Origin of the sequence: Natronosalvus vescus, assembly GCF_023973145.1 — an archaeon.
GTDB lineage: Archaea > Halobacteriota > Halobacteria > Halobacteriales > Natrialbaceae > Natronosalvus > Natronosalvus vescus.
Genome location: NZ_CP099546.1, coordinates 1,365,959 through 1,421,398 on the forward strand (window position 1 = coordinate 1,365,959; position 55,440 = coordinate 1,421,398).

A 55,440-nucleotide genomic window follows, 5' to 3' on the forward strand; every position below is an offset into this window, starting at 1 on the left:
CGACGTCGACGGTGACGGTTCGGTCGCCGGCGTGTTCGGCGAGATCCGCGAACAGCTTCCACTCGATAGCCATACTGGCGGGTAACGCCGCCGACGGCAAGTAGCTACCGCTCCCGGGAACGAAGTCGGGTGATCGCGTCGGCGTCGGCCAGCACGTAACACGTGTCGCCGACCTCGAGTCGACGATCCGGTTCCGGGAACGGAACGCTGGAAGCAGAACCAGAATCTCCCCCGCTCGAGCAATCGATACCGAGCACGAGTCCCGGCAGGGATTCGACGCGCTCGCCAACCAGCGAATCTCCGGCGTCGATCGAGAGCGCCGTAACCGTTTCCGCGGTCGTCCGCAACAGCGCGCGAAGCGCTCTCGCCGCGTCGGCCGTTCCTGGACGGGTCACGAGACGATACTCCCGGCCGGTCTCGAGACTCGACGCGTCCGCAGCGTCGACCGAGAGGGTGACGACGTCGTCCGCGGTTCCCCGCAGTTCACCGTTGCCAATCCGTCGAACCTGGTCGCCGTTAGCCGACCAGACCTCGATCGTGTCCCCCGGCGTGGCATCGTGTGCCGGATCGCCGCGGAGCGCGATGGCGACCGATCCGGGGGCGAGCGTCGGCCCGATCCCGGCGGGGGTACTCCCGACCGCGAGTCGGCCGACCGTTCCGTCGGCGTCGATGTCGAGGTCCACGTATCCGATCCCGTAGTCGGACTCGAGACGTTTCCGGAGTCGATCCCGTAGCTCCTCGACGGTCAATCGCCGCGGGAACACCAGCGTCCGCCCGGCGATGGCTGCTCGCGTCGATTCGTCGACCGGGTCGTACCCCGCTGCATCCTCGATTTCGGCCGGAAGATCGACGGTGATAACGCGGCCGGCCGCTCGGACGAACTGCCCTACCTCGTCGATACTGGTCGGCGAGGTGAGTCCCGCCTCGCTGGCGACGTACTCCCCGATTCGTCGCCCGCCGTCGGCCGCGATTGCGCTCACGGCGAACGTACCCACGGTGAACAGCGCCGTCGACGGGTCGAGCACGTCCGCGTCGCCGATGATGGCGTCCTGTAACACCGTCTGTGTGTTCAGCCAGATAGCCACGAGCGCGACGCCGGACAACACGGCCACGCCCTCCGGTATCGACTCCCTGCTGTACCAGCGATAAGACACCGTCACGGCGAGCCCAACCCCGCCGGCGAGCAACGCGAACCCCAGAACTCTGACGAACACGTCGAGGACGATACTTGAGCCGGCGAACTGTCCGACGGCGGGTGCGGTGATTGTCCCAAACGGCACCGCCTCGAGTGCGAGTTGTGCCCGTCTCATCGTTCCTCCCCGAGATACCGCTCGAGAGCAGCCGGTCGGCCAGCGAGGTAGCACTCGTCGCCGGGCTCGAGGGGCTGCTCGAGCGACGGCGCAAACGTCCACTCAGGCTGGCGGTCGGCAGTGTCGTCGGCTCGCCGTTTGACGGCGATTGTCGTCAGATCGTGTGTCGTCGGATCCGGGAGTGGTTCCCCGTCCGTCGACCGGATCGTCACGTGTCGAATTTCCTGGCCAGCGCGTTTGACGAGCGAGAACGCTTCGAACGCGTCGCTGGTCGCGCGGGGATGAACCAGACACTGCACTCGGGGAGCGGCCAGCAACGGCTTCGTTTTCCTCTGCGGGACGGCGACGGTAATCCGGCCGACGCCGCCAGCGGTGGCGAGGCTGCTGGTGTGATCCGGTAGATCCGTGGGCTCGTCGACGCCGCCGTCCGTGGCCGGCGTTTCCGTCGATCCAGTTACGGGTGTCGCGTCGTCCGCCTCGCTCCGAACGCTGCACACGGTACCGCGAATCGACGTGTCTCCTGCCTCGAGGGTCACTTCGTCACTGGGTGCCAACCCCGTTGGAACGAGCGTGGTGAGGGACACGGCTCGAAACCCGTCGGGGATCCGGTTCGACAGCCCGCTCAAGGGTGGGGCGGCGGCGATCGTCGCCCGCCCCTTCTCGTCGATGGAGACGGACACGTCGGCGAGATCGTGTTCAGTTCGCAGGCGATCTTCGAGACGCACGGCGAGTTCCGACAATGGGAGATCGGCGGGGAGACGCCAGGAACCGGATCGAAGGGAGGATCGGAGACTGAGTGAGAGCGACGGATACCCCTCGAGATCCTGGATCTCGCCGGTCGGTCGAACGGTCACCTGGCCGACAGTGCCGACGAACTCGACGACGTCGGCCGAGAGCGTTCGCTGGCGGAGCGCGGTCAGCGAGAGCCGTCGCGGCATTGTGGCACCGAGCGTGTCACCCTGGCTGTGCGCGTAGAGGGCGAGCATCAGTACGACGAGAACGGCGACGAGCAGTCGCGGGGACTGCGCAATGTCGGGTTCGATTAGTCCGAGCAAACCACCCTGGACGCTCGCGATAGAGAGCGCCAGGACGACGACACCGAACCCCGGGAGTGTTACGCCGGTAAAGTATCGAACTACAAAGCCGAGTGCACCGGCGACGAACGCAGGCACGATCCCGGTCAGCAATCCGAGGTAAATGCCGAGAAGGATCTCGAGCGGAAGCGCCGTCATTGTCCGACACTTACGCTGGATGGATAAACCAGTACCGGCGACGGACACCTGTCCACGGCATCGACCCGTAGGGATGTCGCTCGAGTGTCGAGCACTCTCAGTGAGTCGAACGGCCTCGAACTGGCTTCTGCTGGTGAAGCGAAGCCTGTTTACATCCCGGATTCGATCAACTCTGTATGGTCGGTGAGCGGATCACCAGTCGGCTGCCACACAACTGGGCGTGGATCGTCACTACTCGATCAGCCGTGGTGCTCGCGCTCGCCGTTGCGCTCCTCTCCGTGGGGACGGGGATCGTCAACATAGAGCAACCGACTGCCGACTTCGGCCCACTCGCAGAATACGTTCCGGCGTTCGTCACCCAGACGGTCGGTTTCACCGGGGCGCTCACCGGGTTTCTGATGGTCGGCAGCGCGCTCGCCCTTCGACGCGGACTCCGTGCTGGCTGGTACGCGACCATCATTTTGCTCCCGATTACGGCCCTTCAGGGGCTCTTACAGACGAGCATCTACTCGATTCCGCTCGTCTTTCTCTCCGTGATTTCGCTTCCGACGCTGCTCGTCACGCGCCGGAAGTTCGATAAGTCCCTCGAGCTCACGACCACGCAGTTGGCCGCCGGCGGTGCCCTCGTCGGCGTCCAGGCCTACGGTACTTTTGGCTCGTACGCCCTTCGAGAGGACTTCGACGGGATCGAAGACCTCCTCGATGCGTTCTACTTCACGCTCGTGACCTCGAGTACGGTCGGGTACGGTGACATCGGACCGGAGAGCGCGGAGGCCCAACTGTTCACCATGTCCGTCGTCGTCCTCGGGGTGGCCAGTTTCGGTATCGCTATCGGGGCCCTCGTCGGCCCGGCCATCCAGGCCAGAATCACGAAGACACTCGGAAAAATGACTGACTCAGAACTCGAACTCCTCGACAACCACATTCTCGTCCTCGGCTACGGCGAGTTGACCGAACCGATCATCGACGAACTTCAGGCGGCGAATCACCCGTTCGTCGTGATCACGAACAATCGCGAGGCGGCGACCACCCTCTCCGAACGGGAGATACCGGTCATCACCGCCAATCCGAGCGACGAACAGCCCCTCGAGCGAGGCCACATCGAACGGGCGAACGCCGTGGTCGTGGCGACGAATCACGACGCCGAAGACGCACTGGCCGTGCTCACCGCTCGAGAACTCGCCGAGGAGATTCGTATCGTCGCCGCCGCAACCGACCGGGAGAACACCAGAAAACTCGAGCGTGCAGGTGCCGACGTCGTGTTGAGCCCCGCCGTCCTGGGCGGAAATTTACTCGTGCGTTCCGCACTTGGAGCAGACGAGTCGGCCGTCCTCGAACGCATTTTCGAGGAGTAGGTCACACGATTGTTATCGATCCGTCTGTGGCCCCCACAATCGCGCTCGGGTGGTATCGCGTCGAGCGCGGTCGGCATCTCGTTCTCGTAGCCAGGTTCGAACTCGATTGTACGTCGAGGCTGCGAGCGCCCCGCTGATCGCCGCCACCACGAGCGTCGGATAGGACAGTGCGACGAGCAGACCGAAGAACACGACGAGGACGGCGATGGAAACGCCGACCCGTGGCGCGAGCCTGTGGGTGGGGGCAGGGTGTGGATGTGGTTGCATCATACAGGTGGTGAGAGGACACGACCGGGGATAAGTGTAATCTGAAAATCATTTCTGTAATCGTCGTTACTGAATTCGTCTTCAGTCAGCGGACAGGACGTTTCCCGAGGGGGCGTTGCAACTCTCGTCTCAGGGACAGACACAGAACAGAACAGGCACAGACACAGGCACTCGAGGATTCACCCCAATCCCGGACAACTCGCTCAAAACCGTGCGCCGCTCCGGACGCCGGTGAATTCGAAGCTTGCCCCACCGTCGGCGCTCTCGGTGACGGTAACCTCCCAGCCGTGGGCGTCCGCCACGGCCCGAACGATCGCCAGACCGAGCCCGGAACCGTCGGGGTTCGAGGAAACGCCCTGTTCCAGCACGGTGTTTCGCTTTTCGGGTGGGATACCCGGTCCATCGTCCTCGACGTAGAACCCGTTCCGGAGGGCACCGACGCCGACGCAGACGTCTGCACTGCCGTGTTCCACTGCATTTCGAAACAGGTTCTCGAAGAGTCGTTTCGTTCGGTGGGGGTCGGCGTGTACGGTTCGAGTCGACTCGAGTTCGTAGCTCGCGTCTCCCGTTTCGACGACCGACCAGGCTTCCGAGACGAGGTCGACCAGTTGCACCGGTTCGGGGTCGTCGACCTGGGCTCCGTTCCGAGCGATCGAGAGGGAATCTTCGATCAGTTCGTCCATTCGCACGAGTGACTGATCGACGGCACTGAGGTGCTCCGGGTCGCCCGTTCGGAACGTCTCTTTGAGCCGTCCGCGGGCGACCATCAACGGATTCCTGAGATCGTGTGAGACGATGCTTGCAAACGCTTCCAGGCGCTCGCTCTGCCGTCTTGCCTCGCGAACCGCTGCACGCTGGCGAATCTCGTACATCCCGGCGACGGTGCCGGCTGCGACCCCAACGGTGCCGCTCATGAGCGTCAGATACAGCGGCGTCGCGACACCGGTGCCGTGTAAGGCCAGCACGTGGAGGTGCAGCGCCGTTACCAGCGCCGCAGCCAGGAACCCGCCGAGCCCGTAGGCGAAGACCGACAGTCGATCCCGGATTCCGACGCCAGTGGCGACCAGATATTGGTCGGCGAGGACGACAGCCGTCGCGGCGACGAGCGGGAACGCGCTCTCGAGTATCACCTGACTCGAGAGGTTCTCCGCGGCGATTCGCAAGCCGATGGTGGCCGCGAGAAACAGCCCGAGCGCGGAGAGTGGGGATACCGGTAGCTGTTCGCCGAGATCCGTGAGCCAGTCGCCGTCGGACGTCACGCGTTGCACGATGTCGTTGCCACCACGATGATAGCTATCACTCTACGGGACAATCCCAATATCATTTCGGTCAAATGTACCTCGACCTCAGGTGAACAATAGCCAGATGAACACTGCATAACAGCCGACGAGGATCGCCCCATCGGCTCGAGTCAATCGACGGCCGTAGCCCATCATCCCGACGAGCAACAGCGTGAACCCGAGAACGAGTGGGAGTTCGAAGCGAAGGGTCGACGGCGACACCGTGACCGGGACGGCGACGGCGAGTATCCCCAGGACGGCCACGATGTTGTAGATGTTCGACCCGATCACGTTCCCGATGGTAAACCCAGTTTCCCCGCGGGCGGCCCCCACGGCCGAGGCGGCGAGTTCCGGCAGCGAGGTGCCCAGCGCGAGCACGGTCACCCCGACGACGAACTCGGGGACGTCCATCGCCAGCAAGAGGGAAGAGCCACCCGAAACGAGCCAGCGAGAGCCAACGAGGAGCGCGAGCAGGCCGCCGACGACGAACCCGACGTCTCTGGTGGAAACTGCCTTCGTAGCGTCGACCTTCGTCGAAACCGGTGCGGGCTGTGTTTTCGCGTAGTAGAGGAGATACCCGGAGAAAACCGCCAGCACGACGAGAAAGAAGCCGCCCTCGAGTCGACCAATCCGGCCGTCGATCGCGACCACTGGCAGGAGCAGGGCGGTAAACAGCATGAACGGCACGTGGCGGCGCATGACGGTGTCGCTGATCGTGAGCGGCCGAATCAACGCGGAGATGCCGAGAACGAGACCGATGTTGGCGATGTTCGACCCGACGATGGTGCCGAGCCCGACGTCAGCGGAGACCTCGAGGGCTCCGAGCATGGCGACGAACAGTTCGGGGGCCGTCGTCGCGAACGCGACCACCGTGACACCGACGGTTGCTGCCCGAAGACCGAACCCGAGCGCGAGTCGACCAGCCCCCTTGACGAGCAATTCGGCACCAGCGAACAACGACAGTACCCCGAGGACGAGCGAGAGTACGGAAAGGGTTACGCCGTCGATCATGACACTCGCTGAGACGTACTGCCGTTGTGGCTATAAGCCGTGTGAAACGGGTCGTTCGGCAGCCTCTCAGTCGCGCCCCGATCGCTCGAGCGACACCTGCCGGAGTCAGACCCGTTATTACGTCGGAGCACCCAGCACTGAGCAAATGGACGTCTTCGGTCTCCTCGGGAACCCAGTTGGACACTCCCTCTCGCCACCGATGCACGAAGCGGCCTACGCCGAACTCGGACTCGAGGCCCGGTACGTCACCTTCGAACCGGCACCCGAAGCCCTCGGGGATGCGGTCGCAGGTGCCCAGGCACTCGGTATTACCGGCCTCAATGTGACGGTGCCGTTCAAACGGGACGTCCTCGAGTTCGTCGAACCCGACCCGCTCGCCGAGCGCATTGGCGCGGTCAATACGATCGAGTTCGGCGGGGACGGCCCGCCAACCGGATACAACACGGATGCGATTGGGGCGGTTCGATCCCTGCGCGACCACGACGTCTCGCTTCGGGGCGAATCGGCCGTCGTCGTCGGTGCTGGCGGGGCCGGTCGGGCGATCGCGTTCGGTCTCGCCGACGAGGGCGCGACGGTGACGATCGCCAACCGGACGGCCTCGAAAGCCGAGCGGCTCGCCGACGCGATACCGGGGGCGACGGGTGGTGGCCTCGAGATCCTTCCCGACGTCGTCCCCAGAGCCGATGTCCTCGTCAACGCGACTACGGTCGGGATGGACGAGGATCGCTCACCCGTCCCCACAACTGCCCTCCACGACAACCTCGCTGTGATGGATGCGGTGTACAGCCCCCTGGAAACGCGACTGCTCCGTGAGGCGACCACTGCGGGAGCGACACCGATCGACGGCGCGTGGATGTTGCTGTATCAGGGTGTCGACGCACTAGAGCGATGGACGGGAACGGAAGCACCAGTTGCGGCGATGAACGAGGCGCTTCGTTCCCACCTGTAATCGGTTACGGTTACCTGTTATCGGTTCCTAACCACGTGTAATCGGTTGCAGTCTACCTGTTATCGGTTCCCAGGACTGTCACTATCTGACGACTCCCGATGATCCACTGAATCATCGACTGCCGTTCGAGTCGACATGGTCGCTCGTGTCCGATATCAGACGACTTTAAGTAGCGGTGGAAATTACCCATCAGTAATGGGACTCCTGCAGAAAATACAGTCGTTGCTCGGACTCGATGGCAACGACACCGACTCGAGATCGACCGACGATCGATCGGTGGGTGTAACCGTCGAACGCGAGCGAGGCGAGCCGACAACAGCGGACGCTGGCGACCTCGAGGAGCCAGCCGAGCCCAAATCGATCGGAACGGCCGGTGAATCGACCGCAAACGACGAAGACGAACACGAAGACGTGGGTGTGGGTGTGGAGGGTGAAGCCGAGGATTTCGATGCCGGCGCCGACGAGGGCCAGGCCGATAAAACCGAAAGCAGCGCCGGCGACGCTGACGTCGAGGACGTTGTAACCGAAGCCGAGTCTGAGACTGACGCCGACGCCGATGCCGACGAATCGGCCGCGGCTGGCACGTCCGCCTCGAGTTCGACTGGATCGATGACGGACGTTCCGGACGAACCCGCGGAGGCGGTCGAACCGGCCGAAGCAGCAGGGCCAACGACCGAAGACGCCGTCCCGGAAACCGAGAAGCGTCCGGACGAATCCGCGGGCGAACCGGTCACTGTTATCAAGGGTATCGGGCCAGCCTACGCGGATCGCCTCGCCGAGGCGGGCATCGAAACGGTTGCTGACCTCGCCGCTGGCGACGCCGACGAACTCGAGGGGACGACGGACATCTCGGCGACGCGGATCCAGGGCTGGATCGATCGGGCGAAGGTTCGCTGAGAGCGACGGTTCGTTGACCACGATTCCGGTAACAAATTCTCGCGTCAGTCGCCGGCACCAGACCTCGAAAACCGCAAGAGCGTTAGGCCACCCCTTCGTTGTGAGCACATGAACGAACCGCGTGTCGTCATCGACGAGGCGGACGTGCTCCATCTCGTCGAGGCGATCGGGGATGGGGACGAGGGTGGGAACGGGGCCATCGACGGCGCCCCCTCCCTCCGCGTTCCCGTCGAAGTCCGGGTTTCCGTCGACGATCCATTTCTCGCCTACCGGCGAGCCCGAGACGATTCCGGCGGTGCCTTCTTCGAGACGACAGGCGGCCAGTCGGGATGGGGATACTTCGGCGTCGAGCCGGTGGAGCGGGTGACGGTCGGCGCTGACGCCGAGATCTGCCCCATCGAATCGGCAGGCCAGCCACCGATCACCGCCGAGGAATCGGAGGCGACGATCGACACACCCGAGACGATTTCACCGACGCTCGCAGCACTCGAGGGCCTGCTCGAGACGGCGACGCTCGTTCGCGGCGACTGCGACGTGCCCTACCCCTGTGGCGTCCTCGGCTGGCTCTCGTACGACGTCGCCCGAGAACTCGAGTCGCTGCCGGGGTCGGCCGTCGACGATCGTGGACTGCCCCGACTGGAGGTGGGCCTGTTCGACCGCCTCGCCGCCTGGGAGTGTCCTGTCGACGACGGCCCAGTCACGCTTCGGGTGACTGCGTGCCCGCGAATCCATCGGGAGGAGCTACTCGAGGACGGCGAACTCGAGGACAACTGGGAGGACGTCGCAACGGCGACCTACGAACGCGGTCGCGAGCGTGCGCTCGAGTTAGCACGTTCGGCGGTCGAGGGCGACCCTACCGTTGGATCGCCTGCAGTGGCCGCCCCGGACGCAACCTTTGAGAGTACCTGCGGGCGCGAGGCGTTCGCCGACCGCGTTCGGCGGGTCAAGGAGTACGTGCGCGATGGCGACACCTTCCAGGCGAACATCTCTCAGCGACTGGCCGCGCCAGCGGCCGTCAACCCCGTCGCCGCCTACGACGCGCTCCGCGAGGTGAACCCCGCGCCGTACTCGTGTCTGTTCGAGGGACGAGCCGCCGATCTCGTGAGTGCGAGCCCGGAACTGTTGCTCGAGCGCGACGGCGACTTCGTCCGAACGGAGCCGATCGCTGGAACCCGCACGCGCGGTGGGACGAAGGCCGAGGACGAGGCACTCGAGGCGGACTTGCTCGGCGACGACAAAGAGCGGGCCGAACATGCCATGCTCGTCGACCTCGAGCGGAACGACTTCGGGAAAATCTGTGCCTACGGCAGCGTCGACGTATCGGAGTACCGGCGGGTGGATCGCTACTCCGAAGTAATGCACCTCGTCTCGAACGTGACCGGTCGGCTGCGCCCCGACGCATCGCTGGCCGACGCCATCGCGGCAACGTTCCCCGGGGGGACGATTACTGGTGCGCCGAAGCCGCGGACGATGGAGATCATCGACGAACTCGAAGACACACGTCGCGGGCCCTACACCGGTGGCGTCGGGATCTTCGGCTTCGATGGACGAGCGACGATCAACATCATCATCCGGACGCTCGTCCGATACGAGGACGAGTACCACCTCCGTGTGGGTGCCGGGATCGTCCACGACTCCGACCCCTACCGGGAGTACGACGAGACGCTCGCGAAAGCCCAGGCGCTGTTGAACGCGATCAACGCCGCGCTCGGCGAGCGGGCGGGGATGGCAGTGTCGCTCGAGGCCGGCGTCGGGGTTGAGGAGGGTGAGAACGATGACTGACGAACCGACGAGGACGACGACGGGAGAAGCGTCCACCAGAATCCTCGTAATCGACAACTACGACTCGTTCGTGTACAACCTGGTGCAGTACGTCGGCGAAGTCGCCGACGAGGTGATCGTCCGCCGGAACGACGCGCTGACCCTCGAGGCCGTTCGCGACCTCGATCCGACCGGGATCGTCGTCTCGCCCGGGCCGGGCACGCCAGCGGAGGCGGGGATCTCTATTCCGCTCTTCGCCGACCTCGAGCGCCCAATTCTGGGGGTGTGTCTCGGCCACCAGGCGCTGTGTGCGGCCAACGGGGCACCCGTCGTCTATGCCCCTGAGGTCGTTCACGGCAAGCCGTCGGTGATCGAGCACGCAGGGGAGGGGCTATTCGAACACCTGCCCGACCGCATCCAGGTCGGTCGCTATCACTCCCTGGCGGTCGAACGTGACGCGCTTCCGGATTCGCTGGTCGAGACCGCGAGTACGGCCGACGAACGCGACGTGTTGATGGCCGTTCGGCACTGTGAGCGGCCGCACATCGGGGTTCAGTTCCACCCCGAGAGTATTCTGACTCGAGAGACGGTCGGTGGGAACGGGACAGGCGGGACGGGAAGGACCGACGGGACAGACGGGACAGTCGAAGCAATATCCAGTTCCGCCGATTCCGCCGCCTCGAGCGGCGAACGGATCTCCCTCGAGATGGGAAAGACGATGATTCGAAACTTCTGTACGCTGGCGGTCGATCACGCCGGGAGGGAGTCGTGACCGACGACGGAACCACCGAGCGTCAGTACCACCTCGACGGGGAACTGGTTCCGGCATCAGCCGCAACCGTCAGCGTCGACGACCGGGGTTTTCGCTACGGTGACGGGGCGTTCGAAACCCTCCGAGCGTACGGCGGACAAATTTTCGAGTGGGAGGCCCACGCCGACCGCCTCGAGCGAACCTGCGAGACGATCGGGCTCGAGCACGGACTGTCGCGGACGGAACTCGCACGCCGAATCGACGAGACGCTCGCAGCGAACGACCTCGAGGACGCCTACGTTCGGCTGTCGATCACGCGCGGCGTGCAGCCGGGGACGTTGACGCCCAGGGAGGACGTCGATCCGACCGTCGTCGTCTACGTCAAGCCACTCCCTCGAGGCGGACGCTCGGGCGACCCCGTCTGGGACGGGCCGGCGACGGTTCAGACCGTCAAGCGCCGGCGGATTCCCGACGCAGCACTTCCCGTGGACGCGAAGACTCACAACTATCTCAACGGAATATTGGCGAGACAGGAGCTGTACGACGCCGACGAGGCCCTCCTCCGTGATATGGACGGCTACGTCGCCGAGGGGACGACGAGCAACCTCTTTTTCGTCGACGAGAACGGCCTGCACACGCCCACGACCGAGGGGTCGGTGCTCCCGGGAATCACCCGGAAGGTGGTACTCGAGCTCGCCGCCGACACCGGGGTGCCGGGACACGAGGGATGGTACCGACCGGACGACATCCGTGAGGCTGACGAGGTCTTCCTGACGAATACAACGTGGGAGATTCGCCCCGTCGAAACGGTCGATGGTATCACGTTCGAGGGAGAGGACGGCCCGGTTACGACGCTCCTCTCTCGGCTGTTCGACCAGCGGGTCGAGGACGTCTGTTACGCCCCGTCGTAGCAGCCACCCTGACGACGTCGCTATTTGGCGGAACGCGCGAGAACGCTGCGACGATATCGTCCGTTCTTGCACAATCCTGCACGCATAAGTGCACCCATCCCGGAGGGACGGCTAATGAACGGCAACCGCTTCGGTCGCCTCTTCCAGGTGACCACGTTCGGCGAGAGCCACGGGGAGGCGATGGGCTGTACGATCTCGGGGTGCCCCGCTGGCCTCGAGCTCACCGAAGACGACATTCAGGCCGACCTCGACCGGCGCAAGCCCGGCCAGTCGATGATCACGACCAGCCGCGGCGAACCCGACGCCGTCTCCATCAAGTCGGGGATTCAGGACGGCTACACCACGGGGACGCCGATCGGTCTCGTCATCCAGAACAAGGACGCCCGCTCGGGCAAGTACGAGCCGTTCATCACGGCCCCGCGTCCCTCCCACGGCGACTTCACGTACTCCGCGAAGTTCGGCACCCGGAACTGGGGCGGCGGCGGCCGGTCGTCGGCTCGTGAGACGGTCAACTGGGTCGCCGCCGGCGCCATTGCCAAGAAAGTGCTATCGCTCGAGGGGATCGAACTCAAAGCCCACGTGAACCAGATCGGGGACGTCGAGGCTCCTGACGTCAGTTTCGAGGAGATACTCGAGTACAGCGAGGAAAACGACGTGCGGTGTGCCCATCCGGAGACGGCCGAACGTATGCAGGCGCTGATCGAGGAGTACCAGGAAGCTGGCGATTCGATCGGCGGCTCGATCTACTTCGAGGCCCGCGGCGTTCCCGTCGGCCTCGGTGCTCCACGGTTCGACTCCCTCTCCGCGCGGCTGGGTCAGGCGTTGATGGCGATTCCTGCGACGACGGCGGTCGAGTTCGGACTCGGGCGGGAGGCTCGCGAGTACTCGGGGAAAGAGCGCAACGACGACTGGGAGTTCGATTCCGATGGGAACCCGGTACCAGTCGAAAACGACCACGGCGGTATCCAGGGCGGCATCTCGAGTGGCGAACCGATCTACGGGGAGGTCACGCTCCACGCGCCGACCTCGATTCCGGCCGAACAGCAGACGGTCGACTGGGAGACCGGTGAGGTCGTCGACGACGCACAGGTGATCGGGCGTCACGACCCCGTGCTTCCGCCGCGTGGCGTCCCCGTCGTCGAGGCGATGCTCGCGCTCACGCTCGTGGACTTCATGCTCCTTTCAGGACGACTCAACCCCGACCGTGTGGATGGAAATCCGGGCGAGTACGATACCGAGTATCACCCGAGCAATCCCCGGCGGGAGTGATCGACGGGCGAACTGACGGGAGTGATCGGCAGACGAGAACGGACGTGATCGACTTGTGATCTGGCGGGAATGATCGCCAGGCGACTGGCTTGGGTGATCGGCAGGCGATAACGGGTGTGACGACACCTGGCTGGTGGTCGCGCTCGCTCGAGCGCCCATCCAAACCTACCGCTGGTCAGAAGTAAACAATCAATCTGTTTCTCGAGTTATTCATGAACAATCTTGATCAATCTTCCACGGCTATTCATTCTTCATGAAAGATCCTTGGTAATCTATAGCAAAGGCTTTAGGTTCGCTGGGGCAAAAATTCGAGTACTGCTGGCCAACGAGGCCGCTTATCCACCATGAGCGATCATGAACTTATCTGGCGAGTCGCAGGGGGTTCCGGAGACGGGATCGACTCGACGAGCCAGAACTTCGCGAAGGCCCTCATGCGGTCGGGCCTCGACGTGTTCACCCACCGACATTATCCGTCGCGGATCCGCGGTGGCCACACCTACGTCGAGATCCGTGCCGCAGGGCACGATGTACAGTCACGAGGCGACGGCTACAACTTCCTGCTTGCACTGGGTGACTCCTTCGCCCGGAACCCACAGGAAGAAGCATACTACGGCAACGAAGAGCTCAAGCCGCTCTCGGAGAACCTCGACGAACTCCGTGAGGGCGGGATCATCGTCTACGACTCGGGACTCCTCTCGGAGGACGACATCGCCGAACTGAACCTCGAGGAACGTGCCGAGGAGAACGACTGGCACGTCTTCCCGATCGATCTTCGAGCGATGGCCAAAGAACACGGTCGAGAGGTCATGCGGAACACCGCCGGTGTCGGTGTGACGGCCGCGCTGCTCGAGATGGATCTCTCCCACATCGAGGATCTGATGACGGACGCGATGCCCGAGAAGATCCTCGAGCCGAACCTCGAAATCCTCCACGACGCCTACGAGATGGTGCAGGAGGACTACGAGTTCGAGCACGACCTTCGAATCCCCACGGGCGACCACGACGAAGAGCAGGCGCTGCTCTCGGGCTCGAACGCGATCGCCTACGGCGCACTCGACTCGGGCTGTCGGTTCATCGCGGGCTACCCGATGACGCCGTGGACGGACGTGTTCACCATCATGTCCCAGCACCTGCCCGACATGGGCGGGATCTCCGAGCAGGTCGAAGACGAGATTGCCGCGGCCGCACTCGCCGTCGGGGCGAGCCACGCCGGCGCGAAAGCCATGTCCGGTTCCTCCGGCGGTGGCTTTGCGCTGATGAGCGAACCGCTCGGCCTCGCGGAGATGACCGAAACGCCGATCGTCCTCCTCGAGTCGATGCGCGCCGGCCCCTCGACCGGGATGCCGACGAAACCCGAGCAGGGCGACCTCGAGTTCACCCTCTACACGAGCCAGGGTGACTCCGCCCGCGTCGTTTTCGCGCCGGGTACCATCGCCGAAGCCTACGAGCAGACGCGACTGGCGTTCCACATCGCCTACGAGTACCAGATCCCGACGATCATCATGTACGACCAGAAGCTGAGCGGGGAGAACTCGAACATCCCCGTCAGCTTCCTCGACCGCGAGCCGGATCCGTCGCTGGGCTCGACGCTCACCGAGGCGGAACTCGCGGAGATGCCCCACGACGCCTCTGGGAAGTTCCACCGTTTCCAGCACGACGTCGAAAACGGCGTCAGCCCGCGCTCCTTGCCGGGCCAGAAGGATGGTCGCTTCCTCGCGACCGGGAACGAGCACACGCCGGAAGGACACATCTCCGAGGATGCGGACAACCGCGTGGCCCAGATGGATCGCCGGATCGAGAAACTCGACGCCATCCGTCGCGAACTCGACGAAGAACACGAGTCGAACCAGACGTACGTCGGCGACGAGTCGGCTGACTTCGGCATCATCACCTGGGGATCCGCCCAGGGTGCCGTCGTCGAGGCGACCGAGCGCCTGAACGACCAGGGCCACTCGGTCAAGGCCGTCGGCGTCTCGGACATGATGCCGTTCCCCGAGGCCGAACTCACCGAGTTCATCGAGAGCGTCGACCAGGCGATGGTCGTCGAGATGAACGCCACGGCGCAGTTCCGCGGCCTCATCCAGAAGGAACTCGGCCGCTACGGTGAGAAACTGACCAGCCTGCTCAAATACAACGGCAACCCGTTCGAACCCGCCGAGATCGTCGAAGGCTACGAACTCAACGTCGAGGGTTCGGACGCGGAGCCGACCGCGCAGGTTCGCATCGAACCCGCTGCAGGTGACTGACCATGAGTGCATTCAACGCAATCGGAGACGACCGCGAGATCGACCGTAACGAGTTTACGCCCGGTCTCGAGCCCCAGCCGACCTGGTGTCCAGGATGCGGTGACTTCGGCGTCCTCAAGGCGCTGAAACAGGCGCTTCCGGAAGTCGGACTCACCCCCGAGGAAGTCCTGACCGTCACCGGAATCGGTTGCTCGGGCAAGCTGAACAGCTACCTCGACACATACGGGTTCCACACGATCCACGGCCGCTCGCTGCCGGTTGCTCGCGCCGCAAAACTCGCGAACGACGGCCTCGAGGTCATCGCCGCCGGCGGTGACGGCGACGGCTACGGGATCGGTGGCAACCACTTCATGCACACGGCTCGAGAGAACCACGACATGACCTACATCGTGTTCAACAACGAGGTCTTCGGCCTGACGAAGGGCCAGACCTCGCCGACGAGCCCGAAAGGCCACACGTCGAAGACGACGCCGCACGGTAACGCCAAGTCGCCGATCCGGCCGCTCTCGCTGGCGCTGACCTCGGGGGCGACCTACATCGCTCGTACCGCGGCGGTGAACCCGAACCAGGCCAAAGAGATCATCAAGGAGGCCATCGAGCACGACGGCTTCGCGCACATCGACTTCCTGACCCAATGTCCGACCTGGAACAAGGACGCCCGCCAGTACGTCCCGTACGTCGACGTCCAGGAGTCCGACGACTACGACTTCGACGTCCACGACCGTCAGGAGGCCCAGGAGATGATGTTCGAGACCGAAAACGCGCTCTACGAGGGTACCGTCCTCACTGGCCGGTACTTCGTCGACGAACGCCCGTCCTACCAGCAACAGAAGAAGGAGCTGGGCGAGATGCCCGAAGAGCCGCTCGCGGAGCGGTACTTCGACGAGGACGCCGAGTGGGAGCGCAGCTACGACCTGCTCGAGCGACACAAGTAGTCGAATCGACGACGACGTCGATTTTCATCTCGATTTTCTTTTCTTGACGACCGACAGCGGCGATGCTACCGCTGACGGCCGGTACAGCTAGTGTTAGACGATCTGCCAGAACCTGCGTCGGTGCTCGAGCCCCCACTCCCGCGCGGCCAGTGTTCCTTCGAGGACCGATGGTTGTTGAGTCAACCGCTAGCTGCAGGCTCGAAGCGATCGGATCTGAAAACGCGTTACCGCAAACAGGCAGCGACGACCTCGAGCATCGCCTCCCCTTTCACCTCGTCGGCGAACAGCGGCACCCGCCGGACGTCGGTACCCCGAAAGAGCTCCTGGGCTTCCATGAGCGCGTTTTGCTGGACGTCCCAGCGACGCTGACAGAACGCACAGGACTCGAGGTCGGGCTGGAGGAACTCGCCCTCTACGTCGTCGGTCACCTCCGCGAGTGGCTCCATCACGCGGTTGACGACGACGGTGCCGACGGGAATCTCGAACTCCTCGAGCTGACTGCGCAGGCGCTTCGATTCGAGCACGCTCATCTCCTCGGGCACCATGACGATCCGGAAGTCGGTACGCTCGGGGTCGCGGAGGACGGCTCGGAGGCGCTCGATGCGCGCTCTGAGCACCTCGAGATCTTCCATACCGTCGGGTTCTTCGTCCATCGGGCCGCCGAACATTCCTTTGAGGCCATCGACCATGCTGCCGACGCGCTGGCGGAAGCTGATGATTCGCCCCATCATCGTGTCCATGATCTCCGGGAGCTGGAGCAGTCGGAGGGTGTGGCCCGTGGGTGCCGTGTCGACGACGACACGATCGAACCGATCGTCGTCGAGGTACTCGAGGAGGGTTTGCATCGCGACGGCCTCGTCGGAGCCGGGCATGGCGCCGCCGAAGAGCATCTCCATCGGGGACTCCTCGCCCATGAACTGGCCGAGGCCTCCCAGGGCGTCCGGCCCGCCTTCGGCCGCGAACGCGGCCTGCCCCTCCTCGAGGGCCGCGTCGGGGTCGATCTCGGCGGCGTAGAGTGGGATCTCGTCGTCCAGTGGCTCCGGTTTCGGACCGATGTCGGTCTCGAAAGTGTCGGAGAGGGAGTGTGCGGGGTCGGTGGAGACGACGAGCGTCCGCGTTCCGCGGCGAGCGCTGTCCAGCGCGGTGGCAGCCGCCATCGTCGTCTTGCCGACGCCACCTTTCCCGCCGTAGAGGACGTACGACGGGCCGTCGACGGGGTCGTCCGTGGGTTCGACGTCGATCGTCTGACGATCCTCGTCTGCGTCTTGTACGGGGTCGGCCGGGCCGTCGTCGACGGAATCCGTCGGCGTTACTTCGATCGTGTTGGTTTCGCCCGTCGCCTCGGCTTCCGCCTCTTCGTCGACGGGATCGACCTCGAGTCCGCTCATGTCGGCAGGTAGCGGATGAAGCCCTGAGTACCCGTCGGTTGGGGAGCCTCGAACATCGCTAGATTGATAAAAAGTTCGGGCGATGGTTCGGTATGCTCGCTGAACTATTCCTCTCACTGTTGGCATCGTTCATCTTCCTCGTGGCAGCCGTGTACGTGGGAACGACGATGGCGCTCCGCGGGTTCTTCGGGCCCCAGTACCTCGAGGACAGGTCGTTCTCGATCGAGTATGCGGGGGCGGATTCCGAGCGGGACGACGAACCGTCCCGAGCGTGATCAGCCGAGGCCGCTCACTCGAAATAGGCCGCCAGCCGATCGGCAGCCTCCTCGAGGCGCGGCGTCACCAGTGCGAAGCGAAGCCAGTCGTCGCGAGCGGTGCCGAACGCTTCGCCGGGCATGCCGGCCACGCCCGCCTCGTCGATCAGTCGCTCGACGTTCTCGAGAGTCCCCGGGTAGCCCTCGAAGCGAGCCATCACGTAAAATGAGCCCTCGGGACGAGTGTACTCGGCACCGGCGGCCTCGAGCGCCGCGGTGAAGGAGTCGACGCGCTCGCGGAGGAGGTCGCGGTTGGCCTCGTAGTACGCTGGTTCGGTCTCACGAAGCGCCTGCAAGACGGCGTACTGGGAGGGGTAGCTCCCGGCGACGTTCACCAGCATGTGGCGGCTCTTGGCGTTCTCGACGAGGTGGAGCGGGAAGATGGCGTAGCCGACCCGGAAGCCCGTGATCGCCATCGACTTCGAGAACGCGTTCGTGACGATCCGGTGGTCGGAGTCGACGGTGAGCGCGCTCGTGAACGTTCCCGAGAGGTCGTAGTGGTCGTACACCTCGTCGATCACCGCGATGGCGTCGTACTCCTCGGCGATGGCGACGAGTTCGCGCACCGTCGATTCGGGATAGACCGCTCCAGTCGGGTTATTGGGGGTGTTCACGACGATGGCCGCCGTTTGCTCGTTCGCGACTTTTCGGACGTCTTCGGGGTCGAGTTGGCCGTCCGCAGCCGTCTCGACGAACCGGGGCGTCCCCCCGAGCATCGTCGTCTTGCCGGGGTAGTACGGGTAGACTGGATCGGTCAGAATGATCTCCTCTCCGGCGTCGCGCTCGAGCGCTCGCGCCATCGCGAGGTAGTTCGCCTCGCCGGCCCCGTTGGTGATGACGACCTGCTCGACGTCGACGCCGCGTCGGGCGGCGACCTCCTCTCGAAGCTCCCGCAATCCTTCGCTCGGCGGGTACTGGAAGTGGTCACTGTCCAGGTCGGCGTACTCGTGAAGCGCCTCCCGGAGCGCGGTCGGGGGCTCCCAGTCCGGGTTGCCGCTGACCATGTCGACGACGTCTCGATCCGCTCGAGCGGCGTAGCCCATCACGTGGAAAAACAGTGGCGTCTCGTACTCCATGCCCGAGTGTGTGCGGGCCGCGGTCGTGATTCTTTCGTCCGTGCGCGTCGCGTTGAGTGGGGCGTGATTACGCAGGAGGATGGGGTGACCTGTGGTGTCGTAGAACATGCTTATGGCGAATGCCGTCCGAATGCGAGATATGCCCGCCGAAGCACCCGATGAGAGGACGACGGACGACAGCGCTGCCGGGTCACCCGAGACTGATGCGAATCTCGAGTCGCACATCAGGCGCTACTACGAGCGCGTCGACGCCGAGGATATCGAAGGCTTGCTCGAGCTGTTCGCCCCTGACGTCACCTACTACCGACCGGGCCAGGACGTGATCGACGGGAAAGCCGACCTCCGGGCGTTCTACGAGGAGGGTCGCCCCCTCGAGGACGGCAGCCACGACCTCGAGATGGTGCTCGTCGACCCGGATCGTCGAGCGGTTGCCGTTCGAGGTCGGTTTTCGGGCGTGCAGGGGGGCGAATCGGTCGAGTTTGGCTTCGCCGATCATCACGAGTTCGACGCAAACGGCCTGATCACGACCCGCCACACTTACACCGATCGAGATTCGGTGTGATCGCCGTTCTTGCGCGGTCGCTCTCGAGTCGTTCGAGGCTGTTGGCCGCAACCGAATCATGACTTGAACCCGACGATTGACGACGGTGGGGGCCGTCGGGTGACCCATGGACGACTCCAATAGCGCGACCGGCGGAAACGAGTCACCGACCGATGGCTTGTCGACGCCGGCGAACCGATCCGCCACGGCGGACCTCGAGTCCGACCTCGAGACGGCTATCGACCTGGCGTCGTCGCTCGGCGACCGGCTTCGTGCGCGAGGAGACACGCTCGCCGTCGCCGAATCCTGCACCGGCGGGTTACTCGGTGGCGCCCTGACGGCCGTCCCGGGCTCGAGCGACTACTTCGAGAGCGGGCACACGGTCTACGCCTACGAGGCGAAACGCCGCCACCTGGCCGTCTCCCGGGAGTCCCTCGACGAACACGGTGCCGTCTCCGAAGCGGTCGCCCTCGAGATGGCCCGCGGCGTTCGGGACGTGGCCGACGTCACCTGGGGAGTGGCGATCACCGGGGTCGCCGGCCCGGGCGGTGGTTCCCCGGATGCGCCCGTTGGAACGGTGTACGTCGGCGTAGCGTACGCCGGCCCGTGGGGAACCGAATCTTCGTATGCACACGCACGTCGACATCACTTCGACGGCGACCGACGCGCCGTTCGTCACCAGAGCGTGACCGTGGCACTCGAGGCCGTGGTCGAGGTGCTCGAGGACACACCAGACGAGTCGGCATAGGAACCGTTCTGCCTACAAAATGTATAGCGTAATACTACAAATACTGTATTTTGACTACGTCTGCGTTTCGTCAGCGATCCGCGCTATTGTCACGACACGGCTTTAGAATCAAAGGTACCTGGTCGGATAAATCGAACTCTGGAATGAGAAACTGGCAAAAGGCAGGAGGACGAACACAGAGTATGGCACAAACCATTACGGTAACCGGTATGAGTTGTGGCGGCTGTGAATCGACGGTCGAATCGGCACTCGAGGAACTAGACGGCGTCTCCGCCGTCTCGGCGGACAACGAATCGGACAGCGTCACCGTCGAAGGCGACGCCGATACGGACGCCATCGTCGCCGCGATCGAAGACGCTGGCTACGAACCCGCCGTCTAAGCGCGCCGTTTTGCAGCAGCAGACTGCACTTTCTTCGGATAAGTTTGTCGAGCACACAAATAGAGTGCGTCACTCGACCCTCGTACGGATCATTCGCTCGGTTCAGATCGCTGACTCGACCGTTTTCCGACGCCAATCCACTCAGCCCTCACCCACACGCCGGTCACGGGTCAGTATCGTTTCTCGATGGCCCTCCCACGGACTGCTCGAGCGAATTGCGGAAAGGGTGCGTGCATTCGGGAGAATTTAGGGGGTGACGTGACTAACGACTGGTAATGGCGATATCCGAGCGACTCATCGTAATTCTCGTGGCGTTCGTTGCCAACGTCGCCCTCGCGTCCCTCAAATTCGTCGCCTTTCTGCTCACCGGCAGTCCGTCCATGCTGGCGGAAACGTACCACTCCATTTCGGACACCGGCAATCAAATTCTCCTGCTCGTCGGGCTCTACTACAGCCGAAAACAGGCCGACAGTCGTCATCCCTTCGGGTACGGGAAAGCGAGTTTCTTCTACGCCTTTCTCGTGTCAGTGCTCCTGTTCGCCATTGCGGGCTGGGAGAGCCTCAAACACGGCGTTGGTACCCTCCAGCACGGTGCCGTCCTGGCCAGCGGAACTGTAACGATCGGCGAATGGTCGTTCCCTGCGGTGTCTCTTGCCTACCTCGTGCTGGTTGCCACGATCATCATAGAAGGGTTCTCCTACTGGCGAGCGCGTGTCGCCCTCGAGGAGGAGGCCGAAACGCGTGGTTGGCAAAGTTTCAGGGAGGCGTTCGCGAAGACGAGCGATACGCCCGTGCTCGCCGTCCTCACCGAAAATGCAGTCGCCGTCGCAGGTGGGGCAATCGCGCTCGTCGCCATCGTCCTCTCACAGGTGACTGGAAACCCGGTGTTCGACGCGCTCGGCGCGGTACTCATCGGCCTCCTGTTGATGGGGTTCGCCCTCGCGCTCGGCATCGAGAACAAACGTCTGTTGATCGGCGAAGGATTGTCCAGGCGCCACCTGGAGCCACTCGAGTCCATCGTGAACGGCCATCCGGGCGTCGTCGACGTACCCGAACTGCGAACCGTCTACTTCGGCCCGGATAGCGTCCTCGTGACCGCGGACGTGGCGTTCGATCCCGACCTGGATACCGAGGAGATCGACGCTCGCATCACCGAGATCGAAACGGCGCTCATCGATCAGGAGCCGTTAATCGAAAAGGTCTACATCGAACCGGAAATCGTCGCGGAGTGAACCATCACCTCGGTAGAGAGCCAAACCGTTCGGCTTCGAGCCAGCGCGACTCCACAGTGAGTCGGTGGGCGGTCGAATCAGCGGTCGACCGGATCCCGAATCCAGTTGTAACACCGGTACGTTTCGGGCCCCTTCTCGCCCGTGAGCATCTCGAGCGGAATGAACCCCTCGCCACCGCGAGCGCCCGCCTGTCGTTCGTCCGGATCGTCCGAATACGTCATCAACTTCGCTTTTAGTGAGAACGTCACCTCGAGGGTACCGGTGTGATTCTCGTCCGGCTCGAAGGACATCGAGACGTCGCCCCCGCCGACGCCGAAGATAGCCGCATCGGTCGGCGTCGAGACGCCCACGTCGTGGCTGGCGAGGCCACCCGAGAGTTCCTCGAGCCACGCCTGCATCTCCTCGCGACCGAGCGATTGCTCGAGGTCGAACCCGCCGTCGTCGGCCATCTTTCCGTCCTCGAACTCGAAGTCGGGGTAGACCAGTTTTTCGTCGGGGAGGACGTGCGACGCCGTTTCCGGATCGGGCTGGTGGTCGGGTACCTCGAGTTCGTCGCTGATGGTCGATCGGGTGGGCTGTTCCGGGTTCTGCTCTGGACACGCCTCGTCGGCGTCCACAGACGAGTTGCCGTCGGATACGTCTGAGGAGGGGCTGTCGTCGGCTACGTCGGAGTCGGTATTTTGCGTCATGGGGTCTGAACTCCGTCCTGTTCGGTACGTACACGTTCTGCGAAGTGACACTTGGACGCACTGGTTTCGACGTCCACGGCCGGTGGCACCTCACTCCGACACCGATCTTCGGCGATGGGACACCGCGTGTGGAACACGCAGCCACTCGGCGGATCCACGGGGCTCGGCACGTCGCCCTCGAGCACGAAAGCGTCGAGAACCGACGTGGTCGGATCCGTGTCCGGAATCGCCTCGAGCAGCGCCTTCGTGTACGGGTGTGCTGGCGTCTCGAAGAGCGGTTCGGCCGATCCGACTTCCATCAACTCGCCCAGGTACATCACCGCGATTCGGTCGGCGATGTGTTTGACGACGCTCAGGTCGTGGCTGATGATGACGTACGTGAGACCGAGTTCACGCTGTAATCGCATCAGTAGGTTGATGATGCTTCCTTTCACCGAGACGTCGAGTGCTGAGACCGGTTCGTCGAGTATCAGGACGCGTGGCTCCGTGGCGATCGCCCTGGCGATCGCCACGCGCTGAGCCTGGCCACCGGAGAGTTCGTGTGCGTATCGATCCGCGTACCGCTCCGAGAGGTTCACCAACTCGAGTAACTCTGCGATGCGCTGCTGGCGCTCGGTACGGCCGTCCCCCTGCGTCTTGAGCGGTTCGGCGATCGCTTGGCGCACGGTCAGCCGAGGATCGATACTCGATTTCGCGTTCTGGAAGATAACGCCGACGTCGGCGAGCAACTCCGGCGACCGACGCGTCACCGAACGAACTTCTTCACCGTTGATTCGTACTGTCCCCTGCGTAGCGGTGTGCAAACCGGTGATCAGGTTCGCGAGCGTCGACTTCCCGCTGCCACTCTCCCCGACGATTCCGAGTGTCTCACCCTCGTACGCCGTGAGCGAGACGTTCGAAACGGCTGTTATCGTCGTCCGCGTGCCCATGAGTCGGTCGAGCAGCGAATCCTCGAGTGCGAACTCTTTCGAGACGTTCTCGAGTTCGATGACGGCCGGTGGTTCACGACCCTCGTCACGCCCGTCGCTCACGTGCCTGGAGTGGGAACTCATTGTCCCCCTCCTGTGTTGGAAGAGTGTGCGGCGGTCTCTCCGTCGTTGACACGCTGCAGTTCACAGCACTTCGCCTGGTGACTCTCACCGCAGTCGACGGTCGGCATGTCTCCACTCCAGCACACCTCGTGTGCGTAGTCACACCGTGATGCGAACGGACAGCCGCTGATCCCACCGAGTTGTGCGGGTACCTGTCCCTCGATCGTCTCCAGTTTCTCTTTGCGTGGAGTCTCTTGAGGCATACACTCGAGCAGGGCCTGCGTGTAGGGGTGCTGTGGATTGCGTATGATCTGTTCGACCGGACCGTGCTCCATTATCTCACCGCCGTACATCACGATCACGCGATCGCAAATGTCGGCGACGACGCCCAGGTCGTGGGTGATCATCACGACTGACATGCCGTGCTCTTCGCGAAGTCGGGCGATGATCTTGAGGATCTGGGCCTGAATCGTGACGTCGAGAGCGGTGGTTGGCTCGTCGGCGATCAACAGATCCGGTTCGCTCGCGAGCGCGATTGCCAGCATGGCTCGCTGACGCATCCCTCCGGAGAACTCGTGGGGGTAGGCGTCGAGGCGCTCGGCCGGGTTTGGAATGCCGACTTCTTCCATTAACTCGACGACTCGATCGCGCTTTTTGCGCCAGTCCGTCCGATCGTGGAAGAACGGGATCCGGAGGTACTCACGGAGCGTTTGCGCCTCAGGGTTGTCGTGGACTTTCAGGGATTCGACGATCTGTTCGCTCACCGTGAAGACGGGATTGAGCGTCGTCATCGGATCCTGAAACACCATCGAGAGTCCGCTGCCCCTGAGCTGGCGGATCTCGCGGTCGGTCGCGGTCGTCAGTTCCGTTCCCTGAAACCGAATCGACCCCTCGACGATCCGGCCGGGATCCTCGAGTCGCATCGTCGAGAGCGCGGTGACGGATTTCCCGCTCCCGCTCTCGCCGACGATGCCGACGATTTCGCCGGGTTCGATCTCGAAACTCACGCCGTTTACGGCGTGAACGGTACCGTCGTACGTGTCGAAGTGCGTGTGCAGGTTGTCGACCGAAAGCAGTGGTTCTGTCATCGTTAGAGCCCCTTGTTTTGAACCGTATCCGTGTCACGCGGATCGAGGACGTCCCTGAGTCCGTCACCGAGCAAGTTGAACCCGAGAACGGCGAGCATGATCGCCATCCCCGGGAAGTTCACGACCCACCAGGCGTCCTGGAGGTAGTTTCGCCCCTCGGAGATCATCGTTCCCCACTCGGGGGTCGGCGGCTGGGCACCGAGCCCGAGGAACGACAGCCCGGCCGTTCCGAGGATCACGCCGGCCATATCGATGGTGGCGAGGACGACCACTGGTCCGATGACGTTCGGGAGGATGTGTCGCCCGACGATTCTGACCCGACTGACGCCCATCAACTGACTGGCTTTGATGTACTCCTGTTCTTTGACCGAGAGGACGCTCCCGCGTATCACGCGAGCGTACCGCGTCCAGCCGACGACGGCCAGTGCGATCATGATGTTCGTCAGACTGGGGCCGAGGATGCCAGCGATCACGAGGGCGAGCAATAGCCCCGGAAACGCCAGCAGGATGTCGACAAATCGCATCAACACCTCATCCACATAGCCTCCGGCGTATCCGGCGGTGACGCCAACTACCGTGCCGATTGCGAGCGAAATTGCGACGACGATAACGCCGATCCGAAGTGAAATCTGCGCTCCGTATACCAGTCTCGTGAGGATGTCACGGCCCAGTTGGTCAGTTCCCATCGGATGTTCGAGCGACGGCGATTCAAGCCGGTTCTCCAGGTTTTGCTCGGTTGGATCGTACGGCGTCAGAAACGGTGCGAAGAGTGCACTGCCGATGATCGCGAGTACGATGACCAGTCCGATGACGTTTAGCGTGTTCGATCGGAACTGCCGGGCCTTACGGGAGTGATACAGCGACCGCAGCCGTGTACGTCTGGTCGACGTCGACGCGGAGGCGACCGTGGTATCGTCAGCGTCAGTCATTTTGGGGCACCTTCAAACGAGATTCGGGGGTCGACGTAGCGATAGGCGACGTCGACGAGGAAGTTCGTGACGACGAACAGTACGGCGATCACGAGCACGAGACCCTGAACGATCGGATAATCCCGGGCGAAGATGGAATCGATGAGTAACCGACCGAGTCCAGGACGTTGAAACACGATTTCGATGATGACGGCCCCGTTCAGCAGGTAGCCAAACTGGAGGCCGACGATCGTGATCACCGGGATTAGCGCGTTTCGAAGCGCGTGTTTGTAGACGACGATTCGTTCGCGAAGCCCCTTCGAACGAGCCGTTCTGATGTACTCTTCGTCCAGTACCTCGAGCATCGACGAGCGGAGGAGGCGGGTGATGATCGCCGCCATGCCGGTTCCGAGGGTGATCGCCGGAAGGACGAGTTGGTCGATCGTTCCGTATCCGGAGGTCGGGAGGACGCTCAGATAAATTGCGAAGACGAGCATGAGCAGGTACCCGAGCCAGAAGTTGGGCATCGACAATCCCAGCAGGGCAGCCAACTGGCTGCCGTAATCGAGGCGACCGCCTTTGTGGACGGCGCTAATGACGCCGGTGGGAACGGCGATGAGGAGTGCAACGGCCATCCCGGCGAGTGCCAGTTCGAACGTCGGCCAGAGGTTGTCGATGATCAACTGCGTGACGGAGGAGTCACTGTGGTACGATTGCCCCAGGTCACCCTGGAGGATGCTCGTCACCCAGTCGACGTACTGAACGGGGATGGGGTCGTTTAACCCCTGGTCTGACCGAAACTGCTGGATCGCTTCGGCCGAGGGCGTTTGTCCCCCCATCTGTTGTCGGAGAATCGTCTCGGCTGGATCTCCTGGCGTGAAAAATACGAGGAGAAACGTCAGTACAGACACGCCGAAGAGAACGAAAACCGCCGAGACGGATCGTTGAAGTACGAATTTCCACATCGTAGATAGTGTGTCGCGTTATTCCCAGTGCTCGAGATCAGTCCAGCGAGAGAACTGCGGGACGGCACCGAGGTTTGCGCCATCGATATTCTCGTGGGCTGCAGCGATGAACTCGCTGTAGTAGAGTGGAATCGTGACGGCCTCGTCGGCGATGTGTTGTTGTGCTTCCTTGTAGGCGGCTGCCTTTTCGTCCTCGTCGCCAGTCTGGAAGCCCTGTTCGATGAGGTCGTCGACCTCGCCACCCAGGTTGTGGAGCCCGGTTCCTTCCTCTTCGTACAGCCGCTGATTGACGTCGCCTTCGGAGTGGAACCCCTCGTAGATGATGTAGTCAGCGTCACCGCTGTTCGATCCGCTCTCTTTGAGGATCAGGTGTGCCTCTCCGTCGCGCTCGGCCTCGGAGTAGGCCGCCCGCTCGAGCACCTGAATGTCCGAGTTGACGCCGATTCCGTCGAGTGAGCCCTGGATGACCTGCGCCATCTCACGGCCGTCGACGAGGTCGTTTGCCACGAGGATTTCGAGGGTTTCGCCGTCGTAGCCCGACTCGGAGACGAGTTCGGCTCCGAGATCGTCGTCCTTTTCGTAGTCGGTAATTTCGTCGTGAGCAGACCAGTAGATGATCGGGGAAATCGGTCCGCGACCGGGATCGCCGACCCCTTCGAGAATCGTGTCGACGATGGTCTCCTGGGAAATGGCGTGATTCAACGCCTGGCGGAGCGCCACGTCGTCGGTCGGTGATTTGTGTATGTTGATACCGACGTAACCTGCCCCGGGTCGACTCTGTCGATCGAGATACAACGAGTCGTCGGACTCGATCGAAGCAATACGGCTCCGTGGCGGGGCGAGTGCTACGTCAATTTCGCGGTTTTCAAGGGAGAGCGTTCGCGTGTTGGGATCCTCGATCACCCGGAACGTGAGTTCCTCGAGGATCGGTTCGTCGTTCCAGTAGTCTTCGAACGCGCTCGTCCGTACCTCCTGATGTTGTTCGATCTCCTCGACCTGGAACGGGCCGGTTCCGATCACTCTGTCTTCGGTGTGATCCCGGTCGGGGTGCTGGATCGCGACCATATTGTGCGCAATCGTTCCTGGGAACGTGGGGAACGGATCGGTCGTGGTGAACTCGACCAGGTGCGTATCGAGCGCCTCGATGTTGCCCGATTCGAGATGTAACCAACCCGGTGCCCAGACGTACTCGTCGAGGATGTTTTCGAACGAGAACACGACCTCGTCTGCAGTGACTTCCTCACCGTTGTGAAATTGTACCCCCTCTCGAAGCGAGAACTCCCAGGTTCGCTCCCCGGTCTGTTCCCATTCGGTGGCCAGCCACGGGACGAGTTCCATCTCGTTCGAAACCCACACGAGTGGCTCGAGAATGTTCGTCCAGTACGGCGTCACGCCACCGTAATGGTTCCAGTCGTCTCGAGTCGGATCGTCGTTGATGGCGATGGTGGCGTGGGGGACTCGATTCTGGTCGCTCCGATCCCGGTCTTCCTGATCGTCGCCCCCGTTACCATCTCCGTTGTCGCTTTCGCTCGAGTCGTCACCACCCAGACAACCAGCTACGCCGACTACCCCAGCAGCTCCAACTGTCTTCAGAACGGTTCGCCTTGTTTTGTCGCTTGTGTCGTATGTCATCTATTAACACTCTCGCGTTCGATATCGATACCACCTCTCTATAGCGGGTGTAAATAAAGGTTATAGCTCCGCAAGGCGTGTTATTTATATACTATCGGGATTCACGCCACCATGAACTTTAATATTGCATCTATATTTACTGGAATAATTAGCAAACTATTGAATATCTTGATATTGCTTTGTATAGATAGGCGAATTGGCGACTTTGGAAAATATTCATTTGTTAAACATGTGAATTGAATGGTATGGTGACCACGAACATCGTCTGGGAATAGCGTGTGCGTAATGTATACATTCCCAAGTCTGAAACCACTACAACTTCAGAACTGTGCGTATGGTGGCAGTGATACTTTGGTATGATAGGAATTGAGCGCCGCCAAGCAAAAATATATGATGGTCGATTCGAAACGTCCAGTATGCAACGGTTTGACGAAACTGATCTCGAAATTCTTCGACTGCTCGCCGAAGACGGCCGTCGGCCGTTCAACGAGGTTGCGAGCGCTATCGACCTTTCAGCACCCGCCGTTTCAGATCGCGTCAGTAAACTCGAGGAACAGGGCATTATTCGCCAGTTTACGATCGATATCGATCGATCACAGCTTCGTCGAAGCCTTCCAATTCTCGTCGATGTTACGGTTCGTCCACAGTGTTTCGATATCGTGAAACGACAACTCCTGTCGATTCCGGAGGTAGAGCACGTCTATGCGACGGTGAGTTCGGATCTCGTCTTTTACGCAAACGTTCCCGAAACGAACCCTCGCGAGTGGATCGTGAGCCAACTCGATCAGTCGATGATCAGCGAGTACGACGTCAAACTGCTCGCTGAAACCGATCGTTCCTTTACGTTGAGTGGAACCGAATTCGCCCTCTCCTGTGCTGAGTGTGGCAACACCGTCACCAGCGAAGGGGTGGTAACTCGGATCAACGGCGAACTCAAACAGTTCTGCTGTACCTCCTGTGAGACGCAGTTTACCGAGCGTCACGGACGAATTCAGGGCCAATCTAACCACTAAGTATCGCGTTCGACGGAACGGTATTACGAAGGTGGCTGTTTCGTCATAACAACATTCATACTAACTTGCCGATTTCGGATAATCAGCATGGACTTCAAAGTGGATTTGCCAACTTCACCTATTATTCTAAAGTACTATCTGTACAAATCCACCAAAGCCGTCGAGTTTTATCGCCCCATCATGTACCTGTATTTTCTCTCGCAGGGACTCACGTTCACCCAGGTTGTGTTGCTCGAGGTGGCGTACAATTTGACGACGCTCCTCGGAGAAGTTCCGACCGGGTACGTCAGCGATCGGTTTGGCCGACGCCCATCCCTGCTCATCGGATCGGTCTTGATTACGCTGACGCTCATCGGGATCGGTTTCGCCAGCTCCTTTCTCGGGTTGCTCGTGCTGTTCGTTTGCTGGTCGATGGGGTACAATTTTCGGTCGGGGAGTGAGGATGCCTGGTTGTACGACAGCCTTACCGATAACGGGTGGAGCGATCGATTTGCCCACGTTCGTGGACGCGGCGAAGCACTCGCACTCGTTATCGGTGCTGGTGCGTCCGTCGTCGGTGGGTATGTGGCCGGATTCAATCTCGCATACCCCTTCTTCCTCGCGGCTGGGGTCATGGCAGTCGGTGTCGGCGTCGTGCTGACGATGCCCGAACCGACCAGTTATCAGTCGGCGAATACGGATCGGCTGCAGTTTCGTGAGTCGGTCGACGTGATCAGACGAACCATCGGAATTCGACGAATCAGGGCGTTCGTGTTGTACTACTTCGTGTTGTTCGCGGCCGTTCTCTACATCACGTCGATTTTCCTGCAACCCGTGTTCGAGACGGCGGTGCTCGAGCTCGGCACCCCAGAAGGAACCGTCGAACCGCTGTTGGGCTGGTTCTATGCGGTAATTAGCCTCTTTGCGGCCGCGTTGAGTTACCACACGGGCCGGATTTACGAGACGATCGGCATCAAAGGGTGGTTCCTGGCGGTTCCATTTATCGTCGGTGTCGGGTTGACGAGCATCTGGTTCCTTCCGGTACTTGCGATTCCGGTATTGCTCGTCTCACGCAGCGTCGTGGAGACCTCGCGGTCGCTCGCGATCCAGCACATTAACTCCCACGTCGGGACGGTCGGACGGGCATCCGTGCTCAGTGCCATGGCGATGGTGAGCTCGGTGACGGTGATCCCGTTCCAACTCGGAAGCGGTGTCATCTCGGACGTGGCCTCCCCGCTTCTCGCGCTTTCGCTCGCCGGCATCGCCTGTATCGCCGGTTCTGCCCTCCTGCTTGCTGTGAGTTCACCGCTCCAGAGCGCCGAAACGACCGTCAAAGCGGCGTCGGACTGAGCGCCGACAGGTGACCCACCATTGCGATAGGTATTCGGTTTTCTCACCTGGTTCAGTCCGTTATCGGGTGACAGAAGCAGATACGTGTATTGCCAGTCGGTCTGTCAGTGATCGTGAGCCGATTCGTGATCGGCGATCGACTGTCCGCTATCGGTTCCATCGACGATCATCAACTTCACCCGATTGACCGCGTCGAAATCCCGGAGCCGATACACGAGTTCGCGTATCCCATCCGGATCGCCCGTGCAGTGGACGGTTTCGAGACACCAGTTTCCGTGGTGGACGTGACTCGAGGAGTTGACGAGATGTTCGTACGCGTGCTGGATTTCGTGAATATCCTGTACGACGGCGTCGTAACTGTAGTCGAAGACGATGACTGCGGCGACGGTACCGGCCATCTCGTCGAGATCCTGATGGGATTCGATGTACTCCTGCATAGCTTCTCGGACGGCACGGGAACGGGAGCTAATGCCCTGTGATTGCCACACCGCGTCGAACGCGTCCAGGGTCTCATCGGGGACGTTCAAACTCGTTCGCATGTCCCGTGAGAGTTCGGCCGTTCCCAAAAGCGTGACTGTCCCGAATTGGTTTTTCGTTGTAGAAGGCACGTCGCCATGTTCAGGAAGCCACTCTCGAGAGGGCCATCTCCCTCGAATCGACGAATGCGGATCGGCGATCGGATCCGAGGAACGCACCGCTGGAGATCCATGGGTTGGGGTAACACTATTCAAGGAGGCCAGCGTACTCCCTGTTCATGCGGTTTGTCATCATCGGTGCCGGTCGAGTCGGGCTCCGAACCGCGCGCGTTCTCCGCGAGGAGGGACACCACGTGACCCTCATCGAGCGCGACGAGACGGCGGTTCGTCGCGCTCACACCCAGGAGTTCGAGGTCGTTCAGGGCGACGGTTCCCGCGAAGCGTTACTCGAGCAAGCAGGCATTCAAAAGGCGGACGCACTCGGTGCGCTGACGAGCGACCTCAACGCCAACTTCGCGGCCTGTATGATCGGGAAACACTACGGCTGTCGGACGATCATGCGGATCGACGAGGACTATCGCGAAGAGATCTACCGGAAGTACGCCGACGAGGTCGACGACGTGATCTACCCCGAACGACTCGGTGCGATGGGCGCGAAAAACGCCTTGCTCGGCGGGACGATCCGGGCCATCGCGGACATCGCTCAGCACCTCCAGGTCGTCGAACTGACGATCACCGACGAGGCCCCCGTTCGCGGCTACACGATCAGCGAACTCGAGTTGCCGGCCGACGCGACGGTGTTGGCGTTTGGCAAACAGGACGCACCACTCGCTATTCCGACGGCCGATGAGTCACTCGAGACCGGCGATCGGCTCGTTGTACTCGCCGATTTCGACGTGTTGAGCGACATCAGACAGATCCTCGTCGGGGAGCAAGACACTCAGGGGAACTCGTCGAGGTCGTCTGCAGGGACGGCCTCGAGAGCGGAACACGGATCAGGAGGAATGTAACATGGTAACTGCATTTGTGATGATCAAAGCGAACACCGGCGAGGCGGATCGACTGCGAGACACGATCGAGGGAATCGAGGGCGTCGAATCGGCGCACATCGTCGCCGGTGACGTCGACATCATCGCGAAGGCACGCGTCGATACACCAGCGGCGGTCAAGGAGATCGCGGCGACGCGCATTCAGGGCGTTCGGGGCGTCGAGGATACCCAGACGTACATCGCGATGGATTGATCTGATATTTCGACTGCGAACCAATCAGTGCTCGAGTTCCTGCACGTCTCGCTCCTCGAGGAACCCGTCGAGCCACTCGCGCTGCTCGAGTAGTCGCGGCGTCGCGTCGCTGTAGACGGGGTCGAACACGTCCGCCGGATCGGGAGCAGGCGTCGATTCGGCGATCTCGACCGCCTCCTCGAGTTCGGCCTCGACGTCATCTCGAACGGACTCGACGATGGAGTCGTCGAGGATCCCCTGCTCACGGAGATAGGCCTCGTACCGCTCGAGCGGGTCGGCAGTTCGCCACTCGGGGAGGTCGTCGCGCTCCTCGCGGTACCTGGAGGGATCGTCGCTCGTCGTGTGGGCCCCCTGTCGGTAGGTGAGGCTCTCGACGAGGATCGGCGTCCCTTCGCGTGCCTGCTCGAGTGCGCGGTGGGTGATCTCCCAGACGGCGAGCGGGTCGTTGCCGTCGACCTGGACGCCGTTGAAGCCGTAGGCCTCGGCCTTCTGGGCGATGGTCGCGCTGGCTGTCTGTTTCTCCCGGGGGAGCGAGATCGCCCAGTCGTTGTTCTCACAAAAGAAGACGACGGGGGCGTCGAAGACGCCGGCGAAGTTGAGTCCCTCGTGGAAGTCGCCTTCGCTCGTCGCGCCGTCGCCGAAGTAACAGAGGATAGCGTCGTCGTCGCGACGGTAGTTCGCCGCCATTCCAAGACCGGCCGCGTGGGGAATCTGGGTCGCGATCGGCACCGCCTGCGGGAAGACGTTCAGGTCGTGGTCGGAGGTGTACTCGGGGTGGCCCCGTCGGAATAGGAAGATGTCGCTCATCGGTACGCCGTGTGCGATCTGGAGGGCGTTCGAGCGGTACGTCGGGACGACCCAGTCGCTCTCGGAGAGAGCGTGGGCAGCCCCCACCTGGGACGCTTCCTGCCCCTTGTACGGTGGATAGCCGCTCATCCAGCCGCGGCGCTGGAGAGCCAGCGCCCGTTCGTCGAAGCGCCGCGTCCGTACCAGATCACGGTAACACGCCAGCGCGTCCGCCGTGGAAAACGGCGTCTCCTCGAGGTCGTAGGCCCCGATAATTCGTTTCATGGGATGGGATCGAACGCAGCCGTAAAAGTGATTCTGGTTCCGATACCGAAAAGAGCGTCGGGCCGCTATTCGAGGTATGGTCTCGCCCGTCGACGCGATCGGTCTCCTCGTCATCGTGGGTCTCCACACGCTGTTTGCGGCCATCGCCACGCGATTTTTCCGCATCAGGCTCGAGACGCAGTGGGGGTCGCTGATCTACATCGCTTTTCTGATCCCGGTCGCGCTGTTCGCTTCGATGCTCGTCCTCTCGGGAACGCTCGGCCTGGGCCCCGACCTTGGCTCGGCGGAGATGGTGTTCGTCGTCGTGATCGCCCTGCCGGTGCTGCTCGGCTACACCATCGACGTCTTCTGGATGCCCCATCCGGAGGACGTCGAGTTACCGGATACGGCGGAGTAGTGGGAAATCTCTGTGTTCAGCGTTCAGTGTTCTGCGTGCAGTGTTTCAGCGTGTAGTGTTTCAGCGTGCAGTGTTCAACGTTCAGTGTTCGGCCTCGAGTCGGTCGGCTAGCACCGTTTCAATTTGCTCGAGCACGTCTTCGGGTGGCTGGCTTGCGTCGATGCGGACGAAACGTCTCGGATCGTCGGCGATCAGTCGGTCGTAGTTGTCCCGCACCTGCGCGAGGTAGGCGGCGTGTTCGAACTTGTTCGTCGCCCCGGCGCGGGCGGCGGCAGTCTCGGGATCCAGATCGAGGTAAATCGTCAGATCGGGCTCGATCGTGAACGCTCGGTGAATGCCGATGATGTACTCCATCGGCCGGGTGATCCGCCCCTCGAGTGTGGCGCCCTGGTAGGCGTAGCGGGAGTCGGCGTACCGATCGGAGATCACGAGGTCGCCGCGCTCGAGGGCGGGTTCGATGACCCGTGAGAGGTGGTCGGCGTGATCGGCAGTGTACAGAAACAGCTCCGCCAGCGAGTCGGCATCGTCGTCCTCGATCGATCGGTAGACGGCCTCGCCGTACCACGAACCGGTCTCGCCGGCGGTGGGTTCGCGAGTGAACGTCGCCTCCGGGTAGAAGTCGTGCAACGCCTCCCAGACGGTCGTCTTTCCGGTGCCGTCCAGTCCCTCGAGCGTGACCAGCATACACGGATATCGCCGCGTGGGGTACAATTATGTGTCGACGGCCGCTCGAGGGGTGGTCGTGTGTCGACGGCCGCTCGAGGGGTGGTCGTGTGCCGACGGCCGCTCGAGGGTGTGTTGATATGTTAAGAGTGGCTCGAGGGATGCTGCTATGTTGATGACCGCCCGCGGCGGACTGTAACTCGTGCTCGAGGTCGCCAGACCTTACAGGGTAGGTCACACTTATATTGGGGACGACATCGTACAGTCGGACATGAACGTACTGGTCGCTGGCGGAACCGGCTTCATCGGGACGAACCTGTGTGCGGAACTCCGGGATCGGGGCCACGCGGTGACTGCGCTGTCTCGAAATCCCGACCCAACGTCCGTTCCCGAGGGCGTCGAAACGGCGATGGGCGACGCACAGGCGTACGATTCGATCGCCGAAACGGTCGCCGACCACGACGCGGTCATCAACCTCGTTTCCCTGTCCCCGCTGTACCAACCTCCAAGCGGCACGAGCCACGAGGAGGTACACTTACAGGGGACGGAAAACCTCGTTCGAGCGGCCGAGGAGGGCGGCACGGATCGCTTCGTCCAGATGAGTGGCCTCGGTGTCGACCCCGACGCTCCCACGGCGTTCCTTCGAGCGAAAGGGCAGGCTGAGGAGGTCGTCAGGGACTCCTCGCTCGCGTGGACGATCTTCTGTCCGTCGGTCGTCTTCGGTGACGGAGCCGAGTTCGTCGAGTTCACGAAAAAACTCACGACGCCGTATCTCACCGGACTCCCCGGCGGCGGAAAGACCCCGTTCCAGCCCATCTGGGTCGGTGACCTGGTACCGATGCTGGCGGACGCCCTCGAGGACGACCGTCACATTGGGAAACGCTACGAGATCGGTGGCCCCGAAGTGCTCACGATGAAACGAGTGGCCGAACTGGCCTACGAGGCCGAGGGGAAATTCCTGACGGTGCTCCCCGTGCCGATGGCGCTGGCGAAGCTCGGACTGACCGTCGCCGGGCCAGTACCGTTCATTCCCTTCGGCCCCGACCAGGCACGCTCGCTCAAAGTCGACAACACCGTCGACGACAACGACATTGCAGCCTTCGGCCGCACCGAGGACGAGTTGCGGACGCTCGAGGAGTACCTCGGACTGACGCCGTCGTCGTCTCCTGCCCATGCGGAAGCCGTTTAAGTGGTGTCGATCCAATCAGCCACCGGCTACCCGATTCCCAGCACCCGCAGCAGTCCGTGGGAAACGCCGACCAGCAACGAAAAATACAGGACGTTGGCGACGAGGGTCATCGCGAGGAACCACTTCACCGGGTAGGAACTGACGCCAGCGGGGATGGCCACCAACCCCCTGACGATGGGGAGGAAGGTGGTCACAAAGATGCTCGCACCGCCGTAGCGGTCGAACACCCGCTCGATGTATCGAAAGCGGCTCTCGCCGATCCGCTCGAGGGCTCTTCCAGGTAGTGTTTCCAGAAAAACTCGCTGTCGGAGCCGTCCGACTGGTCTGGGGGTATTGGTGTCGAAACTCCGGTAGGTCGTCCACTGTCCGGCCACAACCGAGAGCGTACAGCCCCCACACAGGAGGGCGAGAATCGGCCACGACGGAGTCGTGACTGCGACGACGGACACGAAGACGACAGGCGGCTGGAATAGTTTGCCGACCACGAGCCCCTCCAGGTAAAAGAGGCCGATCAAGAGCGGAAGGCCGACGAAGAGGATGAGCCGGGTGACGGCGTCGGCAGCCGATTCGAAAATCATCTCTCTCAGGTTCTCCAGACGGGGTGATTTTGGTTTCGGCTGGTTTCGGGTCGTGCAGGTTGCAGTCGGTGGTTCGCGGGCTTCCTGTCGTTCTGGTGTGGTGGGTTGTTCGGTGGCAAGCACTACTGCTCGTGTTGTGCGGCGAGTAACGCGTCGACGCTGCTTGACGTGGGCGCGCTGCGGGCTCCTTCAGTACTCGCGGCGAGCGCCCCACAGGCGTTCGCGAACTCGAGGACGCGCTCGATGTCGTCGGTCTGCAGATAGGTGGCGATAAAGCCCGCGGCGAACGCGTCACCGGCCCCGGTCGTGTCGACCGGGTCGATATCGAATCCCGGATGGTGAACCGAGCCGGTCGGGGTGTGTACTTCGGCACCGTCGCCGCCGTACTTGATCGCGAGGATCCGATCGCTGTACTCCGAGACGGAATACGTTTCCTCGAGTATGGCCTCGACTTCCCGGTCGTTGAGGAAGATGATGTCGGCGAGTTCGATCGTGTCGGAGTAATCTCGACTGGCGAGGCGTCTGCCGGGATCGACGCTGACGGTCGCTCCGGATTCGCTGGCCAGGCGGGCGAGTCGGCTCGCCGTCTCCGGGCGCTGACTCGTCAGATGGATGTGGGTGGCACGCTCGATCCGCTCGGGAACGATGTCGTCCGGGCGGACGGCTTCGTTGACACCGTCGTTGCCGAGCACGGCTACCTCACCGGCGTCGTCGACCAGAATGTACTTGACTGCCGTGTCGGCGTCCTCGACGATCCGCAGACCATCGAGCGAGACGCCCGTGGCCTCGAGTTCGCGTCTGGCGAGTAATCCGTTGTCGTCGTCGCCGATGCTGCCGATAAGGCCGGTGTCGACCTCGAGCCCGGCGAGGGCGGTGGCGACGTTGGCGGCGCTTCCACCCCCCGACTGGCGCTGTAATCGGATGGCGGCTTCACCGTCCGGCTCGGGGAAATTGTCGACGCGAAGCGTCACGTCCCAGTTGACGTGACCGGCGGTAAGTACGGTAACCATTCGGTGGATGTAGAGTGACGAGAGCCGCCCAAAAAACGTTATCGTCTCTGCCAGCCCGATGGAGATATCGAATGGTTGTTTCCAGGTCGCTGTACGCGCTGGGGCGTGACCGGGGCTACCCCATGCTCACGGTAAAGAGCAGGAGGTTGTGAACTCCTGGCCCGAGGCCGACCGCGGCGATCAGGGCGAGAATAAGTCGTGCCTGACGGGGTTCCTCCCGGACGTACTCCTTGAACAGTGTGACGATGAGGAGCGCGAGGGCGACCTTCACGAGGATGAATAGCCAGCCGGCACCGATGTACTCGGCTGTCGGCAACATACCGCCAACCTCGAGGATTAACTGCGATGCCGGTACCTCCTCGGTTGCACCGAGGATGTCGTAGCCGATTGCCGTCGAAACACCGTCGAGTGCGTGTCCGAACACGACGAGCGCACCCGTCAGGCTGGTGATTGCTGCGACCTCGGTCTGCCAGAGGCTGATCGCGAGCCACGCGATCGCGGCGACGATACCGGTAACGACGATGGTTATGACGGGCCACAGCGGGGCAAAGTTCCCAACCTGCCAGCCGGCGATGATCGTGAACATCGCGAACACCACGACGAATCCCGTTCCGGTGATCCCGACGAACCGTTCGATCGAACGCTGTAATCCGGCCGCGTACAGAAAGCTCCCGGCAATCCAGGCGAAGCCGCCGATTGCCGCCGTCGTCGCGTACACCGTCGGCGCGCTGAACAGTAACTCGATGCTCGGGGGAAACTCCTCGAGTTTGTACAGTACGTGGAACGTCGAGCCGAGCATCATCCACGGTGCGAAGGCGATAACCGTCTCGTCAGTCACCGGCGGTTCCAGCACCCACAGGAGGGCGACGATTCCCGAGAGCACCACCAGCAGCGGTACCACCATATACCACGGTGGGATCACAAACCCCTCTGGAAACACCATAGCACAATAGGTACAGACCAGCGTAAAACAGTTTCCGGTTATCGTTGATGTTCGGTTGTCATCTTCCCGTGGCCCCTCGACCAACGGGCTTGATCGGCAAGACGAATCGGGTGACTCGTCTCGAGATCGTCTTCGTCCCCAGAAGCTGGCGACAGGGAGCTGTCCTCAGGCCCGAGGATGGCTATTGAAGGACGTCTTCGGATTGGGGAGTGGTGCTGGCTCGAGAGCGTTACCCGCTCACTTCAGCTTCCGGCCGTTACTGCGTCCAGGGATCGGTCGTCGTCTCCCCGAACAACTCGCGCATGAGCATCACGATACTCTCCGGAGGGTACTGTCCGTGTTCGGTGACGATGGCGTCGACGTGGCGCGGCGGTGTGACGTCGAAGGCCGGGTTTTCGACGACCAGCCCCCCGTCGGTACCTGGTTCGTCCCCGGAACCGTCGGCAATGGTCGCGAGGGCGTCCGCCTCGAGCACCTCCCGTTCGTCGCGCATCTCGATTTCGACGGTGTGGCCCGTCATCGTATCCGGGTGGAGTTTGATCGACTGGGCGGCGACCATCACCGGAACACCGCGCTCACGGGCGTTGACCGCGAGTCCGCTCGTCCCGATTTTGTTGATGACGCTGCCGTCGGCGGCGATGCTGTCGGCACCCACGAGCACGTGATCGGCTTCGTCCAGGTACCGGCGGGCGGCGTTGTCGACGACGAGCGTCACCGGGACGCCCATCGCGCGCAACTCCCGGGCGGTGATGTGTCCCTGGAGACGGGGTCTGGTTTCCTTGACGATGGCTTCGATGTGTTTACCGTCCTCGATAGCCGCCTCCACGCAGGCGAGGGCGTCCGTCGAGTGACAGTGGGTCATGACGACGTCGCCGTCCCGCAACCGGTTGGCACCGACGCTGCCGAGGGTTTCCTGGGCGGCCTCGAGATCGTCCCGAAACTGCTCGGCGCGGTTGATCGTCGCCGCACGCATCTCAGCGGCCGTTTCCCCGTCCATTCCGCGCAGGACGTACCGGAGCGCGTTCGGCAAGCTAACTGCTGTCGGGCGCGTTTCATAGAGGGTCGTCGCTGCCGCCTCGAGTTCCGCTCTGAACGCCTCGGTGCTCTCGGCATCCGAAGCCTTTGCTTGAGCAGCGAGGGCAGCTGCAGCAGCGTCAGCAATGGTGGCAGCGCCGCGGATCTCCATGTCGGCGATGTCGACGGCCGTCGATTCGACGCTCGGAGCGACGTCGGGCGTTTCGGAGGTCATGCGCGTTCGTTCGTCCCCCGATAATAAAAGCCCGCGGACGGTAATTTGCGTTCACGCCATCTATGAGATGGAGTGGCAGCTTTCGCTCGAGTCGGACGGCAGATGGAAACGACAGGTGTTATAGTCGCTCACTCACTCGAAGGTGCCAACGGATATGGAGTTACAGATCGCGGGCGTCGTTGCAGCCCTCGCCGTCACCGCCCTCGCCCTCTGGATCGTGCGCCGCGGGCACGAGACCGAACCCGCCGAGCCCTGGAGCGCGGCCGACGTCGACGCCTATCTCGAGTCGTCAGAACTGTACGATGTCGACCAGTTGAAAGAGATCGGAGCCTACGACGTGCTCCTTGGAGTGGCCGAAGCGGGCGAGGTCACTGACGAGGAAGCGTTCGAACGGCTGTGTGATGCGGTCGTCGCCGCCGGTGCCGACTGGGAGGACGCTGTCGAGGAGTTCGCCGATGGCGACCTTGACGACATCTCTCGTTCCTGGCAGGCCCATCAGGACGCTCGAGAGCGCGAGCCGCCAGTGGACATCGGGGAGGAGGTACGACTGGGCGTCCTCGAACTCGAGACTCACCACTCGGGCGACCGTCGTGCCGTCGGCAAGGTCGAGGGGTTCGTCGTCTTCGTCCAGGACGTCCCCAAGCACGTCTCGGAGGGTGACATCCTCCGGGCGAAGGTGATGTACTTCAACCGACGAAAGACCTCCGCATCGGCCTCGTTGCTCGAGGTACTCGAGTGAGCCGTGGAACGAAACTGACCAAAACGTATTTAGGTTTAGGCTCACCTAATCTCTGGTAATGGACGTGCCCGCCCGGAAGAATGCTGACGACGCTCTCGAGGGTGATCTGACTGCTGCACTCGATCGACTCGTTACCTGCCACGAACCGCGACCCGGCAAAGCAGTGTTTACCGAACGGAACAACACCGACGGCTGGATCGCGACGGATCTGATCGTCGAACTCGAGCGATAAGTACTGGCTTCACCGGCTCTTCACCGGTGATCGCCTTTCCTGTCGGTTGAGCCTCTAACGCCGGTCGTCGACGAAACACGCTCGTTCTCGGTACTGACCGGATTGGTCTCTGCAGGCGCTTGTTCCGAAATCCGATCGGAGGAAGGCACCGTTACTGGTGGCCTCTGTTCGAAATCATCTCGAGCCCTGCTTATTCGACGTCGATTTCACCGATCATCGTCGTCCGATGTGGATTACAGACGTAGTAGGCCATCTCCTCGCTCGCGGTGAACTCGAGGAACTGATCCTCGTCGGGGTCATCCGTGACGTCAGTCTCGAGGTCGTCGACGACCACTTCGTCCTCGTCCCAGATTTCGATATTGTGAGCGGCACCGTCACCCTCTTCCCAGCCGATTTCGTACTCTTCGTCGGCTTCGAGGACGAGCGTCGGGTTCGTTTCGCCTTCGATCGCATCGGGCTCGAGTCCCTCCCACCCCTCGGTCTGGCCGTCGAAGACGATCGTGGTGCCGGGTTCGATGGATTCTCCGTCGCCGTTGCCGTTTTCGTCTTCCTCCTCGTCTTCGTCGACGGTTTCGTCGTCTTCATCCTCCTCCTCGTCATCTGCATCGTCTTCCTCCGTTTCATCGTCCGTCACACCGTTGTCTTCTTCCGTTTCATCGTCCGTCACGTCGTCGTCCGGTACCCCGTCGTCTTCTTCGCCCGGGCCTTCGTCGGTACAGCCGGCGACAATCGCAGTTACAGCGGCAACGCCGCTGAGTCGTAGCAATCGCCGTCGAGAGTACGTAGAATCGTTTGACATGGTGGTTGTAGAACACCGCTGTGAGATGGATAAGTGACTGCCCGTCACTTGCGTGCAGAGTAGTCGAAACCGCTGATTACATCAAGGACGACCGTTGTTCGATGAACTGTCATCTTTGGTGCGTGAAAGCGCAGTCAGATTTCCGTCTGTAAGGTGCCCTTTTCGGCGGTAAACTACTCCGAAGGCAGTCTATCGACCCAACAACGTCGATCACACCAACGGCTGCAAGCCACCGTTTTATTCAAAGACAGACGGAATCCTGGGACGACATGACCATCACATTGGGTTCGGCTCGAAGACAGTTCCTGAAGGGAATCGGCGGCGGGAGTGCGCTGTTTTTCGCGAGCCAGGTCACGCAAGACGACGATGACGACGGGTACGATGCCGACAGGGAGGACGAACTCGATTCGCCAGAAGACACTGACGTCGACCGCATCGCGGCGGATCCGACCGACGTTCCGGATCCGGTGGACTGGGACGAGCCACGATACCACGAGATCACGATGACGAGCGAAGAGTACGTCGCGGAGGTCGAACCTGGCGTAACCTTCCGATACATGACGTTCGACGGTCAGGTTCCCGCGCCGTTGATCCGCGTCCGCCGGGGCGATACGGTTCACCTCACGTTCGAAGTGCCCGACGACCTGAACATCGACGCCCACAACGTCGATTTTCACGCGGTGTACGGGCCTGGCGGGGGTGCCGAGGACACGACGCTTGCGCCCGGCGACGACCCCGCCAAAATCGAGTTCAGTGCCGAGTACCCGGGGATCTTCATCTACCACTGCGCGGTGCCGAACATGGATCAGCACATCAGCGCGGGCATGTTCGGGGCGATCCTCGTCGAACCGGAAGACGGACTGCCGTCGGTCGATCGAGAACTCTACTTCGGCCAGCACGAACTGTACACGAACGGCGACCCCGGCCAGGAAGGCCACCACCAGTTCGATTTCGGCGCGATGGCCGACGAAGACCCGACGTACGTGTTGACGAACGGGGAAGCATACGCCTACGCCCAGGACGGGCCGTACGGCCCAGTCGACGTGGAGAAAGGCGAACGCATCCGGATCTTCTTCGCCAACGGCGGCCCGAACTTGACGTGTTCGTGGCACGCAATCGGGAACGTCTGGGAGACCTACTATCGGGACGGAAGCTTCGCGTCAGAACCGGATCGGTACGTCGAAACAACGCCAGTGCCCCCCGGAACGGTCTCCGCCGCCGAGATCGAGACACCCGTCCCCGGGCCAATACACCTCGTCGATCACGCCCTCTCGAGAGTCGTTCGGAAGGGGAACCTGGCGACCCTCGAGGTAGACGGGGACGCAGAACCGGACATCTACAATCCCGACCCGTGATCTTCGAAACGGCGTCTCGATCGAGCGGTGGGTGTGGCTCAGTACCGTCTCACAGAGCGTGTCCGTCTATCGATTCGTCGATGCTACGGTCGGCTGGTCACACTCGAGCGGGGAGTGATCGGGCATTGTCGTCGCCGTTTCTCGACCACTGCCTCGAACGGCTGTTCCTCGTGTCGGCAAATCTGTCACACATATTGAAAGTATCCCGTCATATTACGGTACTGGTTTTCTCCAACGAGAGCCGTTCCAGGTGCCTGCTACGGAATTCACGCCCCAGAACCGGTATTGACACACGTTCTCACTTGTCGATACGTTTTTCCCCTTCCAAAGCAACCTCCTGATGGTGAACCACTATGGTTCGTGAGCGACTCGCCAGATATCGTGATCGCGTCCGCCGGGAACTCCTTGCGGCGTTCCGGGAGGAGCACACGCCACACGAGATTGCGGCGAGTTTCGCGATTGGAATCTTTATTACTGCGATGCCCAGCGGCGGACTCGGTATCGGATTGTTCTTCCTGTTCGTCTACTGGTGGTCCTGGGTGAGCAAGACGGCCATCTTCGCCTCGGTGCTCGTGTTAAATCCCTTGATCAAACCGGCCGTCTACCTCGCGAGCTATCACGTCGGCGCGTTCATTTTCGGCACCGAGCCAGTTCTGACGGTGAATAACGTGCATCTCGACACCGTTCTCACGATCGTGCAGCTCATCCTCGTGGGCAACCTGATCATCGCGATCGTCCTCGCGCTCGCGAGCTACGTGACCGTCTACCACCTGACCCAGGCGCATCGGAAACGAAAAGAGGAACGGAATGCGTCCTCGATCTCGACGACGATGTCGCTGCTCTTTTCGCGGAAGTAGCGTCGTTCACGCCGTTCCGATTGTTCACGACTGGATTCAGATCACCTGCTCTCGTGAGCCCGTGTTCCTGTAGTTCTTTGTGCTCGAGCGACGAACCCCGCCCATGAAACTCCCACTCGGGAACGACTCCGTTGCCGTGTCGCTCCCGGATTGTACCGTTACCGTCGCCCAGCCGGCCGTGACCGAACCGATCGACGTGCACACGGCGGCCACGACGGCGCTCGAGGCACCACACGGCCCGTCGCTCGCCGACCGCGTCGACCCCGACGACGAGGTGGCCATCGTCGTGACCGATGGGACGCGAACCGTCCCGGACGACGTGTTGCTCGCGGTTTTACTCGAGGAGTTGGCCGACTGTGGGATCGCTCGCGAGCAGATTATGGTCGTGATCGGCCTCGGTCTCCACCGACCGATGACGGACGACGAGATCGAGCGGATGCTCGGCCCCCATGCGGATCTCGCCCGAAACCACGACCCGAAGCGGACGGTCGAGGTGGGGACGGTCGACGGCTGCCCAGTCAAGATCGGAAGGCCGGTTGCGGAGGCCGACGTCGTCTGCTCGACTGGCGTCGTCGAACCCCACCAGTACGCGGGTTTTTCCGGCGGGGCGAAAACCGTCGTCATCGGGGCCGGTGGGGAGTCACTCATCGGCTACACCCACGGCCCGGACGTGCTCGCTCGAGACGGCGTCAGACTGGGGCGAGTCGACGGCAACCCGTTCCGGGAAGTTCTCGACCGGGCTGGCGACTTGGTCGACGTCGATTTCTGCCTCAACCTGACACACGGCCCCACGGGAGTCATCGGCGTCAGCGCGGGCGACCACCGCGCCGTGGTGAGCGAGCTGGCCGCGACGGCCCGAGACGCCCTGGCAGTGTCGCTCGAGGACGGCGAGTTCGACGCCGTCGTCTGCGGTGTCGGGGCACCCAAAGACGCAAACCTGTATCAGGCCAGTCGAGCCGCGACGTACGTCGCCCTCGGCGATCACAACCCGCTTCGACGGGGTGGCCGCCTCGTCGTTCCCGCCGCGCTTCCGGAGGGTGCTGGTGAGGGAACGGGTGAACGGCGATTTTACCGACAGCTCGCACGTGCGCCAGATCCCGACTCGCTTTATAAACGGCTGCTCGAGGGGTACGAGCCCGGCGCCCAGCGAGCATTCGTCCTCACACGCGTCCTCCGGGATCACGAAGTGTTCGTTACTAATAGCGAGGCTCCTGGGGTCGTGGAGGAGTGTCTCATGACCGCAGCAGACGACGTCGGTTCGGCGGTCGAACCGGGGAGCAACGTCCTCGTCGTCCCGGACGCACTCAATACGTTGTTCGTTCGCAGGACGAGTCGAATTTGAATTGCCCCCGAGGGACGTTAGTCGCCGGCATCCGCCGCTTCCCAGAGTGGATACAGCTCGTCGGTTACCGGATCGACAATCGACTCGCCGTCGAGGGCGAGCGTCGGCGTCTCTCCCGCACGTGCTCGCACCGTACCGATCGAAGCCGCTTCGATGTCGGCAGCCTCGAGCGCCTCGAGACAGTCGTCGAGGTCGGTTTCGGGAACCGTCGCGAGCAGGGCTCCAGAACCGAAGATCGCCAGGGGATCGACGTCGGCTGCCCCACACAGCGTCGCCGTCTCCTCGCGGACGGTGACGGCCGCCCGGTCGACGATCAGATCGACGTCGGAGGCGCGCGCCAGCTCGAGCAGGCCGGTGATAACGCCGCCTTCGGTCGGATCGTGCATGGCCGTCGCGAACGATCGGACGGCTCGTGCATCGGGGACGACGCTGATCTCCTCGAGAAACGCTTCCCCGCGGGTTCGAAGCGCCTCGTCGATGCCCAGTTGGTCGCCGAAATCGGCCGCCAGGATCGCCGTCCCTTCGATGGCGGCGGCTTTCGTCATGATGACGTGATCGCCAGGTTCGGCTCCACCCGTGGGGACGACGCGGTCGGCCGCGCCGAGGGCCGTGAGCGAGACGAGCGGGCGCTCGAGGGCGTCGACGTACTCGGAGTGACCGCCGACGATCGTCGCGCCGATCGTGCGGGCGGCCGCGTCGAGATCGCGGGTGATGGTCTCAAGGGTGGCGTCGTCGCTCTCTGTTGGTAACAGCAGCACGGTCGTCAGCCAGCGCGGATCGGCTCCGGAGGCGGCCACGTCGTTGCAGGCGATGTGGACGCCGAGGGTGCCGACTTCGGCGGCGGCGAGGGAGATCGGATCCGAACTCACCACGAGGGTGCCGCCGGGCCAGTCGATGGCCGCAGCGTCTTCACCCTCTGCGGGTCCCAGGAGGACGGTGTCGTCGGCCTCGCCGGTGCGTCCGAACACGTGTTCGATGAGTGCGTCAGGGTGAACTTTGCCGGGCATACGACCACCGTGGGTAAAGTGGGGCTTGTAGCTGTCGAAGGCCGGTCGATCGTCTCAGGGGGCTGGTGTCGGTCGACTCAGCGACTCGCTGGCTCGGTTTCGAGGTCGGCGAGCACGGGTTTGAGCACCGAGGCGAGTTCCTCGAACCGCTCGATCGACATCGAGTCGGCCGTCACCCAGACGCCGCTCGATTCGTCGAGGACGCGAACCAGATACCCGTGTTCGAACATCCGAACCGTGGCGACGTACTCCCCCAGCTGGGTCTCTCGATAGGCTTGCTGTGAGCGAAATCCCAGCCGTTCCTGTTCGGCAAAGCCGACGAGATCCGCCGTCCGGCTCAGGTCGGAGCGAAGATACACCTGCTCGACCCCATCGTCGGTGAAGAAGGTGATGCTTCGCAGTTCGTCACCGACGGTCGTCCGGCAGGCGCTGACGAGTTCCTCACGGGCGGTCTGGGTCAGCAGGGAATCGTCCATGCCAGCCGGTAGCACCTTATCAGGCAAAGTGGTATCGGTGTCGACAGCGCACCGTCCCCCTGAGCAACGAATCGACCACCCCTCGAGCAACGATTCCCCTCACCCCTCGAGCAACGAATCGACCAGCCGTTCGAGTCTATCGACCAGCCGCGAACCCGGATGTGGATCAACCGTCTCGAGCAACGCGACCGTCTCTGCGGGACGCGTTAACGAGAGGACGACGCGGTTGCCCCGCTCGTATCGCCGCTCGACGACCCCACACTCGCGAAGGTGGCCGACGTGGTGCTCGAGGGTGCTTCGTGGGATGCCCAGTGTCTCCACCAGTTCGTTCGGCCGGGCGCTCTCTTTGCTATAGAGTGCTGTCGTGATCGCTGCTGCCGTTTCCCGACGCAGAATCGACAGCGCGTCGCGTTCCCACTCGTCGTAGGACGGCGCGAAGTAATGCGTTCGCCCGAATCGTTCGTGTCTGACGATCGCACCACCTTCGATCAATCGCCTGACGTGATACTGAATCTGTCCCGGTGCGAGCGAGAGGTCACGAACGAGAGCGTTAAAGTGAACGCCGGGGTCAGCGGTGATCGCTCGGTAGATCCGGCGTCGAGTTTCGCTCATCGACGCTCACCGCCATCGGGTGTCCCGTCAGGGTCTGATCGATTGGGCTCCAGGCGGCCGACAGAGATGATCGCCATCAGCAAGAAGCCAGCGATCAGGACATCCAGGAGGTGCTCGACGGTGTGATGAGTTCGCATCGACACGTAGCCGAACACCGTGCCGGTGCCAACAATCGGTCGCACCAGTAGCGCTCCGAGTGCAGCCGTGATGAGCAAGTATGGAACCGACTTTCGACGGCGGAACGCGGATGCGGCGAGCAGAAAGACGACGACCGAAACGATTCCGGAGAGGGCGAGCAAGAGGAGGAGATACCAGTCGCCGGCGATACGCTCGGACTCGATTGCTGTCTCGAGACAGACGGGAGCGAGCCACCCTTGGATGCTTCCCGACGTGGTCTGCCCCGTCGAGCGCAACTCCGGCGACACGATCGAGTACATACGTTCGGTTGTCGCTCGAGTCTCTTTGCTGGCTCGGTTTTTCGACGAACGTACTACTCAGCACCGCTCTTCGAAACAGATAGCGTGCCGTTCTGAACCGATCTGGGTGTCGATCCAACCCAGTTACTCGAGGGCGCCACTGAGTAACGCCAGGGCCACAACCACGCCGATCGCGACGATACCGGCACCGACGTACGCCGCCGTGCCGCCGATGACGGCCGCCGTTGACCAGGCAAGCACCACCGCCAGCAGCGCCAACACGGCCACGCCGAGCGTACCGGAATCGAGCCTCGTTACGGCGGAGACTCGCTCGAGCCCGGCCTCGAGTGCTGGCTGTTCGGAGTCCTGACGAGCGGGTTCGCCGAGTTGTTTATCGACGTCTACTGGCCGCGGGCCGGGAACCAGTCGAATATCGATCGTCGTCTCGACGGCACCGTAGCCGGTAGCTAAAACGAGCGTTCCCTCGATCGGGCGTGTGAGGGTCGTCGGCTCGAGATCGACGAGCAGTTTCCTCGGTTCGTCCGGTGCAACGTAGTAGTTCCCGTCGGCACCATCGCCATCGTCTGATCCGAATGCCTCGAGTGTGGCGACGTTCGCGAGATCACCAGCGAGGCGGCCGTGAACGTGTGCCGGCCCACCGGTACTCTCGAGGTGTACCTCGAGTGGCCCCTCGGCCTCGACTGCGGCCGCACTTGCCGTGAGTTCGTCGGTGCCGGTTCGATCGGCGGTGACGGTGACTACGTCGGGAGACACGTGACCACCTATGCTGGCGACTCCTCTCGCATGTCCGGCGGGAGGAGGTTGGGAATGCCATCTTCGATTGGGTACCGTTCGCCACAGCCCACACAGACGAGCGTGCCGGAGACGATTTCGTCGCTTTCGTCGCCGTCGTATTCGGCCATCTCGAGTGTGAGGTCGTCTTTGTCGAGCGGACAACAGAGGATTTCCAGCAGCGACTCTTTCATAGTTCGACAGGAGACCGCATACAGCAAAAGGCTTCGGGAACGGAATTGACTGGACGGCCGCAACTATCATACCTGTGAAGAGTTATGGTAATCACATGAACTACCCCACGCAGTATCCGACGTCGATGCTGTCCCCACCCACCCCGTGCCATGTCAGGTATGCGTTTTGCTGACGATGTCGACCGCCTCGGCGATATCGCCGCCGAACTCGAGTCCTGTGAGTCTACCGACGAAGTGTACGACCACGCGCTCACGGCGGCGTCACGCGTTCTGAACTTCGAGGCGGCGAGCGTCGTCACTCAGGAGGGCGAACACCTCGTTCCGAGGGCAGTCCACTCGACACGACTCGTGCCCGGCGAACCGCTCTCAGCAGCCGACGGCATCGCCGGTCGGACGTTCGAAACGGGGCGGACACACGTGGTTGGTGACCTGGCGGAGGATGATGTGGCCGTCCCCTCGTGTGACACCTTTCGATCGGTGCTGTCTATTCCTATCGAGGATCGGGGTGTCCTCCAGTTTCTCTCGTGTGAACCGAACGCGTTCTCGACGCTCGACCGCGAACTCGGGGAATTGTTGGTCACGACCGTCGTCAACGCCCTCGCTCGAGTGAGTTACGAGACGGCACTGAGCAGGGAACGGGATCAGTTCGCGGCGCTGTTCGAAAACATTCCAGACGCTGCCTTGCAGTATCGCGTCGTCGACGGAGAGCACCGGATCGAGACTGTCAACACGTCGTTCGTCCGCGTGTTCGGGCTCGACGTCGAGGCGGTCGTCGGTGAGCCGATTGCTGCCGCGCTCGAGACGCAGGACGGACACACCCCCGGCCACCGTGGGGAGACTGCTGGGGACGTCAGTGGAGACGAGGACGTCGAGATCGTCGTGGAGACCGCCACTGGCCCTCGTCCGTTTTTACTCCGTACCGTCCCAATTGCAACGGACGCCGATCAGGAACGAGGGTACCGCATCTACACCGACTTGACGGCGTTGAAGGTACGAGAACAGGAATTGGAACGACAGAACGAACGACTCGATCAGTTCGCGAGTATCGTCAGTCACGATCTCCGTAATCCACTCGCTGTTGCCAACGGATACCTCGAACTCGTCCGCGACGAACTCGGCGACGATCACGATGCTGTCACAGAGATTCAACAAGCACACGGTCGGATGGAAGAACTCATCGATGACGTGTTGACGGTCGCCAGGGAGACCAATCAGATTGACACTCTCGAGCCGGTTCACCTCCATTCGATAGCGACTCGAGCGTGGGAACACGTCGAGACCCGATACGCACAGCTCGAACTCGATGATGCCGAGGGCTGGATCGACGCCGATCCGAACCGACTGCTCCAGTTGTTCGAGAACGTGTTCCGCAACGCTGTGGAACACGCGGCCTCGGACGACGAATCCGACGAGGGGGTTATCGTCCGAGTCACCACCGACGAGGACGGATTCGGTATCGAGGATAATGGTTCGGGCATTCCGTCGGAGCGCCGCGAAGACATTTTCGCGTCGGGATATACGTCGGAAACGGCTAATACTGGCCTCGGACTCGCTATCGTCAAACGTATCGTTGAGGAGCACGAGTGGTCGGTCAACGTCTCTGACGGCACCATGGGCGGTGCCCGATTCGCCATTACGGGGGTTCGATATCGAGATCCACCCGAACACGCCTCGGGCATCCCTCCGTAAGATGGTGATGACCGCCGATGAACGACACGGACGTACAACCGCCGCAGTACGCGTGAGCACGTGATGGAATGATCGACAGTAACTTACTTTCAATCGAAAGTACGGATACCACACTCGACGTCACCGATATCGCCGGAAACGACCTATCGTTCGGATTGACGGGCTGGGATCCGATCGAGGACGGCTACGACCTCGAGAAACCAATCGACGGACACGTGTCTGGCCGCCTTTCGGAGCTCCGATACCCCCTCCAGAACGTCTTCTGGGTCGAACGACTTGATGGTGAGTTCTACGGAACGGACGCAAACCACGATCACGAGCCCGTCCAGTCGACAGAAGTCAATGCTGGGGACACGACACGGCTGGCGCTCCCGGCCGGCCAGTACCTCTGTCGACTCGAGCAATCCTTTTTCGTCTACATTCGCTTCGACGGCTCGGCGACGATCACGAACCGTCCGGGTTCGTCGCTCGTCCTGTCGTTCCCGCACCCGACCACGGTATCGATCGGCTTCAAGACGAGTCTCGAATATCCCCGTCACGAACTCACCATCGAGCCGACCACACGTGGCATCGCCACTGCCCTCTCACACATGAGCGCCTCGATCAGTACCATCTCGGTCGACCGCGTGCACCGAAACTATCGAGGATATCCTCCACTGATCTCGGTCGGCGAGGAGACCGTGGTTCCACCAGACGTCGTCGACGCAACGCCAGATACGGGGATCGAACTGCGCGTCCCGGATCGACTCGAGTTTCTGTTTCCGGCGGCCCCGCTCGCGTATTACCTCGGGGCGACCGTCACGATCACTGATGAGCCAGCCCCGGTGTTGGCTATCCCGAATGCCGACGTTTCCTACGAATTCGATCCGTTACCGGCGTTCGAGCGTCAGTCGATCGACATGCTTCGTCGCGTCTTTTTCCTCGACATGCTTACCTCCTGGGTACCCGACCTGGAGCTTTCGGTCGTCGAAGCAACCACTCTCGAGGACGCCGGCATCGACCTCAAGCCACTGTTCGATGCGCCAATCGCGTCGCGTCTGGAGCACTATCTCTCGCTTCCGGCGGCGACTATCGATTCTGTGTTACCACCATGGCCGTACCGAATGACGGTCGAACCCAACGTCGAGTGCGTGGCCCAACTCCCCCACCTCCTCAACGATATGGCCGCCATCGAACTGCCAAACGGGGGCTCGACCGAGACGATCGTCTCCACCGAGAGTCCCGTCGCCGACGAATTACACAATATCACGCGAATGCGCGGATCGCTCTCGTGTTCGAATACGATGGCCACAGATCTCGAAGCCGCGGATGAGACCGCTTCATTCGTGTCCATGCCTTCGGCATACGAGAACCGCCTCAGGTATCTCAGCGAGGAGCGTCAGTTGTACTCCGTCGTCGTCGTCTTCGCCCGTTCACTGTCCGAAGAGACGAAAGAGGAGGTGATCGAACGATACGCTCGTCGCGACGAGATTGGATCGCCACACGTCAGGCGACTCGACGATCCGAACCGGTCACAACTCCACGAGGCGTTCAGGGAGGGTGCCGACTTCCTCCAGTTCGTCGGTCACGCTGACGACGACGGACTCCACTGTCGTGACGGTGTGCTCGAGCCAGCCAGCCTCTCGACGAACAATGTCCAGTTGTTTCAGCTCGAAACGACAGACGGGAGCGACGTCGCACTGAACCTCATCGAGACGGGTAGCGTTGCTGGCGTCGTTGCAACACCAGAGTCGCCTGATTCCGATCGGGTTCCGACCTTGATTGGCGAGTTAGTCCTGTACGGACAGAGCATCGCCACGGCGGCCGAGTGTCGGCGTCGGTTGTCACCGACACCACCGTCCACACAGACGGTCGTCGGTGACGGTGCCCACCGATTCAGCACGAAGTGGTTGCCACGCCCGATCCACGTGCTCGAACCTTACCAAAACGGCGAACGCGCCCGTATGACGGTCGTTCCGTTCTCGATCGACCCAGTCGGTGCTCACTGGTATCCCAACCTGGGTGCAGAAAAGCGATTCCAGCCGGCTGTTCTGTCCTACGACCTAGAAACGGCGGATCTCATCGACAGCCTCGACGGGATTCCACATCCGATCTACTTCGCGGGGCGCTGTTACTGGCCGGAGGAACACCAGCAACTCGCGTTCCCGGTCGCGTGACGTATCGTCGCGTCAACTCCCCATCAGCGTTCGGTGTTCGACACGTACCGTTATAAGAAGTCTCACAGCCGAGCAGCTAGCTGTCGTACGGCCGCTCGAGAATCACCGTTTGCTCCCGGCCCGGCCCGACCCCGATAGCGTACAGCGGTGCGTCGAGTTCGTCGGCGAGGTACTCGAGGTAGGTGCGTGCGTTTTCAGGGATGGCCTCGTAGCCTTCCTCGGCGACCGCAGTCCAGTCGACCTCGGGCCAGCCGTCGAACGTCCGATAGTTTGCCGTACACCGACCCCACTGTTCGGTCGTCGGCGGGACGGTGAATATCTCCTCGCCGTCGAACTCGTAGCTATGGCCGACCTCTACTTCCTCGAGGCCAGCGAGCACGTCGATGTGATTGACTGCCAGTCCGGTAAAGCCGCTTGCGCGGGCGGCGTGGCGCAGCATCGGTACGTCGAGCCAGCCGACTCGGCGGGGACGGCCGGTGACGGTGCCGTACTCCCCGCCCTCGTCGCGGATGTAGGTTGCCAACTGTTCGGCCTCGTCTTCCTCGTCGACGCCCTCGGAGTCGTAGTCGGGCGTCTGACCCTCGACACCGCCGAGTTCGGTCGGGAGTGGGCCGGTTCCGACCCGCGAGAGGTAGGCCTTGACGATACCGATAATCTCACCCTGGCCGACGACAGTCGGCCCGAGTCCAGTCCCGACGGACGCACCGCCAGCCGTCGGGTTCGAGGAGGTCACGTACGGGTAGACGCCGTGGTCGATGTCGATTGAGGTTCCCTGTGCACCCTCGAGGAGGACGTTTTCGCCAGCGTCGATGCGGTTCTGGAGGAAGGTGCCACAGTCGACGGTCATCCCCTCGGTGGCGAGGCGTTCCCCGTAGGCGCGATAGCTCTCGAAGAGGTGATCGACGTCGAACGCGTCGGCCGTTTCGCCCTCGAGCGTCACGCCGAAGACGTCCTCGGCCAGTGCGCGTTTCTGGGGGACGACGTATTCGAGGCGCTCGCGGAGTACCGCAGGATCGAGGAGGTCGCCAATGCGGACGCCGCGTCGCCCCATCTTGTCTTCGTAAGCCGGTCCGATTCCTCGGCCGGTCGTTCCCGCGGCGAGGTCTGCTTTCTCTTTCTCCTCGATCCCGTCCAGGACGCGGTGGTACGGAAGTATCGCGTGTGCCCGTTCGGCGACGCGGACGTCGGGCTCGAGTCCGCGTTCGCGAAGTTGGTCGAGTTCGCTGAACAGCGTTTCGGGGTTGACGACACAGCCGTTTCCGAGGACGCCGATTTTCCCGCGGACGGCCCCGGAGGGAACCAGCGACAGTTTGTACTTCTCGCCGTCCGAGACGACGGTGTGGCCGGCGTTGTCGCCGCCCTGGTAGCGCGCGACGATGTCGGCGGCGTCGCCATAGAGGTCGACGACGCCACCTTTGCCTTCGTCGCCGAGTTGCGACCCGACGATAGTGACGGTCATAACAGCGGCGGATTCTTTCCCAGCCGATAAACCGGTTACGGTCTAGATGGAGCGTGCCCCTCAGATTTATCCACACACGTGCATATCGCGGGGGCTTTTCGGTGGAAAATCTGTGTGGTCGTGAATACGACCGTCCCGTCGGGATCCGCGATCCGTCATACCGGATGGCCCTGAACTGTTGTGGTGAACCCGAAACGTTAACTACTGTCACAACCGATGATCGGTTTGCTACTGATTTTGCCGCCACTCGAGGGCAATCTTTAAAAGGTGGAAAGACAAGTTAACAAATGCCATGATAGACCGACTGGAGAAGGAAGTCGATATGCTGGAACGACATCTGCAGGTACTGAAGATGGTTATCGAGAACGAACCGATCGGTATCGTCAAGATGTCGAACGAAACGGGTTACCCACACCACAAGGTACGCTACTCGCTTCGCGTGCTCGAAGAGGAGAACCTCATCGAGCCCTCGAGTCAGGGTGCGATTAAAACCGAGCGGACGGTCGAGTTCGTCGACGAACTCGACGGGAAACTCGACGATATCGTCACCAAACTCGAGGCCATGAAAATCGAAGACGTCGCCGAAGTCGAAGGCTAACCGGTTCGTCTACAGCTCTGGAACGTTCATGTGGAAGCCGCCTGAGCGCGATTCCACGAGACACAGGTGGTATCCACCCTGTTTTCGCGACAGCGACACGTGACTGAGTCGTGAGTCCCGACTGAGGAAGCCCCCACCGCCGGTGACCTGTTCGGTCACCTCGAGTGCGCCCGGTTCGAAGAAACTGGACGTGACGACGAAGGCCGCGCCGAACTCGTTGTGGTTCGCTTTGACCGCCGACGCGGATTCCTCGAGCGTCTCGAGCATCTCACGACTCGCCGGATCACGCGAGTCGTTGAGGTTTGCCCCGACGAGCGGGTTCCCCATTTTGTCGAAGGCGACGACGTCGAAGGTGACCGACTCGGGAACACCTTCCGTCTCGTCGTCGGCGAGGGATATCGACGCGTGTAACTCCGCCCGGTCGACGTAGGGCAAGACGTCGTACAGGTCGCTGAGTCCGTCGGCGTGGCCCGTATCTCGAATCTCGAACGGAAGCGTCGCCGTCAGCCAGTCGACGAACTGGTACTCCATGGTGGAGGTGAGGAACTCCTCGTACGGCTGCCCGTCGACGACGACGTCGCTAGTTTCGAACTGCGTGTGGTGTTCGAGCCGCAAATTCTCGACCACGGCGTTGCGCTCAGCGTTCTCTTCGTGTGCCGTCTTCAGCGTCGGTTGACTTTTCGAGGCGTAGCGGACGAACAGGTTCGTTCCGGAGAGCGCCTCCGACGGCGACAACTCCGTGCCGTCGAGTGGGACGCCCGCCTCGCGTTTCGATCGCACGCGCTCGAGTTCGGTCTCGAGTTCCTCGATTCGCCGTTGCAATCGGGTGACGGTGGCCGAGAGTTCCTCTGTTTCCTGTTGTAACTGATCGCGCTCGTTGCGGTAGCCGTCGCGCTCGGTGGCGAGCTGTTGTCGTTGCTCCTCGAGGGTCGATTTCTCCGCTTCGAGCTCGTCGACGCGCTGGGTGAGCCGATCGATCTTGTCTTCGCGCTCGAGCATGTCCTGCTCGAGCGTCTCTCGTGAGGTAGTCGGCGACTGTGATCGCGACCGATTTCGGTTCTGGTTCCGATGCTGCTTCCGATTTGTCGTCCCACTCGGCGTCGAGTCACGGCCACTGGAGTTCGTTCCCGAGTCCGTGCCCGAGCGCGAGCGCGATTGAGCGTTGTTCTGTGGGCCCGACTCTGACGTGGCTGGCGAGGTAGAGGAACCAGATCGGTCGGTCGATTCCGTTGGCTCCTTCGAACGTGCATCGGCGGATCCACGCCGCCCACTCTTCCGATGGCTCTGTGAGCGTGATCGACCGGTAGAAGCAGACGTTGGGCGCTCGGCGTTCGTCGAGTTCGCTGGATCGATCGAGGGAATGCGCCGCGTTTCCTGCCATCGAGCCTCCT

58 protein-coding genes (2 of these 58 only partly in view) are annotated in these 55,440 nt (G+C 62.3%); 28 read left to right on the forward strand and 30 right to left on the reverse strand.

Features of this window, described 5'->3' with window-relative positions; all coding sequences use genetic code 11:
- The 3 genes in view from NGM68_RS06580 to NGM68_RS06590 are tightly spaced (at most 31 nt apart) and all read right to left on the reverse strand, a layout consistent with a single transcriptional unit that may run on beyond the window.
- Positions 1–73: the 5' portion of a ubiquitin-like small modifier protein 1 gene (locus tag NGM68_RS06580; RefSeq protein WP_252700847.1), read on the reverse strand. It extends 224 nt beyond the left edge of the window; only the first 73 of its 297 coding nucleotides appear in the window; its start codon is at positions 71–73; its stop codon lies off the left edge, out of view.
- Positions 74–104: 31 nt separating this feature from the next.
- On the reverse strand, positions 105–1,310 hold the full coding sequence (locus NGM68_RS06585; RefSeq protein WP_252700848.1) for a DUF8167 domain-containing protein: 1,206 nt from the start codon (positions 1,308–1,310) through the stop codon (positions 105–107).
- On the reverse strand, positions 1,307–2,542 hold the full coding sequence (locus NGM68_RS06590; RefSeq protein WP_252700849.1) for a DUF8167 domain-containing protein: 1,236 nt from the start codon (positions 2,540–2,542) through the stop codon (positions 1,307–1,309). The genes NGM68_RS06585 and NGM68_RS06590 overlap by 4 nt, the downstream gene beginning before the upstream one ends.
- Before the next feature lie 176 nt (positions 2,543–2,718).
- Here NGM68_RS06590 and NGM68_RS06595 point away from each other — a divergent pair, with 176 nt between their 5' ends.
- The gene (locus NGM68_RS06595) at positions 2,719–3,897 is read left to right on the forward strand and encodes an NAD-binding protein (protein ID WP_252700850.1); all 1,179 of its coding nucleotides are present in this window, start codon (positions 2,719–2,721) and stop codon (positions 3,895–3,897) included.
- Between the two features lie 12 nt (positions 3,898–3,909).
- Here NGM68_RS06595 and NGM68_RS06600 read toward each other — a convergent pair whose 3' ends face one another.
- The 3 genes from NGM68_RS06600 to NGM68_RS06610 form a co-directional block, all read right to left on the reverse strand.
- The gene (locus NGM68_RS06600; protein WP_252700851.1) at positions 3,910–4,164 is read right to left on the reverse strand and encodes a hypothetical protein; all 255 of its coding nucleotides are present in this window, start codon (positions 4,162–4,164) and stop codon (positions 3,910–3,912) included.
- A gap of 203 nt (positions 4,165–4,367) precedes the next feature.
- The gene (locus NGM68_RS06605; protein ID WP_252700852.1) at positions 4,368–5,432 is read right to left on the reverse strand and encodes a sensor histidine kinase; all 1,065 of its coding nucleotides are present in this window, start codon (positions 5,430–5,432) and stop codon (positions 4,368–4,370) included.
- A 78-nt stretch (positions 5,433–5,510) separates the two neighbouring features.
- Positions 5,511–6,455 (reverse strand): calcium/sodium antiporter, encoded by a 945-nt coding sequence (locus tag NGM68_RS06610; RefSeq protein ID WP_252700853.1) that lies wholly within the window; start codon positions 6,453–6,455, stop codon positions 5,511–5,513.
- Positions 6,456–6,600: 145 nt separating this feature from the next.
- Here NGM68_RS06610 and NGM68_RS06615 point away from each other — a divergent pair, with 145 nt between their 5' ends.
- From NGM68_RS06615 to NGM68_RS06650, 8 genes are all read left to right on the forward strand, one after another.
- Entirely contained in the window at positions 6,601–7,404 is an 804-nt protein-coding gene (locus NGM68_RS06615) for a shikimate dehydrogenase (RefSeq protein WP_252700854.1), read from the forward strand.
- A 195-nt stretch (positions 7,405–7,599) separates the two neighbouring features.
- Positions 7,600–8,301, forward strand: a complete 702-nt coding sequence (locus NGM68_RS06620) for a helix-hairpin-helix domain-containing protein (RefSeq protein WP_252700855.1) — start codon at positions 7,600–7,602, stop codon at positions 8,299–8,301.
- Between the two features lie 108 nt (positions 8,302–8,409).
- Entirely contained in the window at positions 8,410–10,083 is a 1,674-nt protein-coding gene (locus NGM68_RS06625) for an anthranilate synthase component I family protein (protein WP_252700856.1), read from the forward strand.
- Entirely contained in the window at positions 10,076–10,834 is a 759-nt protein-coding gene (locus NGM68_RS06630; RefSeq protein ID WP_252700857.1) for an anthranilate synthase component II, read from the forward strand. Before NGM68_RS06625 ends, NGM68_RS06630 begins: the two co-directional genes overlap by 8 nt.
- Complete coding sequence (locus NGM68_RS06635) at positions 10,831–11,724, forward strand: aminotransferase class IV (protein ID WP_252700858.1); 894 nt, start codon at positions 10,831–10,833, stop codon at positions 11,722–11,724. Before NGM68_RS06630 ends, NGM68_RS06635 begins: the two co-directional genes overlap by 4 nt.
- Before the next feature lie 114 nt (positions 11,725–11,838).
- Complete coding sequence (gene aroC, locus NGM68_RS06640) at positions 11,839–12,993, forward strand: chorismate synthase (RefSeq protein ID WP_252700859.1); 1,155 nt, start codon at positions 11,839–11,841, stop codon at positions 12,991–12,993.
- A gap of 344 nt (positions 12,994–13,337) precedes the next feature.
- Positions 13,338–15,239, forward strand: a complete 1,902-nt coding sequence (locus NGM68_RS06645) for a 2-oxoacid:acceptor oxidoreductase subunit alpha (RefSeq protein ID WP_252700860.1) — start codon at positions 13,338–13,340, stop codon at positions 15,237–15,239.
- Between the two features lie 2 nt (positions 15,240–15,241).
- Entirely contained in the window at positions 15,242–16,174 is a 933-nt protein-coding gene (locus NGM68_RS06650; protein ID WP_252700861.1) for a thiamine pyrophosphate-dependent enzyme, read from the forward strand.
- Positions 16,175–16,398: 224 nt separating this feature from the next.
- Here the strand turns inward: NGM68_RS06650 and NGM68_RS06655 are convergent, their stop codons facing one another.
- Positions 16,399–17,562 (reverse strand): ArsA family ATPase, encoded by a 1,164-nt coding sequence (locus tag NGM68_RS06655; protein ID WP_252700862.1) that lies wholly within the window; start codon positions 17,560–17,562, stop codon positions 16,399–16,401.
- A gap of 92 nt (positions 17,563–17,654) precedes the next feature.
- Between NGM68_RS06655 and NGM68_RS06660 the strand changes: the two genes are divergently transcribed.
- Complete coding sequence (locus NGM68_RS06660) at positions 17,655–17,837, forward strand: hypothetical protein (protein WP_252700863.1); 183 nt, start codon at positions 17,655–17,657, stop codon at positions 17,835–17,837.
- Between the two features lie 14 nt (positions 17,838–17,851).
- On the opposite strand, the gene NGM68_RS06665 is transcribed toward NGM68_RS06660, so the two are convergent.
- On the reverse strand, positions 17,852–18,952 hold the full coding sequence (locus NGM68_RS06665; RefSeq protein WP_252700864.1) for a pyridoxal phosphate-dependent aminotransferase: 1,101 nt from the start codon (positions 18,950–18,952) through the stop codon (positions 17,852–17,854).
- A gap of 139 nt (positions 18,953–19,091) precedes the next feature.
- Between NGM68_RS06665 and NGM68_RS06670 the strand changes: the two genes are divergently transcribed.
- The 4 genes from NGM68_RS06670 (at position 19,092) to NGM68_RS06685 (ending at position 21,853) form a co-directional block, all read left to right on the forward strand.
- The gene (locus NGM68_RS06670) at positions 19,092–19,514 is read left to right on the forward strand and encodes a nuclear transport factor 2 family protein (protein WP_252700865.1); all 423 of its coding nucleotides are present in this window, start codon (positions 19,092–19,094) and stop codon (positions 19,512–19,514) included.
- Between the two features lie 106 nt (positions 19,515–19,620).
- Complete coding sequence (locus NGM68_RS06675; RefSeq protein WP_252700866.1) at positions 19,621–20,241, forward strand: CinA family protein; 621 nt, start codon at positions 19,621–19,623, stop codon at positions 20,239–20,241.
- Positions 20,242–20,423: 182 nt separating this feature from the next.
- Entirely contained in the window at positions 20,424–20,621 is a 198-nt protein-coding gene (locus tag NGM68_RS06680; RefSeq protein ID WP_252700867.1) for a heavy-metal-associated domain-containing protein, read from the forward strand.
- Positions 20,622–20,902: 281 nt separating this feature from the next.
- Positions 20,903–21,853, forward strand: coding sequence for a cation diffusion facilitator family transporter (locus tag NGM68_RS06685; RefSeq protein ID WP_425493616.1), 951 nt, complete (start codon positions 20,903–20,905; stop codon positions 21,851–21,853).
- Positions 21,854–21,930: 77 nt separating this feature from the next.
- Here NGM68_RS06685 and NGM68_RS06690 read toward each other — a convergent pair whose 3' ends face one another.
- Genes NGM68_RS06690 through NGM68_RS06715 form a run of 6 tightly spaced genes read right to left on the reverse strand, consistent with a single transcriptional unit; the run spans position 21,931 to position 28,166 of the window.
- Positions 21,931–22,542: a hypothetical protein gene (locus NGM68_RS06690; RefSeq protein ID WP_252700869.1), complete on the reverse strand. Its 612-nt coding sequence runs from the start codon at positions 22,540–22,542 to the stop codon at positions 21,931–21,933.
- Complete coding sequence (locus NGM68_RS06695) at positions 22,539–23,594, reverse strand: ABC transporter ATP-binding protein (protein WP_252700870.1); 1,056 nt, start codon at positions 23,592–23,594, stop codon at positions 22,539–22,541. Before NGM68_RS06695 ends, NGM68_RS06690 begins: the two co-directional genes overlap by 4 nt.
- Positions 23,591–24,661: an ABC transporter ATP-binding protein gene (locus NGM68_RS06700; protein WP_252700871.1), complete on the reverse strand. Its 1,071-nt coding sequence runs from the start codon at positions 24,659–24,661 to the stop codon at positions 23,591–23,593. The genes NGM68_RS06695 and NGM68_RS06700 overlap by 4 nt, the downstream gene beginning before the upstream one ends.
- A gap of 2 nt (positions 24,662–24,663) precedes the next feature.
- The gene (gene nikC, locus NGM68_RS06705) at positions 24,664–25,590 is read right to left on the reverse strand and encodes a nickel transporter permease (protein WP_252700872.1); all 927 of its coding nucleotides are present in this window, start codon (positions 25,588–25,590) and stop codon (positions 24,664–24,666) included.
- A complete protein-coding gene (nikB, locus tag NGM68_RS06710; protein WP_252700873.1) occupies positions 25,587–26,534 on the reverse strand; it encodes a nickel ABC transporter permease in 948 nt (315 codons plus the stop codon). Before nikB ends, nikC begins: the two co-directional genes overlap by 4 nt.
- Before the next feature lie 18 nt (positions 26,535–26,552).
- Entirely contained in the window at positions 26,553–28,166 is a 1,614-nt protein-coding gene (locus NGM68_RS06715; RefSeq protein ID WP_252700874.1) for an ABC transporter substrate-binding protein, read from the reverse strand.
- Positions 28,167–28,582: 416 nt separating this feature from the next.
- Here NGM68_RS06715 and NGM68_RS06720 point away from each other — a divergent pair, with 416 nt between their 5' ends.
- Positions 28,583–29,179, forward strand: coding sequence for a winged helix-turn-helix transcriptional regulator (locus NGM68_RS06720; RefSeq protein WP_252700875.1), 597 nt, complete (start codon positions 28,583–28,585; stop codon positions 29,177–29,179).
- Between the two features lie 180 nt (positions 29,180–29,359).
- The gene (locus NGM68_RS06725) at positions 29,360–30,508 is read left to right on the forward strand and encodes an MFS transporter (protein WP_252700876.1); all 1,149 of its coding nucleotides are present in this window, start codon (positions 29,360–29,362) and stop codon (positions 30,506–30,508) included.
- A 104-nt stretch (positions 30,509–30,612) separates the two neighbouring features.
- Here NGM68_RS06725 and NGM68_RS06730 read toward each other — a convergent pair whose 3' ends face one another.
- On the reverse strand, positions 30,613–31,047 hold the full coding sequence (locus NGM68_RS06730) for a CopG family ribbon-helix-helix protein (RefSeq protein WP_252700877.1): 435 nt from the start codon (positions 31,045–31,047) through the stop codon (positions 30,613–30,615).
- Between the two features lie 215 nt (positions 31,048–31,262).
- On the opposite strand from NGM68_RS06730, the gene NGM68_RS06735 reads away from it, so the two are divergent.
- Together NGM68_RS06735 and NGM68_RS06740 are read left to right on the forward strand one after the other, a co-directional pair.
- Positions 31,263–31,994: a potassium channel family protein gene (locus NGM68_RS06735; RefSeq protein ID WP_252700878.1), complete on the forward strand. Its 732-nt coding sequence runs from the start codon at positions 31,263–31,265 to the stop codon at positions 31,992–31,994.
- A 1-nt stretch (position 31,995) separates the two neighbouring features.
- Positions 31,996–32,226, forward strand: a complete 231-nt coding sequence (locus NGM68_RS06740) for an Lrp/AsnC family transcriptional regulator (RefSeq protein ID WP_252700879.1) — start codon at positions 31,996–31,998, stop codon at positions 32,224–32,226.
- A gap of 24 nt (positions 32,227–32,250) precedes the next feature.
- On the opposite strand, the gene pdhA is transcribed toward NGM68_RS06740, so the two are convergent.
- On the reverse strand, positions 32,251–33,297 hold the full coding sequence (pdhA, locus tag NGM68_RS06745; RefSeq protein ID WP_252700880.1) for a pyruvate dehydrogenase (acetyl-transferring) E1 component subunit alpha: 1,047 nt from the start codon (positions 33,295–33,297) through the stop codon (positions 32,251–32,253).
- 76 nt (positions 33,298–33,373) lie between these two features.
- Here pdhA and NGM68_RS06750 point away from each other — a divergent pair, with 76 nt between their 5' ends.
- A complete protein-coding gene (locus tag NGM68_RS06750) occupies positions 33,374–33,694 on the forward strand; it encodes a DUF7991 family protein (RefSeq protein ID WP_252700881.1) in 321 nt (106 codons plus the stop codon).
- 81 nt (positions 33,695–33,775) lie between these two features.
- Here NGM68_RS06750 and tmk read toward each other — a convergent pair whose 3' ends face one another.
- Positions 33,776–34,378, reverse strand: a complete 603-nt coding sequence (gene tmk / locus NGM68_RS06755) for a dTMP kinase (protein WP_252700882.1) — start codon at positions 34,376–34,378, stop codon at positions 33,776–33,778.
- Positions 34,379–34,628: 250 nt separating this feature from the next.
- Here tmk and NGM68_RS06760 point away from each other — a divergent pair, with 250 nt between their 5' ends.
- Positions 34,629–35,546, forward strand: a complete 918-nt coding sequence (locus NGM68_RS06760) for a complex I NDUFA9 subunit family protein (protein WP_252700883.1) — start codon at positions 34,629–34,631, stop codon at positions 35,544–35,546.
- A 26-nt stretch (positions 35,547–35,572) separates the two neighbouring features.
- Here NGM68_RS06760 and NGM68_RS06765 read toward each other — a convergent pair whose 3' ends face one another.
- The 4 genes from NGM68_RS06765 to NGM68_RS06780 form a co-directional block, all read right to left on the reverse strand.
- On the reverse strand, positions 35,573–36,124 hold the full coding sequence (locus NGM68_RS06765) for a DedA family protein (protein ID WP_252700884.1): 552 nt from the start codon (positions 36,122–36,124) through the stop codon (positions 35,573–35,575).
- A gap of 122 nt (positions 36,125–36,246) precedes the next feature.
- Complete coding sequence (locus tag NGM68_RS06770; protein ID WP_252700885.1) at positions 36,247–37,134, reverse strand: ATP-dependent ribose-1-phosphate kinase; 888 nt, start codon at positions 37,132–37,134, stop codon at positions 36,247–36,249.
- Positions 37,135–37,249: 115 nt separating this feature from the next.
- On the reverse strand, positions 37,250–38,077 hold the full coding sequence (locus NGM68_RS06775; protein WP_252700886.1) for a DUF63 family protein: 828 nt from the start codon (positions 38,075–38,077) through the stop codon (positions 37,250–37,252).
- Positions 38,078–38,333: 256 nt separating this feature from the next.
- A complete protein-coding gene (locus NGM68_RS06780; protein WP_252700887.1) occupies positions 38,334–39,326 on the reverse strand; it encodes a ribose 1,5-bisphosphate isomerase in 993 nt (330 codons plus the stop codon).
- Positions 39,327–39,480: 154 nt separating this feature from the next.
- Here NGM68_RS06780 and NGM68_RS06785 point away from each other — a divergent pair, with 154 nt between their 5' ends.
- Both NGM68_RS06785 and NGM68_RS06790 read left to right on the forward strand, forming a co-directional pair.
- Positions 39,481–40,065, forward strand: coding sequence for a hypothetical protein (locus NGM68_RS06785; protein ID WP_252700888.1), 585 nt, complete (start codon positions 39,481–39,483; stop codon positions 40,063–40,065).
- A 58-nt stretch (positions 40,066–40,123) separates the two neighbouring features.
- Entirely contained in the window at positions 40,124–40,297 is a 174-nt protein-coding gene (locus NGM68_RS06790; RefSeq protein ID WP_252700889.1) for a hypothetical protein, read from the forward strand.
- Positions 40,298–40,487: 190 nt separating this feature from the next.
- Here NGM68_RS06790 and NGM68_RS06795 read toward each other — a convergent pair whose 3' ends face one another.
- On the reverse strand, positions 40,488–41,096 hold the full coding sequence (locus NGM68_RS06795) for a cupredoxin domain-containing protein (protein WP_252700890.1): 609 nt from the start codon (positions 41,094–41,096) through the stop codon (positions 40,488–40,490).
- A 269-nt stretch (positions 41,097–41,365) separates the two neighbouring features.
- On the opposite strand from NGM68_RS06795, the gene nirK reads away from it, so the two are divergent.
- The 3 genes from nirK (at position 41,366) to NGM68_RS06810 (ending at position 44,650) form a co-directional block, all read left to right on the forward strand.
- Positions 41,366–42,451, forward strand: a complete 1,086-nt coding sequence (gene nirK / locus NGM68_RS06800) for a copper-containing nitrite reductase (RefSeq protein WP_252700891.1) — start codon at positions 41,366–41,368, stop codon at positions 42,449–42,451.
- 353 nt (positions 42,452–42,804) lie between these two features.
- The gene (locus tag NGM68_RS06805; protein WP_252700892.1) at positions 42,805–43,308 is read left to right on the forward strand and encodes a DUF2062 domain-containing protein; all 504 of its coding nucleotides are present in this window, start codon (positions 42,805–42,807) and stop codon (positions 43,306–43,308) included.
- 103 nt (positions 43,309–43,411) lie between these two features.
- Positions 43,412–44,650 carry a lactate racemase domain-containing protein gene (locus NGM68_RS06810; RefSeq protein ID WP_252700893.1) on the forward strand — a complete coding sequence of 413 codons (1,239 nt, stop codon included), beginning with the start codon at positions 43,412–43,414 and terminating at the stop codon, positions 44,648–44,650.
- A gap of 17 nt (positions 44,651–44,667) precedes the next feature.
- Here the strand turns inward: NGM68_RS06810 and NGM68_RS06815 are convergent, their stop codons facing one another.
- From NGM68_RS06815 to NGM68_RS06840, 6 genes are all read right to left on the reverse strand, one after another.
- Positions 44,668–45,657, reverse strand: a complete 990-nt coding sequence (locus tag NGM68_RS06815; RefSeq protein ID WP_252700894.1) for an AIR synthase family protein — start codon at positions 45,655–45,657, stop codon at positions 44,668–44,670.
- 77 nt (positions 45,658–45,734) lie between these two features.
- Positions 45,735–46,133 carry a DUF7522 family protein gene (locus NGM68_RS06820; RefSeq protein WP_252700895.1) on the reverse strand — a complete coding sequence of 133 codons (399 nt, stop codon included), beginning with the start codon at positions 46,131–46,133 and terminating at the stop codon, positions 45,735–45,737.
- Positions 46,134–46,232: 99 nt separating this feature from the next.
- Entirely contained in the window at positions 46,233–46,745 is a 513-nt protein-coding gene (locus NGM68_RS06825) for a winged helix-turn-helix transcriptional regulator (RefSeq protein WP_252700896.1), read from the reverse strand.
- Positions 46,742–47,182 carry a DUF7471 family protein gene (locus NGM68_RS06830; RefSeq protein ID WP_252700897.1) on the reverse strand — a complete coding sequence of 147 codons (441 nt, stop codon included), beginning with the start codon at positions 47,180–47,182 and terminating at the stop codon, positions 46,742–46,744. Before NGM68_RS06830 ends, NGM68_RS06825 begins: the two co-directional genes overlap by 4 nt.
- 123 nt (positions 47,183–47,305) lie before the next feature.
- Positions 47,306–47,935 carry a DUF7524 family protein gene (locus NGM68_RS06835; protein ID WP_252700898.1) on the reverse strand — a complete coding sequence of 210 codons (630 nt, stop codon included), beginning with the start codon at positions 47,933–47,935 and terminating at the stop codon, positions 47,306–47,308.
- Positions 47,936–47,943: 8 nt separating this feature from the next.
- Positions 47,944–48,147, reverse strand: a complete 204-nt coding sequence (locus NGM68_RS06840; protein ID WP_252700899.1) for a methytransferase partner Trm112 — start codon at positions 48,145–48,147, stop codon at positions 47,944–47,946.
- Positions 48,148–48,306: 159 nt separating this feature from the next.
- Here NGM68_RS06840 and NGM68_RS06845 point away from each other — a divergent pair, with 159 nt between their 5' ends.
- Both NGM68_RS06845 and NGM68_RS06850 read left to right on the forward strand, forming a co-directional pair.
- The gene (locus tag NGM68_RS06845; protein ID WP_252700900.1) at positions 48,307–49,836 is read left to right on the forward strand and encodes a sensor histidine kinase; all 1,530 of its coding nucleotides are present in this window, start codon (positions 48,307–48,309) and stop codon (positions 49,834–49,836) included.
- A 68-nt stretch (positions 49,837–49,904) separates the two neighbouring features.
- On the forward strand, positions 49,905–51,992 hold the full coding sequence (locus NGM68_RS06850; RefSeq protein ID WP_252700901.1) for a hypothetical protein: 2,088 nt from the start codon (positions 49,905–49,907) through the stop codon (positions 51,990–51,992).
- 76 nt (positions 51,993–52,068) lie between these two features.
- Here the strand turns inward: NGM68_RS06850 and NGM68_RS06855 are convergent, their stop codons facing one another.
- On the reverse strand, positions 52,069–53,451 hold the full coding sequence (locus tag NGM68_RS06855) for an adenylosuccinate synthase (protein ID WP_252700902.1): 1,383 nt from the start codon (positions 53,449–53,451) through the stop codon (positions 52,069–52,071).
- Between the two features lie 292 nt (positions 53,452–53,743).
- On the opposite strand from NGM68_RS06855, the gene NGM68_RS06860 reads away from it, so the two are divergent.
- Positions 53,744–54,049, forward strand: coding sequence for a hypothetical protein (locus NGM68_RS06860; RefSeq protein ID WP_252700903.1), 306 nt, complete (start codon positions 53,744–53,746; stop codon positions 54,047–54,049).
- Positions 54,050–54,058: 9 nt separating this feature from the next.
- Here NGM68_RS06860 and NGM68_RS06865 read toward each other — a convergent pair whose 3' ends face one another.
- On the reverse strand, positions 54,059–55,440 hold the 3' portion of the coding sequence (locus NGM68_RS06865; protein ID WP_252700904.1) for a DUF7527 domain-containing protein. 1,231 nt of this gene lie beyond the right edge of the window; only the last 1,382 of its 2,613 coding nucleotides appear in the window; the start codon falls outside the window, past its right edge; its stop codon occupies positions 54,059–54,061.

What these genes read in the sequence shown, in the direction of transcription:
- NGM68_RS06585 (WP_252700848.1), bottom strand. Translation starts at nt 1,310, where the DNA reads ATGAGACGGGCACAACTCGCACTCGAGGCGGTGCCGTTTGGGACAATC.
- NGM68_RS06590 (WP_252700849.1), bottom strand. Translation starts at nt 2,542, where the DNA reads ATGACGGCGCTTCCGCTCGAGATCCTTCTCGGCATTTACCTCGGATTG.
- NGM68_RS06595 (WP_252700850.1), top strand. Translation starts at nt 2,719, where the DNA reads ATGGTCGGTGAGCGGATCACCAGTCGGCTGCCACACAACTGGGCGTGG.
- NGM68_RS06600 (WP_252700851.1), bottom strand. Translation starts at nt 4,164, where the DNA reads ATGCAACCACATCCACACCCTGCCCCCACCCACAGGCTCGCGCCACGG.
- NGM68_RS06610 (WP_252700853.1), bottom strand. Translation starts at nt 6,455, where the DNA reads ATGATCGACGGCGTAACCCTTTCCGTACTCTCGCTCGTCCTCGGGGTA.
- NGM68_RS06615 (WP_252700854.1), top strand. Translation starts at nt 6,601, where the DNA reads ATGGACGTCTTCGGTCTCCTCGGGAACCCAGTTGGACACTCCCTCTCG.
- NGM68_RS06620 (WP_252700855.1), top strand. Translation starts at nt 7,600, where the DNA reads ATGGGACTCCTGCAGAAAATACAGTCGTTGCTCGGACTCGATGGCAAC.
- NGM68_RS06625 (WP_252700856.1), top strand. Translation starts at nt 8,410, where the DNA reads ATGAACGAACCGCGTGTCGTCATCGACGAGGCGGACGTGCTCCATCTC.
- NGM68_RS06630 (WP_252700857.1), top strand. Translation starts at nt 10,076, where the DNA reads ATGACTGACGAACCGACGAGGACGACGACGGGAGAAGCGTCCACCAGA.
- aroC (WP_252700859.1), top strand. Translation starts at nt 11,839, where the DNA reads ATGAACGGCAACCGCTTCGGTCGCCTCTTCCAGGTGACCACGTTCGGC.
- NGM68_RS06645 (WP_252700860.1), top strand. Translation starts at nt 13,338, where the DNA reads ATGAGCGATCATGAACTTATCTGGCGAGTCGCAGGGGGTTCCGGAGAC.
- NGM68_RS06650 (WP_252700861.1), top strand. Translation starts at nt 15,242, where the DNA reads ATGAGTGCATTCAACGCAATCGGAGACGACCGCGAGATCGACCGTAAC.
- NGM68_RS06655 (WP_252700862.1), bottom strand. Translation starts at nt 17,562, where the DNA reads ATGAGCGGACTCGAGGTCGATCCCGTCGACGAAGAGGCGGAAGCCGAG.
- NGM68_RS06660 (WP_252700863.1), top strand. Translation starts at nt 17,655, where the DNA reads ATGCTCGCTGAACTATTCCTCTCACTGTTGGCATCGTTCATCTTCCTC.
- NGM68_RS06665 (WP_252700864.1), bottom strand. Translation starts at nt 18,952, where the DNA reads ATGGAGTACGAGACGCCACTGTTTTTCCACGTGATGGGCTACGCCGCT.
- NGM68_RS06670 (WP_252700865.1), top strand. Translation starts at nt 19,092, where the DNA reads ATGCCCGCCGAAGCACCCGATGAGAGGACGACGGACGACAGCGCTGCC.
- NGM68_RS06675 (WP_252700866.1), top strand. Translation starts at nt 19,621, where the DNA reads ATGGACGACTCCAATAGCGCGACCGGCGGAAACGAGTCACCGACCGAT.
- NGM68_RS06680 (WP_252700867.1), top strand. Translation starts at nt 20,424, where the DNA reads ATGGCACAAACCATTACGGTAACCGGTATGAGTTGTGGCGGCTGTGAA.
- NGM68_RS06690 (WP_252700869.1), bottom strand. Translation starts at nt 22,542, where the DNA reads ATGACGCAAAATACCGACTCCGACGTAGCCGACGACAGCCCCTCCTCA.
- NGM68_RS06695 (WP_252700870.1), bottom strand. Translation starts at nt 23,594, where the DNA reads ATGAGTTCCCACTCCAGGCACGTGAGCGACGGGCGTGACGAGGGTCGT.
- NGM68_RS06700 (WP_252700871.1), bottom strand. Translation starts at nt 24,661, where the DNA reads ATGACAGAACCACTGCTTTCGGTCGACAACCTGCACACGCACTTCGAC.
- nikC (WP_252700872.1), bottom strand. Translation starts at nt 25,590, where the DNA reads ATGACTGACGCTGACGATACCACGGTCGCCTCCGCGTCGACGTCGACC.
- nikB (WP_252700873.1), bottom strand. Translation starts at nt 26,534, where the DNA reads ATGTGGAAATTCGTACTTCAACGATCCGTCTCGGCGGTTTTCGTTCTC.
- NGM68_RS06715 (WP_252700874.1), bottom strand. Translation starts at nt 28,166, where the DNA reads ATGACATACGACACAAGCGACAAAACAAGGCGAACCGTTCTGAAGACA.
- NGM68_RS06720 (WP_252700875.1), top strand. Translation starts at nt 28,583, where the DNA reads ATGCAACGGTTTGACGAAACTGATCTCGAAATTCTTCGACTGCTCGCC.
- NGM68_RS06725 (WP_252700876.1), top strand. Translation starts at nt 29,360, where the DNA reads ATGTACCTGTATTTTCTCTCGCAGGGACTCACGTTCACCCAGGTTGTG.
- NGM68_RS06730 (WP_252700877.1), bottom strand. Translation starts at nt 31,047, where the DNA reads ATGCGAACGAGTTTGAACGTCCCCGATGAGACCCTGGACGCGTTCGAC.
- NGM68_RS06735 (WP_252700878.1), top strand. Translation starts at nt 31,263, where the DNA reads ATGCGGTTTGTCATCATCGGTGCCGGTCGAGTCGGGCTCCGAACCGCG.
- NGM68_RS06740 (WP_252700879.1), top strand. Translation starts at nt 31,996, where the DNA reads ATGGTAACTGCATTTGTGATGATCAAAGCGAACACCGGCGAGGCGGAT.
- pdhA (WP_252700880.1), bottom strand. Translation starts at nt 33,297, where the DNA reads ATGAAACGAATTATCGGGGCCTACGACCTCGAGGAGACGCCGTTTTCC.
- NGM68_RS06750 (WP_252700881.1), top strand. Translation starts at nt 33,374, where the DNA reads ATGGTCTCGCCCGTCGACGCGATCGGTCTCCTCGTCATCGTGGGTCTC.
- tmk (WP_252700882.1), bottom strand. Translation starts at nt 34,378, where the DNA reads ATGCTGGTCACGCTCGAGGGACTGGACGGCACCGGAAAGACGACCGTC.
- NGM68_RS06760 (WP_252700883.1), top strand. Translation starts at nt 34,629, where the DNA reads ATGAACGTACTGGTCGCTGGCGGAACCGGCTTCATCGGGACGAACCTG.
- NGM68_RS06765 (WP_252700884.1), bottom strand. Translation starts at nt 36,124, where the DNA reads ATGATTTTCGAATCGGCTGCCGACGCCGTCACCCGGCTCATCCTCTTC.
- NGM68_RS06770 (WP_252700885.1), bottom strand. Translation starts at nt 37,134, where the DNA reads ATGGTTACCGTACTTACCGCCGGTCACGTCAACTGGGACGTGACGCTT.
- NGM68_RS06775 (WP_252700886.1), bottom strand. Translation starts at nt 38,077, where the DNA reads ATGGTGTTTCCAGAGGGGTTTGTGATCCCACCGTGGTATATGGTGGTA.
- NGM68_RS06780 (WP_252700887.1), bottom strand. Translation starts at nt 39,326, where the DNA reads ATGACCTCCGAAACGCCCGACGTCGCTCCGAGCGTCGAATCGACGGCC.
- NGM68_RS06785 (WP_252700888.1), top strand. Translation starts at nt 39,481, where the DNA reads ATGGAGTTACAGATCGCGGGCGTCGTTGCAGCCCTCGCCGTCACCGCC.
- NGM68_RS06790 (WP_252700889.1), top strand. Translation starts at nt 40,124, where the DNA reads ATGGACGTGCCCGCCCGGAAGAATGCTGACGACGCTCTCGAGGGTGAT.
- NGM68_RS06795 (WP_252700890.1), bottom strand. Translation starts at nt 41,096, where the DNA reads ATGTCAAACGATTCTACGTACTCTCGACGGCGATTGCTACGACTCAGC.
- nirK (WP_252700891.1), top strand. Translation starts at nt 41,366, where the DNA reads ATGACCATCACATTGGGTTCGGCTCGAAGACAGTTCCTGAAGGGAATC.
- NGM68_RS06805 (WP_252700892.1), top strand. Translation starts at nt 42,805, where the DNA reads ATGGTTCGTGAGCGACTCGCCAGATATCGTGATCGCGTCCGCCGGGAA.
- NGM68_RS06810 (WP_252700893.1), top strand. Translation starts at nt 43,412, where the DNA reads ATGAAACTCCCACTCGGGAACGACTCCGTTGCCGTGTCGCTCCCGGAT.
- NGM68_RS06815 (WP_252700894.1), bottom strand. Translation starts at nt 45,657, where the DNA reads ATGCCCGGCAAAGTTCACCCTGACGCACTCATCGAACACGTGTTCGGA.
- NGM68_RS06820 (WP_252700895.1), bottom strand. Translation starts at nt 46,133, where the DNA reads ATGGACGATTCCCTGCTGACCCAGACCGCCCGTGAGGAACTCGTCAGC.
- NGM68_RS06825 (WP_252700896.1), bottom strand. Translation starts at nt 46,745, where the DNA reads ATGAGCGAAACTCGACGCCGGATCTACCGAGCGATCACCGCTGACCCC.
- NGM68_RS06830 (WP_252700897.1), bottom strand. Translation starts at nt 47,182, where the DNA reads ATGTACTCGATCGTGTCGCCGGAGTTGCGCTCGACGGGGCAGACCACG.
- NGM68_RS06840 (WP_252700899.1), bottom strand. Translation starts at nt 48,147, where the DNA reads ATGAAAGAGTCGCTGCTGGAAATCCTCTGTTGTCCGCTCGACAAAGAC.
- NGM68_RS06845 (WP_252700900.1), top strand. Translation starts at nt 48,307, where the DNA reads ATGCGTTTTGCTGACGATGTCGACCGCCTCGGCGATATCGCCGCCGAA.
- NGM68_RS06850 (WP_252700901.1), top strand. Translation starts at nt 49,905, where the DNA reads ATGATCGACAGTAACTTACTTTCAATCGAAAGTACGGATACCACACTC.
- NGM68_RS06855 (WP_252700902.1), bottom strand. Translation starts at nt 53,451, where the DNA reads ATGACCGTCACTATCGTCGGGTCGCAACTCGGCGACGAAGGCAAAGGT.
- NGM68_RS06860 (WP_252700903.1), top strand. Translation starts at nt 53,744, where the DNA reads ATGATAGACCGACTGGAGAAGGAAGTCGATATGCTGGAACGACATCTG.